Source organism: Corynebacterium sp. ACRPZ, from assembly GCF_022346205.1.
Lineage (GTDB): Bacteria > Actinomycetota > Actinomycetes > Mycobacteriales > Mycobacteriaceae > Corynebacterium > Corynebacterium lehmanniae.
Window position 1 is genome coordinate 1 of record NZ_JAKRMR010000013.1, and the last position, 57,671, is coordinate 57,671.

Annotated in this window: 51 protein-coding genes (1 of these 51 running past the window's edge); 39 read left to right on the top strand and 12 right to left on the bottom strand. The window is 66.2% G+C overall.

Annotated elements, in window-relative coordinates; translation table 11 throughout:
• Positions 1-40 precede the first annotated feature (40 nt).
• From MHX64_RS09365 to MHX64_RS09455, 19 genes are all read left to right on the top strand, one after another.
• Entirely contained in the window at positions 41-733 is a 693-nt protein-coding gene (locus MHX64_RS09365; RefSeq protein WP_239356758.1) for a hypothetical protein, read from the top strand.
• Between the two features lie 178 nt (positions 734-911).
• Positions 912-2,801, top strand: a complete 1,890-nt coding sequence (locus tag MHX64_RS09370) for a penicillin-binding protein 2 (RefSeq protein WP_239356757.1) — start codon at positions 912-914, stop codon at positions 2,799-2,801.
• Positions 2,802-2,822: 21 nt separating this feature from the next.
• Positions 2,823-4,307 (top strand): UDP-N-acetylmuramoyl-L-alanyl-D-glutamate--2,6-diaminopimelate ligase, encoded by a 1,485-nt coding sequence (locus tag MHX64_RS09375; protein ID WP_239356755.1) that lies wholly within the window; start codon positions 2,823-2,825, stop codon positions 4,305-4,307.
• Complete coding sequence (gene murF / locus MHX64_RS09380; protein ID WP_239356753.1) at positions 4,304-5,824, top strand: UDP-N-acetylmuramoyl-tripeptide--D-alanyl-D-alanine ligase; 1,521 nt, start codon at positions 4,304-4,306, stop codon at positions 5,822-5,824. Before MHX64_RS09375 ends, murF begins: the two co-directional genes overlap by 4 nt.
• Before the next feature lie 36 nt (positions 5,825-5,860).
• On the top strand, positions 5,861-6,961 hold the full coding sequence (mraY, locus tag MHX64_RS09385; protein WP_194559554.1) for a phospho-N-acetylmuramoyl-pentapeptide-transferase: 1,101 nt from the start codon (positions 5,861-5,863) through the stop codon (positions 6,959-6,961).
• Positions 6,958-8,361 (top strand): UDP-N-acetylmuramoyl-L-alanine--D-glutamate ligase, encoded by a 1,404-nt coding sequence (murD, locus tag MHX64_RS09390; RefSeq protein WP_239356751.1) that lies wholly within the window; start codon positions 6,958-6,960, stop codon positions 8,359-8,361. The genes mraY and murD overlap by 4 nt, the downstream gene beginning before the upstream one ends.
• Before the next feature lie 51 nt (positions 8,362-8,412).
• Positions 8,413-9,813 (top strand): FtsW/RodA/SpoVE family cell cycle protein, encoded by a 1,401-nt coding sequence (locus MHX64_RS09395; protein ID WP_239356749.1) that lies wholly within the window; start codon positions 8,413-8,415, stop codon positions 9,811-9,813.
• Between the two features lie 7 nt (positions 9,814-9,820).
• Entirely contained in the window at positions 9,821-10,903 is a 1,083-nt protein-coding gene (gene murG, locus MHX64_RS09400) for an undecaprenyldiphospho-muramoylpentapeptide beta-N-acetylglucosaminyltransferase (protein ID WP_239356748.1), read from the top strand.
• Complete coding sequence (gene murC, locus MHX64_RS09405; RefSeq protein ID WP_239356747.1) at positions 10,900-12,321, top strand: UDP-N-acetylmuramate--L-alanine ligase; 1,422 nt, start codon at positions 10,900-10,902, stop codon at positions 12,319-12,321. The genes murG and murC overlap by 4 nt, the downstream gene beginning before the upstream one ends.
• Position 12,322: 1 nt before the next feature.
• A complete protein-coding gene (locus MHX64_RS09410) occupies positions 12,323-12,970 on the top strand; it encodes a cell division protein FtsQ/DivIB (RefSeq protein ID WP_194559549.1) in 648 nt (215 codons plus the stop codon).
• A 133-nt stretch (positions 12,971-13,103) separates the two neighbouring features.
• A complete protein-coding gene (ftsZ, locus tag MHX64_RS09415; RefSeq protein WP_063938856.1) occupies positions 13,104-14,294 on the top strand; it encodes a cell division protein FtsZ in 1,191 nt (396 codons plus the stop codon).
• A 14-nt stretch (positions 14,295-14,308) separates the two neighbouring features.
• Positions 14,309-15,034: a peptidoglycan editing factor PgeF gene (gene pgeF, locus MHX64_RS09420; protein ID WP_239356745.1), complete on the top strand. Its 726-nt coding sequence runs from the start codon at positions 14,309-14,311 to the stop codon at positions 15,032-15,034.
• On the top strand, positions 15,027-15,725 hold the full coding sequence (locus MHX64_RS09425) for a YggS family pyridoxal phosphate-dependent enzyme (RefSeq protein WP_239356744.1): 699 nt from the start codon (positions 15,027-15,029) through the stop codon (positions 15,723-15,725). The genes pgeF and MHX64_RS09425 overlap by 8 nt, the downstream gene beginning before the upstream one ends.
• 38 nt (positions 15,726-15,763) lie before the next feature.
• A complete protein-coding gene (locus MHX64_RS09430; RefSeq protein ID WP_239356743.1) occupies positions 15,764-16,258 on the top strand; it encodes a cell division protein SepF in 495 nt (164 codons plus the stop codon).
• A gap of 18 nt (positions 16,259-16,276) precedes the next feature.
• A complete protein-coding gene (locus MHX64_RS09435) occupies positions 16,277-16,588 on the top strand; it encodes a YggT family protein (RefSeq protein ID WP_194559546.1) in 312 nt (103 codons plus the stop codon).
• A 126-nt stretch (positions 16,589-16,714) separates the two neighbouring features.
• Positions 16,715-17,680: a DivIVA domain-containing protein gene (locus MHX64_RS09440; protein ID WP_239356742.1), complete on the top strand. Its 966-nt coding sequence runs from the start codon at positions 16,715-16,717 to the stop codon at positions 17,678-17,680.
• Between the two features lie 241 nt (positions 17,681-17,921).
• A complete protein-coding gene (gene ileS, locus MHX64_RS09445) occupies positions 17,922-21,098 on the top strand; it encodes an isoleucine--tRNA ligase (RefSeq protein WP_239356741.1) in 3,177 nt (1,058 codons plus the stop codon).
• Positions 21,099-21,522: 424 nt separating this feature from the next.
• Positions 21,523-22,821: an HNH endonuclease signature motif containing protein gene (locus MHX64_RS09450; RefSeq protein ID WP_239356740.1), complete on the top strand. Its 1,299-nt coding sequence runs from the start codon at positions 21,523-21,525 to the stop codon at positions 22,819-22,821.
• A 43-nt stretch (positions 22,822-22,864) separates the two neighbouring features.
• Entirely contained in the window at positions 22,865-24,247 is a 1,383-nt protein-coding gene (locus tag MHX64_RS09455; protein ID WP_239356738.1) for a DNA polymerase IV, read from the top strand.
• Here MHX64_RS09455 and MHX64_RS09460 read toward each other — a convergent pair.
• Positions 24,236-25,126 carry an asparaginase gene (locus MHX64_RS09460; protein ID WP_239356736.1) on the bottom strand — a complete coding sequence of 297 codons (891 nt, stop codon included), beginning with the start codon at positions 25,124-25,126 and terminating at the stop codon, positions 24,236-24,238. The two genes, MHX64_RS09455 and MHX64_RS09460, sit on opposite strands and share 12 nt — an antisense overlap.
• 74 nt (positions 25,127-25,200) lie before the next feature.
• Between MHX64_RS09460 and MHX64_RS09465 the strand changes: the two genes are divergently transcribed.
• A complete protein-coding gene (locus tag MHX64_RS09465) occupies positions 25,201-25,803 on the top strand; it encodes a hypothetical protein (RefSeq protein WP_239356734.1) in 603 nt (200 codons plus the stop codon).
• On the opposite strand, the gene MHX64_RS09470 is transcribed toward MHX64_RS09465, so the two are convergent.
• Positions 25,800-26,738, bottom strand: a complete 939-nt coding sequence (locus MHX64_RS09470) for a DUF6263 family protein (RefSeq protein WP_239356731.1) — start codon at positions 26,736-26,738, stop codon at positions 25,800-25,802. The genes MHX64_RS09465 and MHX64_RS09470 overlap by 4 nt on opposite strands.
• A 72-nt stretch (positions 26,739-26,810) precedes the next feature.
• Here MHX64_RS09470 and lspA point away from each other — a divergent pair, with 72 nt between their 5' ends.
• The 7 genes from lspA to dnaE all read left to right on the top strand — a co-directional run bounded on the left by lspA (position 26,811) and on the right by dnaE (position 36,153).
• A complete protein-coding gene (gene lspA / locus MHX64_RS09475) occupies positions 26,811-27,320 on the top strand; it encodes a signal peptidase II (RefSeq protein WP_239356729.1) in 510 nt (169 codons plus the stop codon).
• On the top strand, positions 27,310-28,239 hold the full coding sequence (locus MHX64_RS09480; protein ID WP_239356727.1) for an RluA family pseudouridine synthase: 930 nt from the start codon (positions 27,310-27,312) through the stop codon (positions 28,237-28,239). Before lspA ends, MHX64_RS09480 begins: the two co-directional genes overlap by 11 nt.
• Positions 28,240-28,734, top strand: coding sequence for a hypothetical protein (locus MHX64_RS09485; protein ID WP_239356725.1), 495 nt, complete (start codon positions 28,240-28,242; stop codon positions 28,732-28,734).
• 114 nt (positions 28,735-28,848) lie between these two features.
• Positions 28,849-30,528 carry an efflux RND transporter periplasmic adaptor subunit gene (locus MHX64_RS12100; protein WP_239356723.1) on the top strand — a complete coding sequence of 560 codons (1,680 nt, stop codon included), beginning with the start codon at positions 28,849-28,851 and terminating at the stop codon, positions 30,526-30,528.
• Positions 30,529-31,266: an ABC transporter ATP-binding protein gene (locus MHX64_RS09495; protein ID WP_370642102.1), complete on the top strand. Its 738-nt coding sequence runs from the start codon at positions 30,529-30,531 to the stop codon at positions 31,264-31,266. It abuts the gene before it with no gap.
• Positions 31,267-32,535, top strand: coding sequence for an ABC transporter permease (locus tag MHX64_RS09500; RefSeq protein ID WP_239356721.1), 1,269 nt, complete (start codon positions 31,267-31,269; stop codon positions 32,533-32,535).
• Between the two features lie 57 nt (positions 32,536-32,592).
• Positions 32,593-36,153: a DNA polymerase III subunit alpha gene (dnaE, locus tag MHX64_RS09505; protein ID WP_239356719.1), complete on the top strand. Its 3,561-nt coding sequence runs from the start codon at positions 32,593-32,595 to the stop codon at positions 36,151-36,153.
• Between the two features lie 73 nt (positions 36,154-36,226).
• Here dnaE and MHX64_RS09510 read toward each other — a convergent pair whose 3' ends face one another.
• The 3 genes from MHX64_RS09510 to MHX64_RS09520 all read right to left on the bottom strand — a co-directional run bounded on the left by MHX64_RS09510 (position 36,227) and on the right by MHX64_RS09520 (position 39,317).
• Positions 36,227-36,745 (bottom strand): hypothetical protein, encoded by a 519-nt coding sequence (locus MHX64_RS09510; protein WP_239356717.1) that lies wholly within the window; start codon positions 36,743-36,745, stop codon positions 36,227-36,229.
• A gap of 36 nt (positions 36,746-36,781) precedes the next feature.
• Entirely contained in the window at positions 36,782-37,303 is a 522-nt protein-coding gene (locus MHX64_RS09515) for a hypothetical protein (RefSeq protein ID WP_239356716.1), read from the bottom strand.
• 154 nt (positions 37,304-37,457) lie between these two features.
• Entirely contained in the window at positions 37,458-39,317 is a 1,860-nt protein-coding gene (locus MHX64_RS09520; protein WP_239356715.1) for a choice-of-anchor I family protein, read from the bottom strand.
• 124 nt (positions 39,318-39,441) lie between these two features.
• Here MHX64_RS09520 and ilvA point away from each other — a divergent pair, with 124 nt between their 5' ends.
• From ilvA to MHX64_RS09540, 4 genes are read left to right on the top strand one after another with little or no spacing between them, the layout of a single operon-like run.
• Positions 39,442-40,743 carry a threonine ammonia-lyase IlvA gene (gene ilvA, locus MHX64_RS09525; RefSeq protein ID WP_239356714.1) on the top strand — a complete coding sequence of 434 codons (1,302 nt, stop codon included), beginning with the start codon at positions 39,442-39,444 and terminating at the stop codon, positions 40,741-40,743.
• 4 nt (positions 40,744-40,747) lie between these two features.
• Positions 40,748-41,389 carry a YigZ family protein gene (locus tag MHX64_RS09530; protein ID WP_194559529.1) on the top strand — a complete coding sequence of 214 codons (642 nt, stop codon included), beginning with the start codon at positions 40,748-40,750 and terminating at the stop codon, positions 41,387-41,389.
• Positions 41,390-41,408: 19 nt separating this feature from the next.
• Positions 41,409-41,642 (top strand): hypothetical protein, encoded by a 234-nt coding sequence (locus MHX64_RS09535; RefSeq protein WP_181888708.1) that lies wholly within the window; start codon positions 41,409-41,411, stop codon positions 41,640-41,642.
• 16 nt (positions 41,643-41,658) lie between these two features.
• The gene (locus tag MHX64_RS09540) at positions 41,659-42,027 is read left to right on the top strand and encodes an RNA-binding S4 domain-containing protein (RefSeq protein ID WP_239356763.1); all 369 of its coding nucleotides are present in this window, start codon (positions 41,659-41,661) and stop codon (positions 42,025-42,027) included.
• Between the two features lies 1 nt (position 42,028).
• On the opposite strand, the gene MHX64_RS09545 is transcribed toward MHX64_RS09540, so the two are convergent.
• Genes MHX64_RS09545 through MHX64_RS09570 form a run of 6 tightly spaced genes read right to left on the bottom strand, consistent with a single transcriptional unit; the run spans position 42,029 to position 50,233 of the window.
• Positions 42,029-43,078, bottom strand: a complete 1,050-nt coding sequence (locus tag MHX64_RS09545) for a GTP pyrophosphokinase family protein (RefSeq protein ID WP_239356713.1) — start codon at positions 43,076-43,078, stop codon at positions 42,029-42,031.
• A gap of 14 nt (positions 43,079-43,092) precedes the next feature.
• Positions 43,093-45,456, bottom strand: coding sequence for a malto-oligosyltrehalose synthase (treY, locus tag MHX64_RS09550; protein ID WP_239356712.1), 2,364 nt, complete (start codon positions 45,454-45,456; stop codon positions 43,093-43,095).
• Between the two features lie 10 nt (positions 45,457-45,466).
• Positions 45,467-46,048 (bottom strand): hypothetical protein, encoded by a 582-nt coding sequence (locus tag MHX64_RS09555; protein WP_239356711.1) that lies wholly within the window; start codon positions 46,046-46,048, stop codon positions 45,467-45,469.
• Between the two features lie 54 nt (positions 46,049-46,102).
• Positions 46,103-47,494, bottom strand: a complete 1,392-nt coding sequence (locus MHX64_RS09560; RefSeq protein WP_239356710.1) for an exonuclease domain-containing protein — start codon at positions 47,492-47,494, stop codon at positions 46,103-46,105.
• Positions 47,494-49,662 (bottom strand): glycogen debranching protein GlgX, encoded by a 2,169-nt coding sequence (gene glgX, locus MHX64_RS09565; protein ID WP_239356709.1) that lies wholly within the window; start codon positions 49,660-49,662, stop codon positions 47,494-47,496. Before glgX ends, MHX64_RS09560 begins: the two co-directional genes overlap by 1 nt.
• Positions 49,663-49,684: 22 nt before the next feature.
• A complete protein-coding gene (locus MHX64_RS09570; RefSeq protein ID WP_239356708.1) occupies positions 49,685-50,233 on the bottom strand; it encodes a TetR family transcriptional regulator in 549 nt (182 codons plus the stop codon).
• A 234-nt stretch (positions 50,234-50,467) separates the two neighbouring features.
• Here MHX64_RS09570 and MHX64_RS09575 point away from each other — a divergent pair, with 234 nt between their 5' ends.
• Together MHX64_RS09575 and MHX64_RS09580 are read left to right on the top strand one after the other, a co-directional pair.
• Entirely contained in the window at positions 50,468-51,196 is a 729-nt protein-coding gene (locus MHX64_RS09575) for a hypothetical protein (RefSeq protein ID WP_239356706.1), read from the top strand.
• Between the two features lie 53 nt (positions 51,197-51,249).
• Positions 51,250-51,705: a hypothetical protein gene (locus MHX64_RS09580; RefSeq protein ID WP_239356705.1), complete on the top strand. Its 456-nt coding sequence runs from the start codon at positions 51,250-51,252 to the stop codon at positions 51,703-51,705.
• Here MHX64_RS09580 and MHX64_RS09585 read toward each other — a convergent pair whose 3' ends face one another.
• Positions 51,706-52,752 (bottom strand): YbjN domain-containing protein, encoded by a 1,047-nt coding sequence (locus MHX64_RS09585; protein WP_239356704.1) that lies wholly within the window; start codon positions 52,750-52,752, stop codon positions 51,706-51,708. It lies immediately after the preceding gene.
• A gap of 282 nt (positions 52,753-53,034) precedes the next feature.
• Between MHX64_RS09585 and MHX64_RS09590 the strand changes: the two genes are divergently transcribed.
• The 6 genes in view from MHX64_RS09590 to lgt are tightly spaced (at most 45 nt apart) and all read left to right on the top strand, a layout consistent with a single transcriptional unit that may run on beyond the window.
• Positions 53,035-54,333 carry an MFS transporter gene (locus MHX64_RS09590; RefSeq protein WP_239356703.1) on the top strand — a complete coding sequence of 433 codons (1,299 nt, stop codon included), beginning with the start codon at positions 53,035-53,037 and terminating at the stop codon, positions 54,331-54,333.
• Positions 54,334-54,360: 27 nt separating this feature from the next.
• Positions 54,361-54,990 (top strand): imidazole glycerol phosphate synthase subunit HisH, encoded by a 630-nt coding sequence (locus MHX64_RS09595; protein ID WP_239356702.1) that lies wholly within the window; start codon positions 54,361-54,363, stop codon positions 54,988-54,990.
• A 13-nt stretch (positions 54,991-55,003) separates the two neighbouring features.
• On the top strand, positions 55,004-55,807 hold the full coding sequence (locus MHX64_RS09600) for an inositol monophosphatase (RefSeq protein ID WP_239356701.1): 804 nt from the start codon (positions 55,004-55,006) through the stop codon (positions 55,805-55,807).
• 3 nt (positions 55,808-55,810) lie between these two features.
• Complete coding sequence (locus tag MHX64_RS09605) at positions 55,811-56,512, top strand: TIGR02234 family membrane protein (protein WP_239356700.1); 702 nt, start codon at positions 55,811-55,813, stop codon at positions 56,510-56,512.
• Between the two features lie 45 nt (positions 56,513-56,557).
• Positions 56,558-57,376, top strand: coding sequence for an indole-3-glycerol-phosphate synthase (locus tag MHX64_RS09610; RefSeq protein WP_239356699.1), 819 nt, complete (start codon positions 56,558-56,560; stop codon positions 57,374-57,376).
• A gap of 26 nt (positions 57,377-57,402) precedes the next feature.
• A protein-coding gene (gene lgt / locus MHX64_RS09615) for a prolipoprotein diacylglyceryl transferase (protein ID WP_239356762.1) crosses the window boundary here: on the top strand, positions 57,403-57,671 show its 5' end (the start). The gene runs 703 nt beyond the window's last position; the window shows 269 of its 972 coding nt (coding positions 1-269); its start codon is at positions 57,403-57,405; its stop codon lies off the right edge, out of view.

A 57,671-nucleotide genomic window follows, 5' to 3' on the forward strand; every position in this document is an offset into this window, starting at 1 on the left:
CTCCCAGCCCACCCACTAAGCCCGACAAAGGACGGACACCATGGCCGCACGAGCAACGAGATCGGCAACGCTGACCCGTAACCAGAGCCGCACACAGGGCCGCACCCCGCGCCGCACTGAGCACCCGGCCAACCGCGTGCGCACCATGCCGGGTGTGAAGCCGCACGTGGAGCACCCGAAGTCCCGGGGCCGCCTGGGGTCGAATCAGGTGGTGTCCGTCCGCGGGCGCCGCGTGGCCACCACGAAGGCGCGTTCCAAGTTTTCCTCGCTATCCCAGATTGCGTTGCCGCTGCTGGTGGTTGGCATCGCCGTGGCTATGATCTTGTCCGGTATCGCAACTACGCAGACGTTTGCGATCCAGAAGCTGCAGGCGCGTGAGCAGGAGTTGTCCAACGAGGTCGAGTCCCTCAATCGCGACTTGGAGGACCGCCGTTCCTCGGCGGCGCTCGCGCAGCGGGCGGACTCGATGGGCATGGTCCTTGCCGGCGAGCCGGGCGTGGTTGCGGTGAACGAGGAGGGCCACGCTGAGGAGCAGCGCCCCTACAACCCGGAGTCGGCCACCAAGCTGGTGGATGTCAACGGAGAGGGAAGCCCCACCTCCCGCGCCTCGTCGGACAACCGCGCGACGAAGGAGCTGGAAGACGCTCTGACTCAGCGTCCGGGACGCGCCGCGAACGCTCCGCGCCTTGACAATTTGGCGCCGTACCAGGCCAACGTTGCGGCCCGGCCGTAGCGGAGGGCGTGGCGCACCTAGGTATCTGCCCGGGGGCGGGGCATGATGGTTGTCGACAAAACGGCGGGTACCAGCCAGTGGATATGGGAGGTGAGCAGTGCCACGCACTCACGCTAACGCGCAGGTAAGGCCAGAGAAGCCAGCGCCGGCTTCCCAAAAGCAGATCACGGGTACGCGCGTGTATTGGCTTGCTATCGCTTTCTTGGCGGTGGCGGCCTTGCTTATTGGACGCCTGTTTTGGGTGCAGGTGATCATCGGCGACGAACTGCGTGAGCAGGCCAACGATCAACGCAGCCGCACCTATGTGGATCGCGCGCGCCGCGGCGAGATTGTGGACCGCGACGGCAACAAGATGGCATACACCATGCAGGCGCGCTCTTTGACGGTGTCTCCGGTGCAGCTGCGCAAAGAGCTCAAGGAACAGCAGGAACTTGAGATGCGTGTGGACGGCATGTCCCCGGAGGAGATCGCCGCCCAGGTCGATGCTCGCGTGGAGGACCAGCTGCGCACGATGGCCAACGAGATCCCGGGCATGATCGGCGACGGGGAAGTGGTGCGCGACGCGCCAGCGAATACCGCCACCGGCGAGCCGACCACCAAGGTCGGACAGGTCAGCGCCAAGGAGATCCTGGACAAGCTGCACGCCGACACCAGTTATGAGGTGCTGGTGCGCAACGTCGATCCGGATGTGGCCGCCACCGTCGCGGATGCGTTCCACGGCATCGCGGCGGACCACCAGGACATCCGCCAGTACCCGAACGGCGCGGTCGGCGAGAACATCATCGGCAAGGTGTCCATGGACGGCCAGGGCCAGTTCGGCATGGAAGCTTCCCGCGACGCGGATCTCACGGGCATCGACGGCCGCTCCACCGAGGACGTTTCCGCGAACGGCCAGTCCATTCCGGGCTCGCTTCGCGACGTCGTTCCGTCCGTCGGCGGCGCCCAGATCGAGCTGACCATCGACCTGGATCTGCAGACCTACGTCCAGCAAACCCTTGAGCAGGCGAAGGCCAACTCGCTGGCCAAGCAGGCCCAGGCCGTGGTGCTGGATGCCCACACGGGCGAAGTGCTCGCCATGGCCAACACGGACACGATCAACCCGAACGGCAACGTGGACCAGCAGGTCAAGCAGGGGAAGGACTTTGAGAACCCGAGTGTGTCGCACCCCTTCGAGCCCGGCTCTGTGGCGAAGGTGATTACTGCTGCCGCGGCGATCGACCAGGGGCTGACGGACCCGTACGAGGTGCACCAGGTGCCCGGGTCCATCGACATGGCGGGCATTACGGTGCGCGACGCGTGGGAGCACGGCGTCATGCCGTACACCACCGCCGGCATCTTCGGTAAGTCCTCCAACGTGGGCACCCTCCAGCTCGCTCAGCGTCTGGGGGAGGAGCGTTTCTGGGACTACCTGAACCGCTTCGGCATCGGCCAGAGCACCGGCATTGAGCTGCCCAACGAGTCCGCGGGCCTGCTGCCGGTGCTGGAGCAGTGGTCCGGCGGCACCTTCGCCAACCTGCCCATCGGTCAGGGCATGAGCTGGACCACGCTGCAGATGGCCGGGGTGTTCCAGACCATCGCGAATGAGGGCGAGCGGATCCAGCCGCGGATCATCCATAAGATTACCGGCCCCGATGGGGAGGAGATCGCGCAGGAGGAGCCGCAGCGCACCCGCGTGATCAGCGAGGAGGCCGCGCGCACCACGCTGGACATGTTCCGCGCCGCGTTCCAGGAGGACCCGGCCGGCGTCAACAACGGCACGGCCCAGGGCAACAACCTGGAGGGCTACCAGTTCTCCGGCAAGACCGGCACGGCCCAGAAGGTCAACCCGGATACCGGCGCGTACTCCAACAGCGCCTACTGGATCACCTTCGCCGGCGTCGCGCCCGCGGACGACCCGCGCTTCGTCGTCGCCGTCATGCTGGACGAGCCGCAGCGTGGCGTGCTTGAGGGCGGCAACGGCGGGCAGTCCGCGGCCCCGATTTTCAAGCAGATTTCTGGTTGGCTGCTCAACCGTGAGAACGTGCCGCTGAGCCCGCCTGCAGAGCCGTACCCGTTGCAGGACCAGTAGATACAGATGGAGGACTCACCTATGACAAGCTTGCAGCATCTCGCCGACATCGCCGGCGCGCGCATCGTCAACCCGCCGAGCGCGGACGCGCCGGTGACCTTCATCGGCCTGGACTCGCAAAACGTCGAGCCCGGCGGCCTGTTCGCCGCGCTGCCCGGCACCCGCGTGCACGGCGCGACCTACGCGTTCGACTCAGCCGCCGGCGCAATACTTACCGACGAAGCCGGGCTGGCGATTATCCAACAAACGGCCGACCGCCGCCCGGTGCTGGTGGTCGAGGACGTGCGGGCAATTTTGGGCCATGTGGCGGCTGAGGTGTACGGGCACCCGTCGCAAAGCTTCACGCTCCTCGGCGTGACCGGCACCTCCGGCAAAACCACCACCACCTACATGCTGGAAAAGGGCCTGACCGCTGCCGGCTGCAAGGTGGGGCTTATCGGCACAACCGGCACGAAGATCATGGGCCGCGACGTGGCCACGGAACTGACCACGCCCGAGGCGCCGATGCTGCAGCGCCTGTTCGCGCAGATGCGTGATGAGGGCGTCACGCACGTGGTCATGGAGGTCTCCTCGCACGCGCTGATGCTGGGCCGCGTCACCGGTTCGGACTTCGACGTCGCCGCGTTTACGAACCTCTCGCAGGACCACCTGGATTTCCACCCGACCATGGAGGATTACTTCCAGGCGAAGGCGCTGTTCTTCGAACCGGGAAGCGAGATGCGCGCCAAGCGCAGCGTCGTCTGCGTCGATGACGAGTGGGGCCAGCGCATGGCCGAGCTCGCCGAGACACCGGTCACCGTCGCCACCACGGGCGGCGCCGATGTGACCGCGGAGCTTGTGCGTATCGACGACCAAGGCCGCCAACGCATCCAGCTCACCGCCGACGAATCCCACGAGTTCACGTTGCCCATGCCGGGCGCGTTCAACGTGGCCAACGCGGCACTCGCAGCGGCCATCGCGCAGACCTCGGGCGTGGAGCTCGCGCCGTTCTTGCGCGGCCTGGAGCAGGCGGCGGTGCCGGGGCGCATGGAGCGTATCGACGAAGGCCAGCCCTTTGTCGCGGTCGTGGACTACGCCCACAAACCGGCCGCCATCGGCGCGGTGCTGGCCACACTGCGCGGCCAGGTAGAAGGCCGCATCGGCGTGGCCGTCGGCGCGGGCGGCGACCGCGATTCCTCCAAGCGCCCGCTGATGGGTGCCGAGGCCGCCAAGGGCGCGGACTTCGTGGTGGTCACTGACGACAACCCGCGCACCGAAGACCCCGCCGCCATCCGCGCGTCAGTGCTCGCGGGCGCGCGCGAAGCCGGCACCGACGCTGAAATTGTGGAGGTCAGCCCCCGCGGCAAGGCCATCGACGCGCTCGTCGAGTGGGCGCGTCCCGGCGACGCCGTGATCGTGGTGGGCAAAGGCCACGAGGTTGGCCAGCTCGTGGGCACCGAGAAGCTGCACTTCGACGACCGCGAAGAGATGCGCAGGGCAATCACAGAAAGGCAATCTCGAGCATGATCGACATGACGCTGGCGCGCATCGCCGAGATCACCGGCGGGCGCTTGAGCCCGGAAGCAGCCCCGGACACACACGTCACCGGGTTTGTGGAGTTCGATTCGCGCAAAATTGGACCCGGCGGGCTCTTCGTCGCCTTCCCCGGTGCGCGCGTGGACGGTCACGACTTCGTGGACAAGGCCGCCGAGGCCGGCGCCGCCGCGTCGTTGACGACGAGGGAGGTGGGTAGGCCTTCGGTGATCGTCGAGAAGCTGCCGCCCCGCGAGGGCGACAACTCGGACCTGGCAGCGAACGACCCGGACGGCTCCGCGGCGGGCGTGGTGGACGGCATGTCCAAGCTGGCGTCCGCTGTCGCGCGTGAGCTGACGGCCGCGCACGGGCTGACCATCGTCGGAGTGACGGGGTCTGCGGGCAAAACGTCGACGAAGGACCTCATCGCGGCTGTGCTCTCGCGCGCCGGCGAGACGGTGGCGCCCCCGGGCAGCTTCAACAACGAGATCGGCCACCCGTACACGGTGCTGCGCTGCACCGAAGACACAGACTTTTTGGTCGCGGAGATGTCGGCGCGCGGCGTCGGCCACATCGCGCACCTGGCCGCTATCGCGCCGCCGAAGATCGGCGTGGTGCTCAACGTCGGCTCCGCGCACATCGGCGAGTTCGGCTCCCGCGAAAACATCGCAAAGGCGAAGGGGGAGCTGGTGGAGGCGCTGCCTGAAAGCGGCGTCGCAGTGCTCAACGCGGACGACGATCTCGTCGCCGGCATGGCCGCCCGCACGGACGCGCGCGTGGTCACCTTCTCCGAATCCGGCAACACGGCCGCGGACTACTACGCCACGGGCGTCGAGCTCGACGCGGTCGCTCGCGCGTCCTTTACTATGCACACCCCGAAGGGAGATCCGCAGCGCGTCACGCTCGGCGTGTTCGGCGCGCACCAGGTGGGCAACGCGCTCGCCGCGGCGGCCGTGGGCACGGAGCTGGGCATGGACGCGGCCACCGTGGCCGAGGCGCTTTCCGCGGCTAGTTCGGTGTCCGTCAACCGCATGGACGTCAACACGCGCGCCGACGGCGTGACCGTGATCAACGACGCCTACAACGCCAACCCCGAATCCATGCGCGCGGCCATCGCTGCGCTGGGGTACACCGCCGCCGCCCGCCCGGGCGTGCGCTCGGTGGCCGTGCTCGGCGAGATGAGCGAGCTCGGCGTGGGCGCCACACAGGAGCATGCGCTGCTCGCGGACGAGTTGGCGCGCTACCGGGTGACCCACCTTGTGGCCGTCGGCAAGTCTGACGCGATGGCTGCGCTGATTCAGCGTGCCGGGGACAGAGGCATCCACACCACCGCCGTCGCCGACACCGACGAAGCCGCGCAGGCCGTGCGCGAGCTGTTGGCGTCCGCGCCAGCAGGGGAGGAGAATTGGCGCGAGCGCGACGACCGGGATGTTGTGCTGGTCAAGGCTTCCAACGCCGCCCGGCTATGGGTGGTGGCGGAGGCGCTCCTGCAAGGGCATACGCTTAGGTAGAAACTCGACGTAGAGAAATAGCAAGGTACAACTTCCATGGTTCAAGTTATCTGCGCCGGAATCATCAGCTTTTTGGTTTCGATCTTCCTCACCCCTGCGCTCATCCGGTACTTCAACCGGCGGGCCATGGGCCAGGAGATCCGCGAGGATGGTCCGGCGTCCCATGCCCGCAAACGCGGCACCCCGACGATGGGCGGCATCGCCATCCTCGCCGGCATCACCATGGGCTACCTCGGCGGCAGCCTCGTCGCCCTGGTCACAGGCCACGCAGCGTTCACGGCCACCGGCCTGATCGTGCTGTTTCTCACCCTGTCCCTGGGCCTGGTCGGCTTCGCGGACGACGGCATCAAGCTGTTCATGTCGCGCAACCTGGGCCTGAACAAGACCGCGAAACTGGTGGCGCAGCTCGCCATCTCGCTCATCTTCGGCTGGCTGATCCTGCGCTTCCCGGACGAAAACGGGCTGACCCCGGGCTCGCAGTTTTTAAGCTTCGTGCGCGACATTGAAACGATCGACCTGACCTTCGGCGGCGGGACGATCGGCACGATCTTCTTTCTCATTTTCATCTACATTCTGCTGGCCGCGTGGTCGAACGCGGTGAACCTCACCGACGGCCTGGACGGGCTCGCCTCCGGCACCACCGCGCTGGTGATGGCGGCGTACGTGGGCATCACCTTCTGGCAGTTCCGCAACTCGTGCGAGGCCGTGGCGGCCGCCGGCTGCTACAGCGTCCGCGACCCGCTGGATCTGGCAATCCTGGCGTCCGCAGGCTTCGGCGCCTGCGTGGGCTTCCTCTGGTGGAACGCCGCCCCGGCGAAAATTTTCATGGGCGACACTGGCTCGCTCGCGCTCGGCGGCCTGGTCGCTGGCCTGTCCGTCGGCTCGCGCACTGAGCTGCTGATGATCATCATCGGCGCGCTGTTCGTGCTCGAGGCGCTCTCGGTGGTCATTCAGGTGGTGTCGTTTAAGTCCACCGGCAAGCGCGTGTTCCGCATGGCGCCGTTCCACCACCACTTTGAAAACGGCGGCTGGCACGAAACCACCGTTGTGGTGCGGTTCTGGATCATCTCCGCCATGGCGTTCATGCTCGGCCTGGCCGTGTTCTACGGCGAGTGGCTGAACGGGGCGAACCTGTGACGCAGTCGATTTTGCCGGACTACGCCCTAGTCGCCGGCGCCGGGGTGTCTGGCCTTGGTGCGGCGCAGCTGCTCGAGCGCGCCGGCGCCCGCTTCACCGTTGTGGACGACAGTGATGCCGGCCGCGCCCGCGCCGCGGCTGCCGGCTACGACGCCTGCACCGGCGACGAAGCGCGCGCTCGCTTCCATGAGGTCGGGCTTGTGGTCACCTCGCCCGGGTGGCGGCCGGATACGCCCTTGCTTGTCGACGCCGCATCCGCCGGCATCGACGTCATCGGCGACGTCGAACTGTGCTTTCGGCTGGACCGCGCCGGAGTCTTCGGCAAGCCCCGCACCTGGCTCGTGGTCACTGGCACGAACGGCAAAACCACCACGACCGGCATGCTCGCGCAGATGATGATTGAGGCCGGCAAGGACACCGGCCTTCGAGCCGGCGCCTGCGGCAACATCGGCGTCGCGGTGGGGGAGGCGATGCTCGCGCCCGAGCGCCTGGATGTGCTGGTGGCGGAGCTTTCCAGCTTCCAGTTGCACTGGTCCTCCCAGCTCGTGCCGGATGCGGGTGTGTTGCTGAACCTGGCGGACGATCACATCGACTGGCACGGCAGTTTCGCCGAGTACGCCGCGGCCAAGGCGAAGGTGCTCAAGGCTCCTGTGGCGGTGGCGGGCGTCGACGACACCGAGGTGGCGCGCATCGCCGCCAGCACGGGACGCGACGACATTGTCGGGTTCACGCTCGGCGAGCCGGCGGACGGCCAGGTTGGTGTGGTGGGCGGACGCATCGTCGCAAAGCTTGGCGGTGCGACCGTGGATGTCGCATCGGCTGACGGCATCGAGCCCGCCGGTGCCGCCGGCGTGCTGGACGCGCTGGCCGCCACCGCGGTAGCGCTGACGCAGGGGGCCACGCCCGAGCACATCCAGCGCGCGTTGAACGCATACCAGGTGGCGGGCCACCGCGGCACGCTCGTGCACTCCGGCGGTGGGGTGGACTGGGTGGACAACTCCAAGGCCACCAACCCGCACGCGGCAGATTCGGCGCTCACCGGCGCGGGCACCGTGGTGTGGGTCGCCGGCGGACAGCTCAAGGGGGCGTCCGTGGACGCTGTGGTCAAGGCCCACGCCAAGCAGTTCCGCGCGGTGGCGCTTCTGGGCGTGGACCGGGAGCTGATCCGCACCTCGCTGCAGCAGGTGGCGCCGGAAGTGCCCGTGTTCGTCTCCGATGCGCAGGACCCGGAGCAGGCGATGGACGAGGTCGTCGCGTGGGCGGCCGCGCAGGCGCAGCCGGGCGACACCGTGCTTTTGGCGCCTGCGGCGGCGAGCTTGGACATGTTTTCCGGCATGTCTGCGCGTGGCGACGCATTCGCGGCCGCTGCAATGCGACACTGGAACCCGCACAACAAGTAAGCTCAACTAAAGGTTGAGGTTTTCTTCCGCGGTTCCAATCGAAAGGGCAGCATGACGGTTCAACGCGCACCCCGGCAACGCGCACCACGGCCGGACGCCCCATCGAAGCTCAGCGCAGGGGTCAGGCGCATTCAGGAGGCGCTCGACTCCCGGCCGTTGATCGACTACACCATGATCCGCAGCATCGTGCTCTTCCTCGCCGGCCTCGGCGTGGTCATGGTGATGAGCTCCTCTATGGCGACCTCGTTCGCCTCCAGCGCCAGCGTGTGGTCTTTGGCCGTGCGCCAGTTCGCGATGGTCATCCTCGGCCTGATCGCTTTCTGGGCGGCGCTGAAGACGCCGCCCGAGCGGCTGCGGGGCCTGAGCAATTGGCTGATGGTCATCGCTATCTTGCTGCTCATCGCCGTGCTCACGCCGCTGGGCACCGGCCGCGCCGAGGTGGGCTCGCAGTCCTGGCTGGTCGTCGGCCCGCTGCGACTGCAGCCCTCCGAGTTCGCTCGCGTGGCCATCGCGATGTGGGGTGCGAAGATCCTGTCCAACAAGGACCCCCGCCGCCTGTTCGTCCCGGACAACGGGTTTGCCGCGTTTATCTCTGTTTCCCTGCTCTGCGTGTTGCTGATTGCCATGCAGGGCGATATGGGCATGGCGCTGTCTTTCGCCGTCGTGGTGGCGTTCATCCTGCTGTTTGCGGGTGTGTCGCTGAAGGCCGTCGGCGTGGTGGCCGCCTCGGGCGTTGTGGCGCTGGTGGTGATCTTCCTCTCCGGTAGCTTCCGCTCAGACCGCTTCCACGTCTACTTCGACGCGCTGCACGGCCACTTCGACGACACCCGGGGCGTCGCGTTCCAGTCCCACCAGGGCTTCCTCTCCCTCGCGGACGGCCACATCTTCGGCGTCGGCCTGGGCCAGTCCCGCGCGAAGTGGTTCTACCTGCCAGAGGCGCGCAACGACTTCATCTTCGCCGTCATCGGCGAGGAGCTCGGCCTGTGGGGCGGTGCCCTGGTGATTGTGTTGTTCGCGCTACTCGGCTTCTTCGGCATGCGCACAGCGCTGCGTGCCCAGACGCAGTACCAGACGCTCATGGCCGCCTCGCTGACCGCGGCGGTGGTCTCCCAGGCCTTCATCAACATGGGCTACGTCGTGGGCCTTCTGCCGGTCACCGGCATCCAGCTGCCCATGCTGTCCGCCGGCGGTTCCTCGGCTGTGTTCACTCTCGGCGCGATGGGTGTGCTGGCGTCCGTGGCGCGTCACGAGCCGGACGCGATCTCGTCCATGCAGAACTACGGTCGCCCCGTGTTCGACCGCATCTTCTTCATCGCCGAGCCCCGCGCGCTCAAACAGCGCCGCCAGGCGCCAGCCGCCGCGCCGCGCCGCGAGCGCTACGGCACGCCGGTGACCCAGCCGGTCGCCGCGGCTTACCATAGGCCCCCGCACCGCCGGACCCCGCGCCGTTAGGAGAGCCATGACTTCCCAGAACTTCAGCGTCGTCATCGCAGGCGGCGGCACCGCGGGCCACATCGAGCCCGCCCTCGCAGTCGCGGAGGTGCTTCGCGACGCCTACGGGGCCAACGTTGTCGCCCTCGGCACCGAACGCGGCCTTGAAACCACCATCGTGCCGGCCCGCGGCTTCGAGCTCTCCCTGATCGACCCTGTGCCGATCCCGCGCAAAAAGCCGTGGAAGCTCGTGTCCGTGCCGTTCAAGCTGGCGCGCAGTGTGCGCCAGGCAAAGCAGGCGATGAAGCGCTGCGGTGCTGCCGCTGTCTTCGGCACCGGCGGCTACGTCTCCGGCCCGGCGTACCTGGCCGCGAAGCAGCTGGGCCTGCCGTTTTTCGTGCTGGAGACCAACGCGCTGGCCGGCATGGCCAACAAGTTGGGCGTCAAAATTGGCGGCACCGGGTTCAACGCGGTGCCGAATTCCGGCATGGACGGCGAGGTTGTCGGCGTGCCGGTGCGCCCCGGCGTGGGCGTGGACCCGGACGGCGCGAAGCGCGAGCGGGGCCTGCGCATGTGGAACTTGCAGGAGGGCCGCCCGACCATCCTTGTTACCGGCGGCTCCCAGGGCGCGGTGAGCATCAACGCGGCCCTGGCCGACGCGGTGGAGCGTCTCACCGGCGCGGGGTACCAAATCCTGCACGCCTACGGCCGCAAAAACGACGCGCCGGCGGGCCACGACCACTACACGGCCGTGCCGTACATCGACGACATGGAGGCCGCCTACGCCGTCGCCGACGTGGTGGTGTGCCGCTCCGGCGCGATGACGGTCGCCGAGAACTCCGCCGCCGGCATCCCTGCCATCTACATCCCTCTGCCGCACGGCAACGGCGAGCAGGGGCTCAACTCCGCCCACCTTGTCGACGCGGGGGCGGCCCTGCGTATCGACGATGCGGCGCTGAGCGGCGACGTGCTCGTCGACAAGCTGCTGCCTCTGCTTGAACCCGACGCCCGCGCGGCAATGCGCGCAGCCCTCGAGGACTCGGGCGCAGGAAGCGTTGCCGAGGACCTTGCCGCGCGCATTGCCGCGGCTGCTGGAAAGGACACAAAATGACAGATCTCTCCCGCGTCCACCTCATCGGCATCGGCGGGTCCGGCATGTCCGGCGTGGCGCACATCCTGCTGGACCGCGGCGCCACCGTGACCGGTTCCGACGCCAAGGATTCCCGCCCGGTGCGCGCGCTGAAAGCCAAGGGCGCCAAGGTCGCGCTCGGCCACGCAGAGGCCAACCTGGAGCTGTCCGGCGAGTTGCCCACCGCGGTGGTGACCAGCTTCGCCGCGATCCCGCAGGACAACCCGGAGCTGGTGCGCGCCAAGCGTGAAGGCATTCCGCTGCTGCGCCGCTCCGACCTGCTCGCGGAGCTGATGGAGGGATTGACCCAGCTGCTGCTCGCAGGCACGCACGGCAAGACATCCACGACTTCGATGGCGGTGGTGGCGCTGCAGGCGGCGGGGGAGGACCCCTCGTTTGCCATCGGCGGCCAGCTCAACCGGGCCGGCACCAACGCGCACCATGGCCACGGCGAGGTGTTCGTGGCGGAGGCCGACGAGTCCGACGCCTCGCTGCTGCGCTACTCGCCGGACGTCGCGGTGATCACCAACATCGAACCGGACCACCTGGATTTCTACGGCACCCGCGAGAAGTACTTCCAGGTTTTCGATGACTTCGCGGACATCGCCAAGCACGTGGTTGTCTGCCTCGATGACGACAACGCCGCCGCCTGCGGCGAACGCGCCCTGGAGCGCGGCCTGACGGTTACCGGATACGGCACCGCGGAGGCAGCCGCGCGCCACCCGAAGATCCCGGCAGGTGCCGTAATCACCAACGAGCGCCAGGACGGCGAGCACACCGTGGTCGAGGTGCAGCTTCGCACCGACCGCATCTCCGGCGACGTGATGTACACGCTCGCGATTCCGGGTCGCCACATGGTGCTCAACTCCGCGGCCGCGCTGCTTGCGGGTGCGCTCGTGGGCGCCGCCCCGGAGAAACTCGCCCAAGGCCTGAGCGAGTTTACCGGCGTGCGCCGCCGTTTCGAGTTCAAAGGCGAGGTGGGCGGAACCCGCGTCTACGACGACTACGCCCACCACCCGACGGAAGTCGACGCCGTGCTCACCGCCGCGCGCGACAAGGTTGAGGCCGAGGGCAGCGGCGCCCGCGTGGTGGTCTGTTTCCAGCCCCACCTGTACTCGCGCACCCAGGAATTCGCCGAGGAGTTCGCCGAAGCACTTTCGCTGAGCGACGAATGCGTGCTGCTGGACATTTTCGCCGCCCGTGAAACGCCGGTGGAGGGTGTGACTTCCCGGATCATCGCCGAGAAGATGACCGTGCCGGTGCATCTGGAGCCGGACTTCTCGGCGGCGCCCGCGACCGTGGCGTCGCTAGTGAAACCCGGCGACCTGGTGCTGACCATGGGGGCGGGCAGTGTGACCATGCTTGCGGACGAGATCCTCGACGCCCTGCAGGAGGCATAGGATGTCGCGCCGCGCCATTGCGATTGTCGCCGGCTGCGTCGCACTTGTGCTCGCGGTTGTGGCGGTGCTGCCGTTTACCCCGGCCATGCCCGTCGACGACGTCAACGTCGAGGGGGCGGTGAACCTGCCCGCCGAGGAGGTGAAATCGCTTTCCGGCGTGGAGACGGGCACCCCGATGGGGCGGGTGGATGTGCGCAGGGCCGCCCAGGACGTGGCCGCCAACCCGTGGGTGGACTCGGTAACGGTGAAGCGCAACTGGCCCAACGCGGTGGATGTCACGGTGGTGGAGCACACCCCGGTGGCTTGGATCGACCAGGGCGGCGAGCCGCACCTGATCAACAGTGAGGGCAAGGATTTCGTTGTGGCCCAGCCGCCGGTGGGGGCCGTGCAGCTCGTCGGCATCAGCGAAGAGCAGCTGCCCAAGGCAGTGGAGGTGGCCTCCGCGATCACGGACGTGGCCCGCCCACAGGTCCGCGAATTGACCCGCGACGGGGACCACAGTTTCGTGCTCAAGCTCGACGGCGACAGGACAGTTACGTGGGGTGCGTCCGAGGACAACCGGAACAAAGCGCTTGCGCTTGAGACGGTGCTGCAGCTGGACGGAAAAACATTCAACATTTCCAACCCAGAACTGGTCACTTCGCGCTAAAATCGCAGGTCACAACCCTAAAGTACAGGTTTAGGGTTGTGACACGCCGACCCAGAAAACAAAAAACCGCGCACTTTCGCACAAGATGGGAAGCAACTTCAAAAACCAACTTGTGAAAGGCGAGACCACCACTATGACCTCTCCCGCCAACTACCTCGCCATGATCCGCGTCGTCGGTGTCGGCGGCGGCGGCGTGAACGCCGTCAACCGCATGATCGAGGAAGGCCTCAAGGGCGTTGAGTTCGTCGCCATCAACACGGACTCCCAGGCACTGCTGTTCACAGATGCCGACACGAAGCTCGACATCGGGCGCGAGGCCACCCGCGGCCTCGGCGCGGGCGCGAACCCTGAGGTAGGCCGCACTTCCGCCGAGGACCACAAGCAAGAGATTGAGGAATCCCTGAAGGGCTCCGACATGGTCTTCGTCACCGCCGGTGAGGGTGGCGGCACCGGCACCGGCGCCGCCCCGGTGGTCGCCGGCATTGCCAAGAAGATGGGCGCGCTGACTATCGGCGTGGTCACCCGCCCGTTCACCTTCGAAGGCAAGCGCCGCACCCGGCAGGCGCTCGAGGGCATCGAGAACCTCAAGGAAGTCTGCGACACCGTCATCGTCATCCCGAACGACCGCCTGCTGCAGCTGGGCGACGCCGAGCTTTCCATGATGGAGGCCTTCCGTGCGGCGGATGAGGTGCTCTACAACGGTGTCCAGGGCATCACCAACCTCATCACCATCCCGGGCATGATTAACGTCGACTTCGCGGACGTGCGCTCCGTCATGGCCGACGCCGGCTCCGCTCTGATGGGCGTCGGTTCCGCCCGTGGCGACAACCGCGTGATGACGGCTACCGAGCAGGCCATCAACTCCCCGCTGCTGGAAACCACCATGGAGGGCGCCAAGGGCGTGCTCATCTCCGTCGCCGGCGGCTCCGACCTGGGCCTGATGGAGGTCAACAACGCGGCCTCCATCGTGGAGGAAAAGGCCGACGAGGACGCCAACATCATCTTCGGCACGATTATCGACGACAACCTGGGCGACGAGGTCCGCGTGACCATCATCGCCACCGGTTTCGACGAGAAGGCCAACGCCCGCACGGCTGAGCCGGTGGAACAGGAAGCGCCGCAGCCGGAGCAGACCTCCACCAAGGTCGTCGAGGCCGAGCCGGCAAAGAAAGAGGAGTACCAGCCGCGCCACCGCTACGAGCCGTCCACCCGCAGCGGCCTGTTCACCGAGCGCGACCGTGAGCCCCGCGAGCCTCGCGAGCCCCGCGACGGCGGCTTTGACGGCGGTTTCGATGACGTCGATGTGCCGGACTTCATGCGCTAGTTAAGCTGGCAGGCATGCCAGATCTTTCCACTCGCCCCGTCCGCATGGTGTTCACTTCCCGTGCGGGCGGGGTTTCTGCTGCCCCTTACGACTCGTTCAACCTTGGCACCCACGTCGGCGACGACGCCTCTGACGTCGCCGCGAACCGCGCCAGGCTCGCTGAAGTGCTCGGCCTGCCCGAGGAGCGCTTCGTGTGGATGGAGCAGCTGCACACCAACACCGTCACACTTGTCGACGGACCTTCGGCCACCCCCGTGGAAGCCACCGATGCCCTCGTCACCAGGCAAAAGAACCTGGCCCTGTGCGTGCTCGTGGCGGATTGCACCCCGGTTTTGCTGTCCGACCACACCGCCGGCGTTATCGGCGCGGCGCACGCGGGGCGCATGGGAGCGCGCAACGGAATCGTGAAAAACACCGTCGAGGCGATGGTGGAACTTGGCGCCGAGCCCTCGCGCATTCAAGTGCTGCTGGGGCCGGCCGCCGCCGGGGAGTCGTATGAGGTCCCGGAAGGGATGGCTTTAGACGTCGAGAAGCATTTGCCCGGCTCCCGCACCCGCACAAAGAAGGGCACCCCAGGCATCGACGTGCGCGCCGGGCTGGTGCGCCAGCTGCTTTGCCTGGGCGTGACCCACATCGACGCGGACCCGCGCGACACCATCACCGACAAGGATTTCTTCTCCCACCGACGAGAAGGTGTAACCGGGCGGCAGGCTGGCGTAATTTGGATGCCTAATGTCTGATCTCGCAAGAAACCTCGACACTGTCCGCCAACAGATCCGCGACGCGGAGCGTGCCGCCGGCCGCGAAGAAGGCAGCGTGGCACTGCTGCCGGTGACGAAGTTCCACCCGGTAGAACGCATCGAAGAACTCGCTTCGCTCGGCATCGCGCTGGTGGGGGAGAACCGCGAGCAAGAAGCCCGCGACAAGGCTGCCGAGCTTGAAGGCCGCTGCGGCATCGCCATGATCGGCCAGATTCAATCCAAGAAGGCCAACTCGGTGGCGCGCTGGGCCTCCGAGGTGCACTCGCTGGATTCGCTCAAGTTGGCCCACGGGCTCGACCGAGGCATGGCGCTCGCGCTCGAGCGCGGCGATCGCACAGGCAAGATCCTGCCGTGCATGGTGCAGCTGTCTTACGACGGCGACTCTGCCCGCGGCGGCGCACACCTCGACGACGTGCCTGCAATCGTGGAAGCTGTGGAGGAAGCTGAGCACCTTGAAATGGCCGGCTTCATGGTCGTGCCGCCGCTGGATTCGCAGCCGCGCGAGGTGTTTACTCAGGCGCGCTCGTTGACAGATGACTACGCCGTCGAGCTCAACCGCAACTTGAGACTTTCCGCAGGTATGAGCGGTGATTTCGTCGACGCCATCGCCTGCGGATCCGATATCGTGCGTGTCGGAACAGCCCTCCTCGGGCCCCGGCCCGTAGTCTAAAATCCACCGCGAATCACCCCATAAAAGGAGCCGCCCGCATGTCCTTCTTTGACAGTGCTAAAGACTTTTTCGGCCTCGGCCCCGTGGAAAACGCCGAGGACGACGCGTACTACGACGACCCGCAGTACAACTCAAACACCGCCGGTTCTACCGCGTATGACCGCACCCCGCGCGCCGAGCGCCCGTCCCGCATGGACCGCCCCGCCCCCCGCGATTACGGCCGCGAAGCTGTCCGCCCGAGCTACCGCTCCACTCCGCATATCGTGACCGCCGCGCCGCGCAACTACAACGACGCCAAGGAGATCGGCGAGCCGTTCCGTGACGGCGACGCTGTGGTCATGGACCTGACCGACTTGGACACCGCCGACGCGAAGCGCATCGTGGACTTTGCCGCTGGCCTGTGCTTTGCCCTGCGCGGCAGCATGCACAACCTCTCCCGCGGCGTCGAGACGCGCAAGCGGATGTTCGCTATCGTGCCGGAGAACGCGAACCTGGAGAAAGACGACCTCAAGCGTGCTGCTGGCTTGCGCTAGCCGGTAGGGTGGTTCGGCGTGGCACTTTTCGGAGCAATCATCTACGCCCTTGTGGGGCTGTACTCGCTTTTGGTTATCGTACGCATCATCATCGAGATGGTGCAGGCGTTTTCCAAGCAGTTCGACCCGCCGCACTGGTTCATCATGGTGGCCGAGCCCATCTTCCGGATGACGGATCCGCCAGTGAATGCGCTGCGCAAACTTATCCCGCCGCTGAAGCTCGGCGGTAGCGGGGTGGGCCTGGATGTGAGTGTCATTGTCCTGTTTTTCATCCTTATGCTCATTCAGATGCTCATCGGCGCCGTGCTAATTAATCCGGCGCTGCAGTAGCTTTACTTGAGCTTTAACCCGGCTTTACAGCTAGGCTGGGCTACACTCGTCGAGCGAAACCGTTACAATTCAGCAAATAATGCTTCGCGCTAGCGAGTACTCACACGATTATCGAAGGGAACGCAAATGCCGCTGACACCAGCTGACGTGCACAATGTCGCTTTCAGCAAGCCGCCGATTGGCAAGCGAGGCTACAACGAGGATGAGGTTGACCAGTTCCTCGACCTCGTGGAGGACACGCTTGCTCAGCTGCAGGATGAGAACGACGAGCTGCGTTCCCGTCTTGAGGAAGGCGGCACGGACGCAGTTGCTGCAGCGCCGGTGAAGCGTTCCGAGGACTCCGAGAAGGTCGACGAAGCTGCCATCCGTCGCGAGGTGGAGCAGAAGGTCCGCGCTGACTTCGAGTCGCAGCTGCGTTCCGCGAAGCAGGCGCAGGAGAAGGCTGAAGCTGAGGCCCGCTCCGCCAAGGACGAGGCCGCCAAGGCCCGCAAGCAGGCTGAGGAAGCCGAGAAGGCCCCGAAGCAGGCGACCGCCCCGGCCGCTGCCGCGTCCCAGCCGGCTAGCAGCGACGTCTCCGCCGACACCCACGTGCAGGCGGCCAAGGTGCTCGGCCTCGCGCAGGAGATGGCGGACCGACTCACCAGCGACGCGCAGGCAGAGGCTTCCTCCATGCTGGCCGACGCTCGCGCTGCTGCAGAGCGCGAGATCGCCGAGGCTGAGTCCAAGTCCAAGAAGCAGATCGAGGACGCGCAGACCCGTTCCCGCACCCAGCTGCAGGATGCGGAGACCCGCTCCAAGCAGCTGGTCACCGACGCCCAGAAGAAGGCCGAGGAGACCACCAACGAGGCGAACTCCCGTGCCGAGGCGCAGATCCGCCAGGCTGAGGAGCAGGCGAACAAGCTCAAGGCTGACGCCGAGCGCAAGCACACCGAGATCATGAACACGGTGAAGCAGCAGCAGACCGCACTGGAGAACCGCATCGCGGAGCTGCGCACCTTCGAGCGCGAGTACCGCACGCGCCTGAAGACGCTGCTGGAATCCCAGCTGGAAGAGCTGGAGTCGCGCTCCAGCACCGCGCCGAACGAGAAGTAGTTCCTGGCTCTTCACAAACGCCCAGCATCCCTGTAGGATGCTGGGCGTTACTCGTAACACGCAACGATCCGGCCATCACCGGGGAGCGTATCCGGAAGAACGGCTTGTGCTTAATAGACCCGGACGTCACACACGGAAGACGTAACTTCCTTCACCGCAATGAAGTGGGGGCGCATCGCGCGCCCCAAGCAGGGTGGTACCGCGCAGCAATGCGTCCCTGCACGGCTGAAGGAGTGATGTCATGGTTGGCAACGTTTACCCCAAAGTGGACATGACCGGCGGCAGCGACCGCTTCCCGGAGATGGAGCGCGTCGTCCTGGACTACTGGAACACGGACGGCACGTTCAAGGCGTCCCTGGATCAGCGTGAGGGCTGCGAGGAGTACGTGTTCAACGACGGCCCGCCGTTCGCTAACGGCATGCCTCACTACGGCCATCTCCTCACCGGCTATGTCAAGGACATCGTGCCGCGTTTCCGCACCATGTCCGGTTACCACGTGCCGCGGGTGTTCGGCTGGGATTGCCACGGCCTGCCCGCAGAGCTTGAGGCGGAAAAGCAGCTCGATATCACCGACAAAGCCCAGATCGAGGACATGGGCCTGGAGAAGTTCAACGAGTACTGCGCCAAGTCCGTCATGCACTACGCGGGCGAGTGGGAGGACTACGTAACCCGCCAAGCCCGCTGGGTGGACTTCGAAAACGGCTACAAGACCATGGACCCGGAGTACATGGAGTCCGTCATGTGGGCGTTCAAGGAGCTGTACGACAAGGGCCTGATCTACCAGGGCTTCCGCGTCCTGCCGTACTCCTGGGCCGAGCACACTCCGCTGTCTAACCAGGAGACCCGACTGGACGATTCCTACCGTGACCGTCAGGACCCCACCGTCACGGTCACCTTGCCGTTCACCGGTGGGCGTGCAGGTTACGCGGCGGAAACGACGTGGGCCGAGCACCCTGAGCTTCACGACGCCGCAGCTATCGCCTGGACCACGACCCCGTGGACCCTGCCGTCCAACTTGGCGCTGGCTGTCCACCCCGAGGTGGAGTACTCGCTTGTCAAGGTCGGTGCGGATGGGGCCGAAGGGTTCGTCGATAAGCAATTGCTTCTTGCCTCGACCCTGCTGGGCGCCTACGCGAAGGAGCTCGGTGAATACGAGGTTGTCGCGACGTTTACCGGCGCACAGCTGGAGGGCCTGGAGTACGAGCCGGTCTTCGACTACTTCCGCGACCACGACAACGCGTTCATGATCCTCAACGCGGACTACGTGACCACCGAAGACGGCACCGGCGTGGTGCACCAGGCACCCGCCTTCGGTGAGGACGACATGCTCACCTGCCAGGAATACGGCATCGACCTGGTCATCCCGGTCGACGCCGACGGCAAGTTCACCTCGCTCGTGCCGGAGCACGAGGGCAAGCTCGTCTTCGACGCGAACCGCGACATCATTCGCGACCTGCGCGCCAAGGGCCGCGTCGTGCGCGACCAGACCATCGTGCACTCCTACCCGCACTCCTGGCGCTCCGGCGAGCCGCTGATCTATATGGCGCTGCCGGCGTGGTTTGTGAAGGTCACCGACATCCGCGACCGCATGGTGGAGCTGAACCAGGAAATCGAGTGGATCCCGTCGCACATCCGTGACGGCCAGTTTGGCAAGTGGCTGGAAGGCGCGCGCGACTGGAACATCTCGCGCACCCGCTACTGGGGCTCGCCGGTGCCGGCGTGGGTTTCCGACAACCCGGACTACCCGCGCGTGGACGTCTACGGTTCCCTGGATGAGCTGGAGCGCGACTTCGGCACCCGCCCGAAGTCCCTGCACCGCCCGCACATCGACGAGCTGGTGCGCCCGAACCCGGACGACCCGACCGGCAAGTCCATGATGCGCCGCGTGCCGGACGTTTTGGACTGCTGGTTCGAGTCTGGCTCCATGCCGTTCGCGCAGTACCACTACCCGTTTGAGAATCGCGAAGAGTTCGACACCCGCCAACCCGCGGACTTCATCGTGGAGTACTCTGGCCAAACCCGCGGCTGGTTCTACGTGCAGCACGTGCTGTCCACCGCACTGTTCGACCGTGTGGCGTACAAAAAGGTCGTCGCTCACGGCATCGTGCTGGGCTCGGACGGGCAGAAGATGTCCAAGTCGAAGGGCAACTACCCGAACGTGATGGAGGTCTTCGACCGCGACGGCTCCGACGCGATGCGCTGGTTCCTCATGTCCTCGCCGATCCTGCGCGGTGGCAACCTGATCGTTACCGAGCAGGGCATCCGCGAGGGCGTGCGCCAGGCGCTGCTGCCGATCTGGAACGCGTACACGTTCCTGCAGCTGTACTCGTCTTCGGACGCCCAGTGGTCCGTCGATTCCGACAACGTGCTCGACCGCTACATCCTGGCCAAGACGCACGACATGGTGGCAGCTGTGGGCGAGGCGCTCGACGACACCCGCATCGCCGACGCCTGCGACGTGGTGCGTCGCTTCGCTGACACGTTGACCAACTGGTACGTGCGCCGCTCCCGCGACCGCTTCTGGGAGGGCCAGGAGGCGCACCCGGAGGCGTTCAACACGCTCTACACGGTGCTCGAAGTCGTTTCCCGCGCGGTGGCGCCGCTGCTGCCGTACGTCTCCGAGGTCATCTGGCGCGGGCTCACCGGCGGCCGTTCGGTGCACCTGACGGACTACCCGCAGGCCTCCGAGTTGCCGGCGGACGCTGAGCTGGTCGCCGCCATGGATGCGACGCGCGCGGTGTGCTCTGCGGCGTCGTCAGTGCGCAAGGCGAACAAGCTGCGCAACCGCCTGCCGCTGCCGAAGCTCACCGTCGCCCTGCCGGATTCGGCCAAGCTCGAGGCGTTCCGCTCCACCATCCGCGACGAGGTGAACGTGAAGGACGTCGCTTTGACTGACGACGTCGACGCGGCCGGATCCTTCGAAGTCGTGGTCAACGCCAAGGTGGCTGGCCCGTCGCTGGGTAGGGACGTGCAGCGCGCCATCAAGAACGTCAAGGCCGGCAACTACGAGCGCCGCGGAGACGATGTGGTGGTCGACGGCGACATCGTGCTCACCCCGGAGCTTTACACCGAGCGTCTGGTGGCGGAGAACCCGGAGAGCACCGCGCGTGTCGACGCCGACGGCACCGTCGGCCTGGTCGTCCTCGACACCGAGGTCACCGAGGAACTCGAGGCTGAGGGCTGGGCTGCCGACGTGATCCGCGGTCTGCAGGATGCCCGCAAGCGCGAGGGCTTCGACGTTTCCGACCGCATCGCTGTGGTGCTGGCCGTGCCTGCGGAGAAGGAGGCGTGGGCCCGCACCCACGCCGGCCACATCGCCGCCGAGACCCTGGCGACATCCTTCGACGTGGTCACCGAGCCGGTCGAGGGTCACGACGTCATCGATGGCGTGACCGCCACTGTTCGTAAGAACAGCTAGGCCTGGGGGCTGGGGCCTCACTCGTGTGGAGTGGGGCCCCTTTTTTGCGTTCTCAGCAGGGGAGGCGCACCGTCGCTCGATAATGCGCACTATGCAGCTGCATAGTTTTTGATGCCAGCTATGAGGTGGCACCCACTATGCAGCTGCATAGTTTTTTGGGGCGTTTGTGTGGGGAGTCGACTATGCAGCTGCATAGTTCTTCTTGCCAATGCTGGGTTTGCACCAACTATGCAGCGGCATAGCTTTTTTGGGGGTGTGGGGTGCGCACTATGCAGCGGCATAGCGAATGGGGTTTATGTTCGAGCCCCGGGATAGTGAAACCGCATGCGTTGTCCACTTCAATGGACGTTTTTCGCAAAACCCTTGACTCGAACACATGAGCGTTCTATAAAGGTGTCAATGTTCATGAGTAAGGGGATCAACCATGACAATTGCGGTGGACGAACGGACGGAAGATCGAACGGGTGACCTGTCGGCAGAGGTGCTCGAGGATCAGATCAAGTGCAATCAATTGTCGGCGAACCACCACCGGGCGCGGATGCTCGATGCGGTGGGGCAGTTCGACGAACAGGGGCTGGCGGAGCAGTACGGGGAGAAGTCGACGGCAACGTGGCTGCGCAGCGAACTCAACCTCCCGCAGGCCACGGCATTCGAGTACGTGCGCGTGGCGCGGGGGCTGAGAAAGTTCAGGCTCTTGTTCGACGCGTTCGAATCGGGGGTGATGCCGTATTCGACGGTCCGTTTCCTTCTCCAGTATTTGGAGGAGCGCAACGAGGAGCAATACGTCCAACTTGCGCTGAGCATGTCGTTTGCCGATCTCCAGCTTGTGCTTGCCGGGGCAAGGCCCAAAGAGGAGGATCCGACTGAGCCGTATGCCCGCGCCCGCGAGTGTGACGACGGCATGCTCGCCTTCGAGGCGAGGCTTCCGGCGGTAGCTGGCCAAAAGCTCCTGACCGCGTTAAAGGTGGCACAGCTTGCCAGTTTCGGTCTCGAGGATGTGGACCCAGATGATCTGCAGGATCCGGAGAACGTGCAGAAGCTTATCGACGACGCAGCTGCCGCCGAAGACGCCGTCCCCTCAGAGCAAGACCGCGCTCCGCAAAAGCGTACGAAGATCACCATGGACGATATCGTGCGTTCGGTGTCGCGGTACGGGCCTCCGGAGAAGCAGGACGTTTACGGGGCGTTGTTGGCGATGATCGATATGGTTCGCGCGAACCCAAAGAGTCCGCTTCGCAGTCCAGGCGTGCAGGTCAACCTCATGGTCAACCAGTTTGGCCAATGTTGGATGCCGGAAAACCGCTCGGCCAGTTCTGAGGACGTGCGCAGCTACCTCGCCAATGCGATGGTGCGTTTGCACTTGCTGGATGACACGGGACTGACGATCCACGTCGGCCGTTCGCGGCGGTTCGCCACCGACGGCCAAGTGCAGGCGCTGTTGGCGATCTGGGGGTATCAGTGCGCTATGCCTGGATGTTCGCATAGACGCTTCATAGAGATGCACCACATAAAGGAGTGGGAGCACGGAGGTATGACTGATTTAGACAACCTGATCCCACTGTGCTCGAGCTGCCACTCTCAGGTGAGCCACGGAGTAATCACCATCGAGCGCCAAGGAGCTGACCTGTTCTTCACGTTCAAAAACGGTGCCCGGTTCGTCTCGCGCAACAGAGCGCTGCCGAGGCGGATGGAGTATGTCACCGGAGATTCGTTCGCCGTGTGATCGGATTGGAACATGGTGGTACCGGTGGTGCACAGTGGTGGGCATGAACCGTTGGGTGCTGCACATCGACATGGATGCGTTCTACGCATCGTGCGAGCAGCTGACCCGCCCGACGCTCAAAGGGCGCCCCGTGCTGGTGGCGGGAGTGTCCGGCCGTGGCGTAGTCGCAGGCGCCAGCTACGAGGCGCGCAAGTACGGGGCGCACTCGGCGATGCCGACGCATCGGGCCGCACGGCTGGTGGGCTCGAAAGCGGTGCTGGTGGCGCCGCGCAGGCCGGTTTACGCGACTGCATCGCGCCGGGTGTTCGAGATCATCGGCAGGTACGTGGACGTGGTGGAGCAGCTGTCCATCGACGAGGCGTTCATGGAGCCGGAAGACTTGATCGGGGCGAGCCCGGAAGACGTGGAGAAATGGGCGAACGAGCTGCGGGCGGCGATCAAGGAAGAAACAGGGCTGCCCAGTTCGATCGGCGCAGGTCCGGGAAAGCAGTACGCCAAGATCGGCTCCGGCCGGGCGAAGCCGGACGGCGTGTTTGTCATCCCGCACGACCGGCAGCTAGAGATCCTGCACCCGATGCCAGTCAGCGAGTTGTGGGGTGTGGGACCTGTGACTGAGTCGAAGTTACTTGCTGCGGGGATTGAAACGATCGGCGATCTAGCGAACCTCAGCGAGAAAGAACTGGACATTGCCATCGGCGGCGCGGTGGGCAGGCAGCTGTGGTGGTTGGCGCGTGGGGTGGATGAGCGGCCGGTGGCGCCGCGGGCGGAGTCGAAGCAGATCTCCTCGGAGCACACGTACCCGCAAGATTTGACCACCCCGCCGGAGGTGGACGCGGCGTTGGAACGGGCGGCTGCGGAGTCGCACCGCAGGCTGCGCAAAGACGGGCGCGGGGCGCGAACGGTGACGGTGAAGCTGCGGATGGCGGACTTCCGCATCGAGTCGCGCTCGGCGACGTTGCCGTACGCCACCGACGACGCGGAGACGCTGCTGGCCACTGCGTTCCGGATCGTGCGCTACCCCGACGAGGTGGGCCCGATTCGGTTGGTGGGCGTGTCGTACTCGGGCCTGGAGGAGACGCTGCAGGACGTGCTGTTTCCGGAGTTGGACCAGGCGATTGTGAAGCCTTCGCCAGTGTCGGCCGACTACGAAACTGGTGTCAGCGACCACGAAACGCAGTTCGACACGGAGGTGCACCAGGAGGCTGCTCCGGAGCAGGGGGTGTGGCGCGCGACGCAGGACGTCTACCACCCGGATTACGGGCACGGCTGGGTCCAGGGTGCGGGCAAGGGTTGGGTGACGGTGCGGTTTGAAACGCGGGCGACGGGTCCAGGCAGGATTAAAAGCCTTCGCGCGGACGATCCGCAGCTCCGGCAAGCTGACCCGCTGGATTCGTTGGCGTGGGAGGACTGGTTCTCACAGCAGTGAGCGCGGGTCCACACCGGTGGCCAGCGCGGTGGCCAGCGCGATGCGGGCCTGCCCGGCGCTGAGATAGCCGGCGGGCAACGCGCCCAAATCGCCGAGGGTGGAGCCGCCGCCGGCGCCGCCGTACGCGAACGACACCTCGCCGTAGGGCACCGACGTTGCGACGACCACAGGTACCCCGCGGCGCAGCAGCTTTGCGACGGCGCTGCCCATGCACGCCGACACATTGCCGGAGCCGAGGGCTTCTAAGACGAGCCCGTCGATGGGCCCGAGTGCGCGGATGAGGGAGTCGTCGGCGCCTGCCCACGCGCGGATGATGGGGATGTTCAACCCGGCGAAAGGCGCGGCAGATACCGCCATGGGGCGGGGCAGGGGAGTGCCGCTGGTGAGGGTGAAGGCGTGCTCGGCGGTGGTTTGCGTCTTCATCAATCCGCGCGCCGGGAGGGTCTCGCCCGCGAAATGGACGAGCACGCCGCAGTCGCGCCGGGTGGCGGCCACCTCGATCGCGCCGCGCAGGTTGGCGGGGCCGTCGGGGCGGGCGTGGTCGGCGGAGCGCATCGCGCCGGTGAGCACAACGGGGCGGGGATCGGTGTGGACGAGGTCCAGCGCGAGGGCGGTCTCGGCCATGGAGTCGGTGCCGTGGGTGATGACGAGGGAGGCGGAGTCGTCGAGAAGCGAAGTGCGCACGGTTTCGCGCAGCAGGTCGATCTCAGCCAAGCCCATGGACGAGGAGTCGAGGCTGGCCACATCGATGGCGCGCACCCGGCGAGTGGTGCCGCAGCGGGCGACGAGCTCGTCGCCGCTGAGCGTGGGCACGAGCGCGCCACGGTCGTTTGTGGTGGAGGCGATCGTGCCGCCGGTTGAGATGACTAACACGTTCATGCACACAGAGTGCCAGAAAGTTGCGGGTGTGCAGTAACGTGAAGCAAGAGATTTACGCTACGCAAGGAGAACACGTGAAAGCACCGAAACTTGTCGCAGCCGCAGCTGTCGCTGGCATCGCACTGAGCTTGACGGCCTGCTCCGAGGATTCGGACACGACCGAAACCACCGCCGCGTCCCAGGAGGCCTCCTCCGAGGCTGCGCCGGTGGCCGAAATGCCGACGGCGGACGAGCTCAACGCTGTGCTGCAGCGCGCCGCTGACCCGAACCTGCCCATCGCCGAGCGTGCGAATACCGTGCAGGGTGGCGAAACCACGCCGGAGCTGTTCGACCTGATGACGCAGTCGCAGCAGGAATCCGGCGCGAACTTCCAGGTGGTCGACCCTGTGCTGCCGGGCTACACCGCCAACTCGGTGCTGGCCACCGTGAACTTCACCCGCCCGAACGCGGAGTCCCAGCTGGCGGAGGACGTGGAGTTCATTAACGAAGGCGGCCAGTGGAAGATCTCCCAGAGCTGGGCCTGCTTCCTGGTCAGCAACACCCTCGCCCCGGAGCAGGTGCCGGATATGTGCAAGACCGGGGCGCCGGCTGCGCCCGAGGCACCGGCAGAAGCACCGGCAGAAGCGCCGGCTGAAGCGCCGGAAGAAGCACCGGCAGAGCAGGCGCCGGCCCTCTAAACGCCAAACTGCACAGCGCGGGTGATGTCTTGGACCACCCGCGCTTTGTCGTCTCCGCCGTAGATCAGGCGGGTGGTCCAGGCAGTCTGGCCCTCCACTGGCAGCGGGCGGTGAAGGTCCACCACGATCTGGCCTTCGGAGGTGGTGCGGGAGGAATCCACCTGCACGCTTTCGCCCTCGAGCTCGCCGGGACCGTCGATAGTGAGGGTGTTGTTCTGGGGGCGCTCCTCAACTTTCGTGTCCAGCGTCAGTGTGTCGCCTTCGCGGGAGAGCAGGGTGTAGGTGGTGGTGCGCGTCATCGAGGTGTCTCCCGCGACACGGCTTTCCACGGTCCAGGTCGCGCCGGGGCCGATGGGCTCGTCGGGGAAGACGACGGAGTTGTTGATCAGGGTGATGAGGGTGGGCTCGACGAGCTGGAGGCCGCGCTGCGGCGCGTCGGCGGGCGCGAGCAGTTTCAGGGTGGAGATGCGTCCGGTGTCGTCGGTGCGCCAGCTCATGCGGAACCCCTCGGAAGCGGCGACATCCTGGCCGATGTCCAAGTCCGAGTGCTTGCCGGAGCCGACCACGAAGTCGATGCGGGAATCGGCGTCCTCCTCGCCGTCGCCCGGGGCAGGAGCCTCTTCGGCGGTCGCGGTCAGCGGCAAGGTGGTTTTGTTCACATCGCCGCCTGCCGGGGCGTCCGCGACCTCGGCTTCGCCGGGGGCGGCCACGTGCTGGTCCACGCCGGCGGACACGGCGACGGCGGTGTCCCACTCCGAGTCCGGGGAGTAGCGCACCTCCTCCGGGTTCTCGCCGGGGTCGACCAGGGTGACCGAAGGGGCGTCGATAGGAAATGCTGGCACCCCCGCAACCGGATCGTCCTCGGCGGAGGAGCATGCGGTCAGCGCGAGGGTGAGGGTAGCGGCGGCGGTGATACTGCGGAGGGTCCGGAACATTCTTCAAAAGCTACCTGTCCCGTGCAGCGGAATACAGGCAGGCCGTCCGCGACCCGCTAAAGTGGATCGGCGATGAAGCAGGACACGACAGCACAACGCACCCCCCGCTACCTCGCCTTGGTGGTGGCGGTCATGCTCGCGGTCGCCGCGGTGGACCAGGGCGTCAAGCAGCTGATGCTGAACTGGCTGGAACCCGGGGTGGCGCAGCCGGTGATAGGGGACTGGTTCCGCTTCTACCTGCTGTTCAACTCCGGCGCGGCGTTTGGCATGGGAGGGGACCTCACTGGGCTGTTCACCGCGATCCAGCTGGCGTTCGTGCTGGGTGCGCTGTGGTTTGGGCCGAAAATGACTTCGGAGTGGGAAGCGCTGGGCCTGGCGCTTGTGGCCGGCGGCGCGCTGGGCAACCTCATTGACCGGTTGTTCCGCGACCCTGGATTCTGGTTCGGACACGTGGTGGACTACATCTCTGTAGGCAATTTCGCAGTGTTCAACTTGGCCGATGCGTCGATCACCGTCGGCGTGGTGGTATTCATCCTGGGAACGATCGCCGCGGAGATGAAGGGAGGCGATGATGGGCGGTGAGTTCAGGGCCCTGCCCGTGCCTGAGGGGCTTGAGGGCATGCGGGTGGATGCGGCGATCGCCAAACTCTTCGGGGTGTCGCGCTCCGTCGCATCCGAGATGGCGGCGGAGGACGATGTGCTTGTCGACGGAGCTGCCGCCCAAAAATCCGACCGCGTCACCGCAGGCGCGATGCTGGAAGTCACCCTGCCCGAGCCGAAGCGCGCCCCGCAGCCAGTGACCGAGCTGGTGGAGGGCCTGGAGATTCTCTACCAGGACGCGGACGTCATCGCCGTGGACAAGCCGGTGGGCGTGGCCGCGCACCCGACGCTGGGCTGGGAGGGCCCAGACGTGGTCGGCGGGTTGCAGGCGATGGGCTTCACCCTGCCGGACGCGGGGCCCCCGGAGCGCCAGGGCATCGTGCAGCGCTTAGACGTGGGCACCTCCGGCGTGATGATCGTCGCGGCCAGCGTGCCCGCGTATTCCGTGCTCAAGCGCGCCTTCAAGGAGCGCACGGTGGACAAGACCTACCACGCGCTGGTCCAAGGCCTGCCGGACCCGATCGAGGGCACTATCGACGCGCCGATCGCGCGCCACCCGTCGGCAGGCTGGAAGTTCGCCGTGACCCAGGACGGCCGCCAGAGCGTGACGCACTACAGCGTCATCGAGGCATTCCGCCGCGCGAGCCTTCTCGACATCCACCTGGAAACCGGGCGCACCCACCAGATCCGCGTGCACATGTCGTCTGTGGGGCACCCGTGCGTGGGCGACCCCATGTACGGCTCGGACCCGAACCTGGCCAAGGAGCTGGGGTTGAAGCGCCAGTGGCTGCACGCCACCAAGCTGGGCTTTACCCACCCGCGCACCGGCGAGTACATGGAGGTCGCCTCCGAGTACCCGGAGGATCTGCGCGCCGCGCTGGATAAAGTGCGGAACGGCTAGATGCGCGCGCTCGCGGTGGTCCTCGCGCTGGTCGCCGGATTCTGGCTGGTGGGCGAGGCCAACCCGCCCGCCCCGCCAGTGCTGCAGGGCGACCAGCTCGGCCCGGAGGACGGGGAAACTCCACAGCAGTACGCCCAGCGCGCCGCCGCCACCCTCGACCACGAGGAGGCCTCCTTCGCACTGGTCACCTTCGCCCGGCCGCTCGGCCCCGACGAGGCCGCCGCAGCACTTGCACCCGCCCCGCGCGTCAGTGCGCTCGCGGTGCCGGGGGTGGCTCCGGTGGTGGTCCCGGAGGCGTCGATAGGCAAAAAGCGTATCGACGTCCTCCGGTCCGCCACCGCATCTCCAATCGCCGGAGCAGTAGTGTTTGCCCCGCGCGCGCAACTGGAGCAGATTAACGCCACGGAGACGGTCCTTGCTGTAGAAATGCTGCAAGCCGACGCGGTGTGGGGAGCGTTCTCCATCACTCCTTCCGCAACACGCGGGGGTGTATAGTTTGCGGAGTTGTACGCAGGCCCGTTTTGCACCGTTAGGCAAGGAGAGCTCTTGACTTCCTCTACCGAAAAATCAACCGGACACAAGCGTCTTAGCCGAGCAGGACTTGCGTTGGTGACAACCGCCGCGCTCTTCCTCGGCGCATGCGGATTCGGCGGAGGCGGCGACGACAACGCTGAGGGGGCGGGCCTGAACCCCGGCGATTACACCGTGACCACCAACGAAGGTGTGTCCGACAGTGTTGTGGTTAACGGCACCATTGAGCCGATCCGCTCCGTGAACATTTCTACCGCGGTGCAGTCCGAGGTGGAGAAGGTGGCCGTCAAGGCCGGCGATCGCGTGCAGCCGCAGCAGTTCTTGGCCTCCATGAACTCCGAACAGCTGGAGCGCCAGCTGGAGGTGCAGCAGAAGCAGCAAGCCAACGCCCAGGCGGACGCCCAGGCGCAGGTGGATCAGGCGCGCGCGGCGCTCAATGCCCACCAGGAAAGCGTGAACAACGGCACTAACGAGGCCATCCGCGCAGCCCAGGCGCAGGTCAACCAGGCGCAGGCGGCTTACGACGCTGCCGTGGCCGCCAACGGCGGCGCCCGCATTGTCAACCGCGGCATCGCGGCCGTCGAGCGTGCCGCCGGCGGCATTTCCTCGGACCTCGGCATCAGGACGGCGCCTCCGGCACAGCCGGCTGCGCCGAAGGCGCCCGAGGCACCGGCGGCACCGGCTATGCCTGGCCAGCCGGGCACGCCGGGCACGCCGGGCCAGCCGGGCACGCCCGGTGAGCTGAGCCCTGAGCAGCTGGCGCAGCTGACGGGGGAGAGCGGTGCCGGCGGTGCTGGTGGCGGTGCTGCCGTGGGCCCGGGCATGAGCGTCGAAGAAGCAAGCGCGGCGCTGCAGGACGCGAAGGCGGCCCTGGCTGCGGCGCAATCGGCGGCCGCGCAGGAGGGAAACCAGCTGCAGGCGCAGTTGGACTCCGCGGTGCGCCAGGCCGAAACTGCCGAGCTCGGCGACGGTGACGGCACCCTGGAATACCAGGTGCGCGAATCCACTATTTACGCCCCGATGGCGGGACTGGTCACCAGCGTGGACGTGCGCGAAGGCGACATCCCGCAGGGCAAGCTTTTGACCATCGCGGATGATTCCCGCTTGGTCATCCGCACCGACGTGCGCGAATCGGACGTGCCCAATATCAAGGAAGGCGACCGGGTGGAGTTCACCACCGCCGCGACCGGCAAGAAGACGTTCAAGGGCCGCGTCACCCGTATCGCGCCGGCGTCGGATTCCGTAGCTAGCGGCAACCAGAACCCGATGCAAGGTATGCCACAGCAGCAGGGCAACAACAAATCCAACGAGGTGACGTTCCCGGTGGAGATCGAGGTCACCGGCGACAAGGAAGGCCTGCTGCTCGGCGGTTCCGCCCGCGCGGAAATCATCACCGCGGAGGCGAAGGACGCGCTGAACGTGCCGCTGGACGCCGTCTACGGCGAGGACAACGACCAGAAGGTGCTCGTGCTCGCCACGGACGGCGATGACGCGACATCGGGCACCGTCGAGGAGCGTTCTGTGAAAACCGGCGCATCCAACGACGTGGACGTTGCGGTCACGGGCGGCGAGCTGAAGCCGGGCGACATCGTGATCAACTGGCCGGAGGAGTACGAAGACCGAGTCGGTGAGAACGTGGAGATCACGGACCCGAACTTCAACCCGGACCAGGTGCGCCAGGCGCGGGAGAAGAAAGAGCGCACCACGGCCACGGTGACGGTCACCAGCACCCGTCGTGCGGCCGAGGGGCAGCAGTAGATGACGCAGGCTTCGAAGCACAGCGGCATGGCCGATTCCGGCTTGCTCATCGACATGCGCAATGTGGTCAAAACCTACAACGAGGGCGAACCCAGCGAGCTGACGGTTCTACACGGAGTCGACTTTTACGCCGACCAAGGCGAGTTCGTCTCCATCGTCGGCCCGTCCGGCTGCGGCAAGTCCACGCTGATGAACCTGATTGGCATGCTGGACCGGCCGACCGAGGGGGCCTACGCCTTCAACGGCGAGCCGGTCTACGCCAAGGAGGACAAAGAACTCGCGTCCTACCGCAGTACGAACATCGGCTTCATTTTCCAGAATTTCAACCTGATCGGCCGCATGGACGCGCTGCAGAACGTGGCCATGCCCATGATGTACGCGGGCGTGGAGCGCAAGGAGCGTGACGAGCGCGCCGCCGAGCTGCTGGACCGGATGGGCATGGGCGACCGCCTGCACCACAACCCGAACGAGCTCTCCGGCGGTCAGAAGCAGCGCGTGGCAATCGCGCGCAGCCTTGCCAACGACCCGGATCTGCTGCTTGCGGACGAGCCCACCGGCGCGCTGGACTCCAAGACCGGCCGCATGGTGATGGACCTGTTCCACGAGCTGAACCAGGAGCTAGGCAAGGCCATCGTGTTTATTACCCACAACCCGGAGCTCGCTGAAGAGACCGGGCGCGTGGTGGAAATGATGGACGGCCGCATCGCCGGCGTGCGAGCACCGGGAGGAGCGAGCTAAATGAACATCCGCGAATCCATGCGGCTGGCCGTGTCCAGCCTCAACACCAACAAGCTACGCTCGCTGCTGACGCTGTTGGGCATCATCATCGGCATCATGGCCGTGATCATCATCATGACGCTCGGCCGCGCCCTGGAAAACGACGTCATGGGCGGGCTCGAGGACGCCGGCACCACCACCTACCCGGTGATGGTGCACGAGCGCCCGGAGGAGGGCGAGGGCGGCGACGACCCGTTCGCGGGCTTCGGCATGGCCGGGCCGACCGAAGAGCGCGACGGCGTGAGCCTTGAACAACTCGACGATTTGAGTGCCTCTTTCGGCGACCGGATCCAAGGCGTCGACATCGACATCTCCGGCCAGGGCGAGGCCAGCACGGGCGACGACTCTGTCTCCGTTGGCATCAACCCGGCACTTACCGGCTCGCTGGATATGCGCAGCCTGAATGCGCAGTATGGCCGCGGCATCACGCAGGACATGCTCGATGGTCGCCGCCCTGTTGCGGTGGTTTCCCCGGAGCTTGTGGAGGCGCTTTTCGACGGCGATTCCGCCGCCGCCCTCGGCTCCCGCTTCGACGTGGACGTGGACGGCACCACCAGCGTGTTCACCATCGTCGGCGTGCTGGAACGGGCGGACAAGGACCCGGCGTTTGGCCCGTCCGCCGCCGCCGAGATTTTCATTCCCGCAACGGCGGCGGACCGGGTTGGGCTGGACGCGAGCTGGACATCGTCGTTTAGCGTGCGCTCCGCGGCCGATGAAGACGCAGAGGTGTTCCGTGGGGACCTGCAGTCCTACCTTGACCGCCAGTACGCGGGCAACGAGAACTACGAGGCCGAAGTCTTCGATATTTCCGCGGGGCTGGAAGGTCTGACCACGATCTTCCGCACTCTGTCCACGGTGCTGTCCGCCATTGGCGGCATCTCGCTGCTCGTCGGCGGTATCGGCGTGATGAACATCATGCTGATCACGGTGACCGAGCGCACCCGCGAGATCGGCGTGCGCAAGGCCCTCGGAGCGACGCAAAACGATATCCGCGTGCAGTTCATCGTCGAGGCGATGCTTGTGTGCCTGATCGGCGGCATCATCGGTGTGATCCTCGGCGGCGCGGTCGGCATGATCGCCAGCGCCGCGGTGTTGGACATGACGTGGCCGCCGATCAGTGCCGTGATCTTCGCATTGCTGTTCTCGCTCGCCACAGGTGTGTTCTTCGGCGCGTACCCCGCCTCGAAGGCGGCAAAGATGCAGCCTATCGAGGCGCTGCGGTACGAATAACCGCACCGGTTTTCGAGGGGATTCGCGCCTGTCGGCGTGCCGTCTAAGATGAGCCGCATGGCCAAAAAATCCTCCTTCGTGCATCTGCATAACCACACCGAATTCTCCATGTTGGACGGCATGGCGAAGGTGGACATGCTCGCCGACGAAGTTGTGCGCCAGGGCATGCCTGCAGTGGGTATGACCGACCACGGCAACATGTTCGGTTCGAATGCGTTCTACCGCCGCATGGTGGACGCCGGGGTCAAGCCGATCATCGGCATCGAGGCGTACATGGCGCCGGAGTCCCGCTTCAACAAAAAGCGCGTGCTCTGGGGTACCCCGGACCAGAAGCGTGACGACGTTTCCGCGTCCGGCGCCTACTTGCACCAGACGATGTTGGCGGAAAATGCGACAGGCCTGCGCAACCTGTTCAAGCTGTCGTCGCTGGCGTCCTACGAGGGCCAGCTGGGCAAGTGGCCGCGCATGGACGCGGAGTTGATCGCCGAGCACGCGGACGGCATCATCGCCACCACGGGCTGCCCGTCGGGCGATGTGCAGACGCGCCTGCGCCTCGGCCAGTACGACGCCGCGCTCGAGGCGGCGGCGATGTGGCAGGACATCTACGGCAAGGACAACTATTTCCTGGAGTTGATGGACCACGGCCTGCACATCGAGCGGCGGGTGCGCGAGGACCTTCTGCGCATCGGCCAGGCGCTGGATCTGCCGCCGCTGGTGACCAACGACTGCCACTACGTGCTCGAATCTCAGGCGCCGTCGCACGAGGCGATGCTGTGCGTGCAGACCGGCAAGACGCTGCTTGATCCAGACCGATTCAAGTTCGACGGCTCCGGCTACTACATTAAGTCCGCGGAACAGATGCGCGAGCTGTGGGATTCCACGGTGCCGGACGGCTGCGACAACACCCTGTGGATTGCGGAGCGCGTCGGCGACTACGGCGAGCTGTGGGAGGAGCACCCGCACGACCGCATGCCGATCGCGGACGTGCCGGAGGGCCACACGCCGACGACGTGGCTGCGCGAAGAGGTGTTGCGCGGTTTGAAGGAGCGTTTCGATGGTGGAGAAGTGCCGGAGGAATACCTGACGCGCGCGAGCTACGAGATCGACGTCATCGACATGAAGGGCTACCCGTCCTACTTCCTCATCGTGGCGGAGCTGATCAAGCATGCTCGCGAGATTGGCATCCGCGTCGGACCGGGCCGTGGTTCTGCGGCGGGCTCCCTGGTCGCGTACGCGCTGACGATCACCAACATCGACCCGATGGAACACGGCCTGCTCTTCGAGCGATTCCTGAACCCGGAGCGCCCGTCCGCGCCGGATATCGATATCGACTTCGATGATCGCCGCCGCGGAGAAATGATCACCTACGCCGCAGAGCGCTGGGGCGAAGACAAGATCGCCCAGGTGATCACCTTCGGCACGGTGAAGACCAAGCAGGCGATTAAGGACTCGGCCAAGGTGAACTTCGGCCAGCCCGGCTTCCAGATGGCGGACCGCATCAACGGCGCACTGCCGCCGGCGATCATGGCGAAGGACATTCCGCTTTCTGGCATCACCGACCCGGAGCACGAGCGCTACAACGAGGCCGCGGAGGTCCGCTCGCTGATTGAGACGGATCCGGACGTGGCCAAAATCTATGAGACGGCCCGCGGCCTGGAAGGCGTGGTCAGGCAGGCAGGCGTGCACGCGTGTGCGGTGATTATGGCCTCGGTGCCGCTGATGGAGCACATTCCGATGTGGAAGCGCCCAGCGGACGGCGCGATCATCACCGGTTGGGACTACCCGGCGTGCGAGGCCATCGGCCTGCTGAAGATGGACTTTCTAGGTCTGCGCAACCTCACGGTGCTGGGTGACGCGCTGGAGAACGTGAAGAAAAACCGCGGCGAAACCATCGACCTCGAGGCACTCGACACCGACAACCAGGCGGTCTACGAGCTGCTCTCGCGCGGCGACACCCTAGGCGTGTTCCAGCTGGACTCAGGCGGCATGCAGGAGCTGCTCAAGCGCATGAAGCCGACCGGATTCAACGATATTGTCGCTTCGCTGGCGCTGTACCGCCCGGGCCCGATGGGTGTGAACGCCCACTGGGATTACGCCGACCGTAAGAACGGGCGCAAGCCGATTACGCCGATCCACCCGGAGCTGGAAGAACCGCTCAAGGAGATTCTGGATGAGACCTACGGCCTGATCGTCTACCAAGAGCAGATCATGAACATCTCGCAGAAAGTGGCGAACTACACGGCGGGCCAAGCAGACGGCTTCCGCAAGGCCATGGGTAAGAAAAAGCCGGAGGTGTTGGCGAAGCAGTACGAGACGTTTTCCGCCGGCATGTTCTCCAACGGCTACTCCAAGGAGGCCGTGGATGCGCTGTGGGGCACGATCGAGCCGTTCGCCTCCTATGCGTTTAACAAGTCCCACGCCGCGGGTTACGCGCTGGTGTCCTACTGGACGGCGTACATGAAGGCGAACTACGCCGCTGAGTACATGGCGGCACTGCTGACCTCTGTGGGCGACAAGAAAGACAAGTCCGCGATCTATCTGTCGGACTGTCGCCACCTAGGCATTAGCGTGCTGCAGCCGGACATCAACGAGTCCGAAGAAAACTTCATGGCTGTTGGCGAAGACATCCGCTACGGGCTTGCCGCTGTGCGAAACGTCGGTGTGGAAGTGGTGGAGTCCATTAAGAAAACCAGAAAGGAAAAGGGCTCTTTCACCAGCTTCTCGGACTACCTGGACAAAATCGAGTTGGCGGCCTGCAACAAGCGAATCACAGAATCGCTGATTAAAGCCGGGGCATTCGACTCGCTGGAGCACCCGCGCAAGGGGCTCATGCTCATCCAGGAAGACGCCGTCGATTCCGTTCTTGCCACAAAGAAGGCGGCGGACAAGGGGCAGTTCGACCTCTTCGCCGGTTTCGGCGGGGAAGACGGTGCCAACAACTCCGCGTTCACCATCGAGGTGCCTGACGACGAATGGGACCGCAAACATAAGCTCGCACTGGAACGTGAGATGCTCGGCCTGTATGTCTCCGGCCACCCGCTCGACGGTTTCGAGGAGGCCATCGACGCGCAGACGGATACCCAGCTGACCACCATCCTCTCCGGAGAAATGCGCAACGGGGCAGAGGTGACCATCGGCGGGCTGATCTCCACCGTGGACCGCCGTTTCTCCAAGAAGGATGGCTCCCCGTGGGCGATCGTGACCATCGAGGACCACCATGGCGCACAGGTGGATGTGCTGCTGTTTAACAAGGTGTACGCACTGGTCGCGCCTCAGATCGTGGAGGACAACATCATTCTGGTCAAGGCGCACGTTTCCATCCGCGACGATCGCATGAGCCTGTTCGGCGACGATGTGAAGGTGCCGGAGCTTGGCCCCGGCAACGGTGCCGGGCTGCCGCTGAGGTTGACCATGCGCACGGATCAGTGCACAGCGGAGAATATCGCCAAACTTAAAGGCGTACTGGTGAACAACGCCGGCGATTCCGACGTCTACCTGAATCTGGTCAACGGAGAACACAGCCAGCTGATGATTCTGGGTGACCACCTACGCGTGAACCGCTCGGCCAGCTTGATGGGCGACCTCAAGGCGACACTCGGCGCCGGGATCCTGGGCTAGCGCGCGGCCCCAAACCAAGCGGAAAGCCCCGTCCGGTCACACCGGACGGGGCTTGGCGTATACGCAGCAGGCTTTACTGCTGGCCCGTCAGCGTCTTGAAGTCCTTCTTCAGGTTCTTGAGGTTCTCCTTCAGGCCTGGGACCGCGCCCACGACAACCATGAGGGAGCTGATCGCCGCTGCGAGGGCAGTGACCCAGACCGAGATCTTGGTGATGATAGTCAGTGCCTGCTCCTCGTAGGAAGACGGCTGCAGCCATGCCGGCGGGGTGTAGGTCGCTGTAGGAGTGATGGTTGCGACGTTGCTGCCCGTCGGCTTCTCCTTGCCGGTGGTAGCCGGGGTGGTGGTAGCCGGGGTGGTGGTACCGGACGGCTCGACTACTACCGGGCTTTCCGTGGTGGGGGCTGGCTCGCTGGTCTTGGTCGACGCCGTGGTGGCCGGGGTGGAATCCTGCGTTACCGTGGTGGTCGGCTCCGCAGAGACGGACGTGGTCGTCGTCGAAGTATCAGCTTCGGCGGCGGCTGCGGCACCCGCGAGGGAGCCAGCTGCGATAGCGGTTGCCGCGAAAGACACGGCTACGAAACGGGACTTCATTGATTGACCTTCCTCAGGCGAAAGAGAGCGGGTGGGTTAGAACGGAAGATTCGGCAGCTGGAAGTTAGGCAGCTGGAAGTTGGGCAGCTCAAACTTCGGGGTGTACAGGTGCGGCAGACCCAGGCCGAACTGTGCGTTGACCATATCGATGATCTTGTTCGCGCCGCGCGGGTCAGAGAACACGATCAGGGAGGTGGTCAGCACAGCACCGAGGGTGCCAGAGAAGATGCCGACGATGGTGCCCTGGGAAGAGCCGGAGGTCTGCGGCTTCGGCTGCTGCGGCTTCGGCTGCTGCGGCTTCGGCTGCTGCGGCTTCGTGGTGGGCGCCGGCTGAGTGGTCTCGGTTGCCGGGGCGGTGGTCTCGGTTGCCGGGGCGGTGGTCTCGGTTGCCGGGGTGGTCGGCTCGGTTGCCGGCTCAGACGGCTCGGTTGCCGGGGTGGTCGGCTCGGTAGTGGTACCGGTGGTCGTAGCCGCGGTGTCCTCCTGAGCGATCGCCGGGACGGTGGCCAGGGACAGAGCGGTTGCGGCAGCCACGGCTGCGGTGGAAATACGCTTCATATGTTCTCTTATTCTCCTCGTAGAAGATCCAAAACAGTCGATGTGGGCACTGTGCCCTACATGACACCCCGATGAACCTAGCAGGTTTAGGGTTAAAAATGTAGTGAAGCAGCGGCGTTTATTTCATGGACAACAGTTGTCCGCCGCCACCCAATTACTTGGCAAACATCGAGTTCACAACGCTACCGAGCGCGCCCAGAGCGCCGATCGCCAGCGCCACAGCAGCAAGTGCGATCGCAATCACACCGCCCTTGGATAGGGAGCTGCCGGCAGCGTCCTGGCCCGGCTGAGCGGGCTCGGCCGGCTTGGCCGGTGCCTCGATGAGCGAGTCCACCTGGAACACGGTTGTGGTGCCGGACACCTCGTTGCCCACGATCAGCAGGTTCTCGCCGTTCGGGGAGTCTTTCTCAGACACGAACGTGAGGCCCTCAGCTCCCAAGTCGCCAACCTTCTCCAGCCCGGCCTGCACGGCGTCGTCGCCCTCGTCGGCAAGTTCTTCCATGTTGATGGAGAAGTCGCGGTTGTTGATGTAGGCGGTGTAGGCAGGCTTCGCCGGGTCGGTGATGTCGTAGACCATCACGCCGCCGATGCGCTCAAAGCCGACAAACGCGTAGGTGCGGCCGTTGATCTCGCCGAGGGTGACGCCCTCCGGCTCCGGCCCCTTGTCATCGGAGCGGGACTCGAACTCGTTTTCCGTGTGGTTGGTGTTGAAATACTCCGGCAGAAGCTTCGCGGTGAGCTCCTCGAACTCGGCGCCGGAGTCGAACACGCGCTTGCCGTCGGCGGTGAAGATGGAGAAGCTGCGGCCGCCGTAGGTGTAGAGGTCCTCGTAGCAGTTCTTCTCTTCGTTCAAACCGAACGCGGTGGTGATCTTCAGCCGGCCCGCGTTTTCGTCGGCCTGGAATTCCTCGATTTCGCTGGCGGTCATGCCCGCATAGCCTTCGCAGATCGGGGCCGCCTTCTTGCCGCCCAGCTTCTTGATGCGCTCTTCCTCGGAGTAGGCCTCCCAGTCGCGCGCGTCGCCCTCGTTGGCTGTGACCAGGTAGGTCGTGCCGTCGACCTCGTAGGCGGCGATGGAATCCGGCTGCAGAATGCCCTTGACCGGTGCGGTGCGGATGTCGATCTTGCCGTCCTTGTCGGAGATGTCCATTGGCACCTCGCGGCGGTCGGTGTAGCCCAGAGGCCACACGTCCTCGACGGTGGCGGTGGCGATGTCCACCACGGCGACGGCGTTGTTTTCCTGCAGCGTCACGTACGCCTTGCCGCCCGCGACGGCGATGTACTCCGGCTCGAGGTTCTGCGCCTCGGTGGTGGAGGCGCCCACCTGGCCGTAGATGTGCACGCCCTTATCCGCCAAGGTGCCTTCGAACGCAGTGAAGTCCGCGGTGCGCACATCGGCCTGGGTCGCGGTCTTTACAGCATCAGGAAGCTTTACGACGGATACGCTGCCCTCTGGATCAACCGAGTAATCTTCAGCGGGCTCGCCTTCGTTTGCTACCAGTGCGTAATCGCCCTCCGGGGTGATGGTCACCATGTCCGGCAGGGCACCGACACCCACGCGGCCGAGCACGGTGCCGGGCGTGTCGGCACCGGCGTCGAAGAAAATCAGTTCGCCGGCATCGGTTTTGTTCTCAGGCTCGACGGTGGCCACCGCGAGGCCGTCGGCACGCACAGCGACGGAGTTGATGGTGGTGTTCTTACCGCCGGAGACCTCGCCGACCTTGGTGAGCCTGGAGGGGTCAGCCGCGTCGAGGACGTCGATCTTGCCGGACAGCGCGTTGACGGTGAGGATGCGCTTGGAATCGGCGTGGAAGGCGACAATCTCGGCGGCGGACTCGTCGAAGGCGCCTGCGCCGTAGGAACCCAGCACCGAGATGTCGGCGGTGGCACCGTCGGCCAGATCCTTCACCGGCTCAGCAACGACGGCGGCGGTTGCCGGGGAGACAAGGCCGAGGGTGAGGGCGGTAGCGCACGCGGCGGCGAGGCCGGTGCGGGAGATGCGGTTTCCGGGCATGGGGGACCTTTCGGGGAGCTGTAAAAACGAGTACGCGTTCTGGTGTACAGCCTGAAGGTGGGCGCGAAGTTACGGTGAGGTGAAGGGGGAGTAAACGAGTCGGGCAGTTGTAGACTCGCTAACCATGCGCACAGCCACACCGAACACATCCGACTCCGCCTTCGAGGAAGTCCACGCAGCCGACATCCGGTTCGCGCAAGGCCGGATCTCATCGGTGATTTCGCCGACTCCACTGCAGTACTGCCCGCGGTTGTCAGAGCAGTACGGCGTTAATGTCTACCTCAAACGCGAGGACCTGCAGGACGTGCGCTCCTACAAAATCCGCGGCGCCTACTACGGCATCTCCCGGCTGGGTGAAGAGGCCCGCGCCGCCGGTGTCGTGGCGGCGTCCGCCGGCAACCACGCCCAAGGCGTGGCCTACGCCTGCCGCGCGATGGGCATCCAAGGAAAGATCTTCGTGCCCAAGCCAACCCCGAAGCAGAAGCGCGACCGCATCCGCGTCCACGGCGGCGACTCCATCGAACTTGTGGTCACGGGCAACACGTTCGACGAGGCCGCGCAGGCCGCCCGCGAGGACGCCGCGGCACGCGGCGCGACGGTGATCGAGCCGTTCGACTCCCGCGACACTGTGGTCGGCCAGGGCACCGTCGCCGCCGAGATCGTGGCGCAGCTGGCCAGCCTGGGCAAAGAGCTGGACACCGTGCTGGTGCCGGTGGGCGGCGGCGGGCTTATCTCCGGCGTGCTGTCCTACCTGGCTGACATGTCCCCGGCGACGAAGGTGGTTGGGGTGGAGCCGAAAGGTGCGGCGTCGCTAGGCGCGGCGCGCGATGCGGGCGAACCCGTCACCCTGGAAGCAATCGACCCGTTCGTGGACGGCGCGGCGGTAAAGCGCATCGGCGACATCCCGTGGCAGATTTTCAACGCCCACCGCGACACCACCGAGCTCTACGCCGCGGACGAAGGCGCGGTGTGCACCGAGATGCTCGGGCTGTACCAAAACGAAGGCATCATCGCCGAGCCCGCCGGCGCGCTGTCCGTGGCGGGCCTGGAACTGGCGGAACTGGCGCCCGGTTCGACCGTGGTGTGCATCATCTCCGGCGGCAACAACGACGTGCTGCGCTACGCCGAGGTGATGGAGCGCTCCCTGGTGCACCGCGGCCTGCGCCACTACTTTTTGGTCAACTTCCCGCAGGAGGCAGGCCAGCTGCGCCACTTCCTCAACGACATCCTCGGCGAGGAAGACGACGTCGTCCTGTTCGAGTACCTGAAAAAGAACAACCGCGAAACCGGCGCCGCACTCGTGGGCATCGAGCTCGCCCGCGCCGAAGACCTCGCCCCGCTGCTGGGGCGGATGGATGAGTCGGCGATCGACTGCCGCCGCCTAGAGCCGGGCACACCGGAGTACGACTACATCGTGGCGGGTTAAGCCGATGGAGCAGTCGTACGTACGCCCCGCAGATGAGCTGGTTACCCACGAGTTCGAAGTCAAACGCTCCCGGTTCATCGGCTGGATCGCCCGCGCAACCACAGAGCAAGAGGCGCGCGAGGTCATCAACACCGCCCGCGAAGAGTACCCGGACGCGCGCCACCACTGCTCCGCGTTCATCGTGCACCAGGACGCAGCGCAGCCCCTCGAGCGCTCATCCGACGACGGCGAGCCCTCCGGCACAGCCGGCAAACCCATGTTGGAGGTGCTTAAAGGCTCCGGCATGCAGGACGTGGTGGCGGTTGCGATCCGCTACTTCGGCGGCATCAAGCTCGGCACCGGCGGGCTGGTCAGCGCATACACCGAGTCCGTGGCCGACACACTGGAGCACGTCACCCGCGTCACCCGCGAGGTACGTGAGCTGGGCACCGTGGACTTCCCGCACGCCGAAGCTGGGCGCATCGAGTCGGAGCTGCGCACCGCAGGCATCGACGTCGTGGATGTGGAGTACGGGCGCGCCGCCACCTACACGCTGGCGTTCACGCCGGGGGAGCGCGATCGTGTGGACACACTTTTGGCCGCCGCCACTCACGGCGGCGCCGAGATGAAAGAGGCCGGCTACCGCTGGGTCGAACGCGGCGCGTAAGGCGCTACACTTAGACGCCATGACCATGCAGCCGCGCCCCAATGACCCGATCGCACAGCGCAAGGCCGCCGTGCGCCAGTACTCCCGCAACGCCGTCCTGTGGGCCGGCGGCGGCGTTGCCGGAGGCATCGCTTTCGGCCTGATTTTCAGTTCTTGGACCTTCTTGTTCCTCGGCCTTGTCGTTGCTGTCGCAGGCGGGTTCACCAACTGGAACAAGGTCCAGCGAATCGTCAACCACAAGGACCAGTACTAGCTTGACCCAGCCAACCATGGCGGCGGTGCGCATCGACGCCTGGCTGTGGGCCGTGCGCATCTTCAAAACCCGCAGCCAAGCCGCGGACGCGGTGCGCGCCGGGCACGTGAAAATCGACGGCAAGGCCGTCAAGCCCGCCCAGCAGGTCGTCCCCGGCGAGACGGTGCGCGTGTGGAAGGACCACCGCGAATACATCTTTGAGGTGGCGGCGACCGTGAGCAAGCGCGTCGGCGCGCCGGTTGCCCGGTCGTGCTACATCGACCACTCGCCACCGCCCCCGCCGCGCGAGCTGTTCGCAGCCCCGCCGGTGCGCGACCGCGGCACAGGCAGGCCGACGAAGAAGCAGCGCCGCGAGATCGACCGGCTAATGGGTCGGCGCAACTGAACTACTCGCCGCGCAAAAGCCGCAAACGGTTGGTCAGCCGCTTGCGCCGTACCTGCGGACGGTTGCCGGCGTCCCAGGTGCGCTCGATGTGTTCGGTGCCGAAGCGGTTGAGCAGCAAATCGTCCACGATGCGCACCTGGCCCGGCACGAAGGGGTAGGACAGCGAGTTCGAGATCGCCTCGATGTCCGCCGGGTTGGTCAGCTCCGCAACGTCGGAGACGTGCTCCATGCCGTGGGCCCGCAAAAGCTCCGTGCAGAAGCGGTAGTCGCCTGCGCGCGACAGCGGGAACTGGTTGCCCAGCAGCACGGTGAGGATGCCCGGGAGAGTCTCCGGGGAGATCTCCGCGTCCACCTCGGTGTTGACCTTGTCTGCCGGATCCTCCGGGTTCGCCAGCGACGCGATCTGGTCGAACTGCTGGTCTGCCAGCTCTATCAGGCCGGCCGCCAGGGTGAAAGCCCGGTCCACCTGCGGGTCCAGGTTCTCGGTGGCGCGCTTGTACCGGATATCGTGCTCGAACTCGGCCCAGGCGTGCTGCAGCACGGTGCGGATCTGCACCTCAAAAACCTGGCCGACGTACTCTTCCAGCCCCTCGGACTGCTCCTGCACCCGCACGATCATGTGGTGCGAGCCGTAGCCGAAGCCGCCGGCCACGCGCGTTTCTTCGGCCTTGTCCACGCTGCGCAGCACTTCGAACTGGTCCGCGAGGAGACGCTGCACGGCCGGGATCTCAGTGGAGTGCAGCACCGTGATGCGCGCGCCGATGATGTCTTTGATGTCGTGCCACGGGTCGGGGTAGACCATCTCGCCGTCGTCGCGCGTCTTGCGCGCCTTTTCCTTCAAAGAGGTCCAGGACTTCACGCGCGCGTCCACGCGGTCGAAGTTGACGCCGGCGTCGCGCATGAGTTCGTGCAGCGCGTGCCGAAACGCCGTCGCGATGTCGTCGTGTTCGCGCATCCAGGCAAAGTAGGTCGACCCGAGCCGGGCGATGGTGTCGTCCATCGCCTTGTTCCTCGGCTTCTCAGGCTTTGCGGGATGCTTTGCAGTGCTCATAACGGCGGGATAGCTTACATGGACAACAGCACCGCAGGTAGTCCGGCGCACAGCTGCGACATTTCCACAGTGCCGGAATACTTCTGCCCGGTGAGCCGGTCGGTCCAGGTGCCTTCGGGAAGGGTGAGGGTGGTGCCGCGCCAGCCTCCGGCGCGCTCCAAGCTGAGCGGGGCGCGGGTTGCTACGGCGATGACCTGTGGTTCGTCGTCAAGTGTGCGCGCCATGCTCACAACGTGCTCGCGCGCGGGGCCGGCGGCGCAGATCGCGCGGTAACCGCCGTCGAGGAAGAGCTGCGGGCGTTCGCGGCGCAAGGTGAGGGTGGCGCGCACAATGCGTTGCTTATCGACGTCCTCCGGTGCCCCCTCACCAGCACAACGCGCCTGATAGTCGACAAAGCGGCGGTTGTCCGGGTCCACCAGCGAGAAGTCCAAAAACTCGGTGCCCTGGTAGGTGTCCGGGATGCCCGGGCCGACCAGCTGCAGCAGTTTGCGCCCGAGGGAGACGGCAACGCCGCCGCGGTCGAGGTCGCGGGCGAAGTCTGCGAGAAGCTGCGTTGCGGGGCCGTCGGTGAGGCGGGCGATCCAATCGGTCAGCCGGGCCTCGAACTCGTGGTCGTTGTCGTGCCAGCTGGTCAACCGGTCCGCCTCTCGTGCGGCCTTGACGGCGTAGTCCTGCAGGCGCCGGGTGAACTCCTCGGTGGCGTGGCCGTCGCGGGGCCAGGCGCCGAGGATGTTCTGGATGAGGAAGTATCCGGTGGCCTCATCCGGCGGCGGGGTCAGCGCGAACACGTCGCGGATCAGGCGGGCGAACTCGTCGGGAAGCTCCGCGATCTCCAGCATGCGGGCGCGGGTGTCCTCGCTGCGCTTCGTGTCGTGGGTGGTCAGCGCGGTCATGGTGCGGGGCCACAGCGCGGCGCGTTCTGCCTGGAGCAGGTGGAACTCGGCCTGGCTCACCCCGGTCCGGCCCGGCGCGCCGCCGACTTCCTGCAGCGCCACCAGGCGGCACGCGCGGTAGAACAGGGTGTCTTCCACGCCCTTGGCCATAACCGCGCCGCAGACCTGGGCGAAACGGTGGGCCGCCTCGCCGGACGCGGCGAGCGCGGCGGCGGTCAGGTCGAGCGCGGCCGGGTTGTGCCCGAGCTCGGCCAGCTGCGCGATCAGCGTTGGCGTCACCCGCGACAGGCAGCGGTAATCGGCGCGGTAGACCGGCATGCGAGACACAAGCGCCACCAGCACCTCAGTCAGTTCGGCGTCGGTGACGTCGCTAAAAGTTTGGCTGTCGCGGCGCACGGCGCGGGCAAGCCTGCGCACCTCCGGGGCGAGTTCCTCGTTTGCGATGCGGGCTTTGAGCTCCCACTCGGCAGCCTCCACCGCGTCGGCATCCCAGGTGGAGCCAGAGTACTCACGCGCCAGCTCGCCGAGTGTGCCCGCGGCGTTCGCGTCGACGAAGACGCCGTCGAACTCGCGCAGCGCGTCGTAGCCGGTGGTGCCGTGGATGTCCAAGTGCGGGTCCAGCGGCTCGTCCGCCGCGAGGATCTTCTCCACGATCAGCCAGGTGTCCGGTCCGATGAGCTCGCGCAGCCGGGTGAGGTAGCCGAACGGGTCGGCCAGGCCGTCGGGGTGGTCTACGCGGACGCCGTCGATAAGCCCCTCGCCCACAAGTTCCCGCAGGCAGGAGTGGGTGGCGTTGAAGACATCCTCGTCCTCTTGGCGCACGCCGGCGAGGCCGTTGATGGAGAAGAAACGGCGGTAGGTGATGATGCCGTCGCACCAGTACATCAGCCGGTAGTGCTGGCGCTCGTGCACGGCGGCCGGGTCGTCGTCGAGTCCCGCGTAGCTGCCGGGGGCGAGCGGGAAGACGTGGTCGTAGTAGGTGAGCACGTCCTCGTCGTCGAGGTGCTCGAGTTTCAGCGCGTCCGCGTCGCCGGGTGCGCCGAGGACCGGCAGCGCGATTTTGCCGCCTGCGCCGTTGTCCTCGGCCCAGTCGATGTCGAAGAAGTGCGCGTAGTCCGAACCCTGCCCGTGCTTGAGCACGTCCCACCACCACCGGTTGCGCCGCGGCACCTCCACGCCGAGGTGGTTGGGCACGATATCCACCACCAGCCCCAACCCGGCGTCGTGCGCCACCCGGGCGAGCCGGCGCAGCCCGTCAATGCCGCCGAGCTCCGGGTTGACCACGGTCGGGTCGATCACGTCGTAGTTGTGGTTGGACTCCGGCGCGGCCGCGAAGATCGGGGAGAGATACAGGTGCGAGACCCCGAGGTCGGACAGGTAGGGCACAAGCGCGGCGGCCTGGGCGAAGCCGAACTCGCGGCCGTGAGGGTCCGCATGCGGGCCGCGCAGCTGCAGGCGGTACGTGGAGGTGATGGGGCGTTTCACGCCCCACACCCTAGCTGGATTTTGCGTGGCGCAGCAGGGGAAACCCCACGGAATAGGCCAGCACATTCGCGCCGGGCAGGTGCTGCGCCACCTCGTCGGCGTCCGCGTCGAAAACGAATAGCTCGCGCCAGTCGCGGGTGGCGTAGACCAGCCCGGTCTCCGGCCGCAGCACGGCCTCGAAGTGGCGGTGCAGCAGGGTAAAGGGGCGTGGGTGGGAAAGCCACCAGGCGGCGGGGGAGTCGTGTCCGTCCACCTCGAAGCCTCGCGGCAGCTCGTCGCAGTCCAGCGCGACGCTGGGGCAACGTACTAAGAACTCCACGCCGTCGTCGCGCTGCGCGCGGGAGATCAGCTGTTCCGCCGCGGCGTTCCACAGCTGATGGGCGCTCACACCCGCGGCGCCGACCTCCTGGTGGGTAAGGCCGGTGGAGGTAGGCGAGTCGAATACGCACACCAGGCCAGGCGAGAGGCTAATAAAGGCAGTGGAGGTGCTAAAACCGGCGGCGATGCGCGCGCGAGTTGCCGCGCCGTCCACGTGCGCAAGACGCAACGTGATCGCCGTGGCGGGAACGGGTGCGTGTTGGAGAAGCTGCATGGCTACTTAGACGCAACCGCACCCGCCCCGGTTCCCGAAAGGCCGAAAGTTTTTCTAAAACGGCGGCTGCTCGTTTAACCCCAGCGCCTCAAGCAGCTGGTCGGCCTGCCAGATCTGGATGTCCTGGCCTTTGTCCTTCAGCTCGCGGGCGCGCTTTTCCTTCGAGGTCACCGTGGCCCATTCGCCCACCACCAGCACGGTGGTCTTCTTCGTCACGTTCTTGCCCACCTGCGCGCCCTGTGCGGCGATCTTTTGCCACAGCTCACCCTTGTCGTGCGGCTCAAACTCGCCGGTCAGCGTGACATTTTCGCCGTACAGCGGCGCGTTCGGATCTGCGTCCGTGTTCGGCTCCGGCACGGTGTCTGGGGTGGCCACGGACTGCCAGGGGCGCTGGGGCCCTTTGTTCTGCTGCGCCCGCTTCGCCGGGCCCGCTTGATTCGAGCCCTGGGGCGCCGCGGATGCTGCAACCGCGGCGGCGACCCCGCCCTGGGACGCCTTTTCCGCCTGCATGGCGCGGCCCGCGCCGGAGCGGTCGCGCAGCACCGGGGTCACGCGGGCGGCGTCGATGGAGCCGAGCGTGAAGCCGGAGTCGTGCACGAAGCTCATCAGGCTGCCGGTATGGCCGGCCTGGCGCGCCAGGCCCACCATCACGCCGGCGCAGGCCGCGGCGTCCTCGCAGGCGTCGTGGTGGTTGTCCAGCGTGATGCCGAAGTGCTCCGCCAGGGTAGGCAGGCGGTGGTTGGCCACGTCCAGCTTGGTGGCGCGCGCCTGGGCGAGCGTGCAAGCGAACAGCATCTGCGGCACCTCGACGTCGGAGGCCTGGCAGGCGTCGCGCAGCGCGGAGGCGTCGAACTGGGCGTTGTGCGCCACCAGAGGCAGATCGCCGACGAACTCGGCCATCTTCGGAATGCAGTCGCACACGTCCGGCGCGTCGGCGACATCCTGCTCGGTGATGCCGTGGATGGCCACGTTGCCCTCCTCGAACTGTGCGAGAGACGCCGGCGGCTTGCACAGCCACGAGGCGCGGTCCACCTCCTCGCCGTCAACGATCTTCACCAGGCCGATCTGGCAAATCGAGCCCCAGCGGCGGTTCGCGGTCTCTACGTCGAAGCCGACGAAGGAAAAGCCAGGGATGCCGGCGCCGCCGGCCACGGTGCCGGTGGCAGGTGCGTGGCCGTGCTTTGCGTCGTCGAGAAGCTTGCAGAGCTCGGCGGGGCCCTCCTCGTCGCCGGGAGCGAACCAGACGGCCACAGTGCCGCCGGCAGTGTCGATGTCCACACGCGTGCGGGTCCACGCGTCGCCCGCGACGGAGGTGGTGCCCGCGATGTCGGCGATGGCCACCTCGCGGGAGTTGCTACCGCCGCGCAACGAGGCCGCGAGTGCGGTGGGAGTGAGGGTCAGTGCCTCATTGGTCACGGTCAACGTTGCGCCGTGCGCGGTGATCATTACTGGCTGGCCTCCGAATTTCCTTCGCCTGCGGGTGGTTGGGTGCGGCGCAGCACCACGGTGGAACGCTGGCCCACGGTCACAGTCGCGCCGGGCTGGACTGGCTCGGCGTCCTCGCGTACGCCGAGCGCCTCGGTGGTGTCTACGACTACCTCCCACTCGTCGCCGAATTCGGCGCCCGGCACCGTGAAGTCGATGTCTTCGTAGTGGGCGTTGAACATCAACAGGAAGGAATCGTCCACCACGCGCTGTCCGCGCGCATCCGGCTCGGCGATAGCTTCGCCGTCCAAGAACACCATCAGAGCACGCCCGAACGGGGTATTCCAATCGTCCTGCGTCATCAGTGTGCACTCGGGTGTCAGCCACGCGATCTCGCGGCCGTGCTCCTCGTCGCCCAACGCGCCGCCGGCGAGAAAGCGGCGGCGGCGGAACACCGGGTGGTCGCGGCGCAGCTCGATCAGCCGCCGGGTGAAATCGTGCAGGTCGGATGCTTCCTCGAGCCTGGACCAGTCCATCCAGGAGATCTCGTTGTCCTGGCAGTAGACGTTGTTGTTGCCGCCCTGGGTGCGCGCGATCTCGTCGCCGTGGGCGAGCATCGGGGTGCCCTGGGACAGCAGCAGGGTAGTCAGGAAGTTGCGGCGCTGCCGCGCCCGCAGGTCCAGCACCTCCGGGTCGTCCGTCTCACCCTCCGCGCCGCAGTTCCACGAGCGGTTGTGGCTCTCGCCGTCGCGGTTGTCCTCGCCGTTGGCCTCGTTGTGCTTGTCGTTGTAGGTGACTAGGTCGTTGAGGGTAAATCCGTCGTGGGCGGTGATGAAGTTGATGGATGCGGTGGGGCGCCGGCCGTTGTGCTGGTACAGGTCCGACGAACCGGTCAGACGCGAGGCAAACTCGCCGAGGGTGGAGTCCTCGCCGCGCCAGAAGTCGCGCATGGTGTCGCGGTACTTGCCGTTCCACTCGCTCCACAGGGCGGGGAAGTTGCCCACCTGGTAGCCGCCTTCGCCCACGTCCCACGGTTCGGCGATGAGCTTGACCTGGCTGACCACAGGGTCCTGCTGCACCAGGTCGAAGAAGGTGGCCAGGCGGTCCACGTCGGAAAACTCGCGGGCCAGGGTGGAGGCGAGGTCGAAGCGGAACCCGTCTACGTGCATGTCCGTGACCCAGTAGCGCAGCGAATCCATGATCAGCTGCAGCGAGTGCGGGTAGCGCACGTTGAAGGAGTTTCCGGTGCCGGTGTAGTCCATGTAGTGGAACTTGTCGTCGTCCACCAGCCGGTAGTACGCCTCGTTGTCGATGCCGCGGAAGGCGATGGTCGGGCCCATATGGTTGCCCTCGGCGGTGTGGTTGTACACCACGTCCAGGATGACCTCGATGCCCGCCTCGTGGTACGTGCGCACCATCTGCTTGAACTCGGCCACCGCGTCACCCGGCGCGGTGGAGGAGGCGTAGTTGTTCTCCGGGGCGAAAAAGCCGAACGTGTTGTAGCCCCAGTAGTTGCGCAGGCCTAAGTCCCGCAGGCGGTCGTCCTGCAAAAACTGGTGCACCGGCAGCAGCTCGATGGCGGTGACGCCCAGGTCCTTGAGGTAATCCACCATCACCGGGTGCGACATGCCGGCGTAGGTTCCGCGCAGGTCCTCCGGGATGCCGGGGTGGGTTTGCGTCATGCCCTTGACGTGGCACTCGTAGATGACGGACTCGCCCTCCGGGATCTTCGGCGCGCGGTCATCGCCCCAGTCGAAGAACGGGTTGATCACCACGGACAGCATCGTGTGGCCCAACGAGTCCTCCTCGTTGCGGCCGGTGCCCGGCTCGTCGGCGTGCACGTCGTAGGAAAACAGTGAGGAGTGCTGGTCGAATTCACCGTCGAAGGCGCGCGCGTACGGGTCCACCAGCAGTTTGTTCGGGTCGCAGCGTTTGCCGTTGTGCGGGTCCCACGGCCCGTGCACGCGGTAGCCGTAGCGCTGGCCCGGGCTCACTCCGGGCAGGTAGGCGTGCCAGACGTGGTTGTCCACTTCCTCCAGCGGGATGCGGGTCTCCGCCCCGTCGTCGTCGATAAGGCAGAGCTCCACTTTCTCCGCGACGCCGGAGAACAGTGCGAAGTTCGTGCCTGCGCCGTCGAAGGTGGAGCCCAGGGGGTAGGAAGAACCGGGCCAGACGATGGTCTCATTCATGGGGTCACAGCTTAGTGCCCCCTCAGACACTTCGCTTTAGGCCGTCGAGCAGGAAGGCCACTGCCGCGGCGTGCTCGCCTACGCCGTCCGACTCCGCAGGCGCGCCAGTGGCCTGCGCCAGCTGCGCGGCGGATTGCTGCACTGCAGCGTCGCCCAAGGTCAGTCGCAGCAAGCCTCTGGCGGCGATGTGCACATTGCTTTCCGACGCCGCTTCGCCCAGCCACGCCCTGACCGACGCCGCGAACCTGGTTTCCAACTCCTTTTGCACCTGCGAACCGGGCTGGCTCACCGCCGCGACGACGACCTCCGCGCCGTCGCGGGTGGAAAGCAGTGCCTCGCGCAGCGCGCGGCTTAAATATGCGGGGTCCGGCAGGGGGCCGTTGATAAGCACCTGCACAATCTCTTCCGCCATGGAGGCGATGAGTTCCTGCTTGTTGGAGATGTGCCAGTACAGCGCTCCGGGCGCGACTGAAAGTGAGGTGGCTACCCGGCGCATGGACACGTCCGCGAGCCCGTACTCGGCGAGGATGGTCAACGCCGCTTCGGTGATGCGCTCACGGGTTAGTTGCATTCCTCCAACATAGACGCACAACGGTCGCCGGCGGCCGAAATGGCTTTACGTAACCTCACAGAAACCCTCCAGAATGCTTATATAGATGTCCAACGAGTGCAACAGTGAGTAGTTGGTACTATTTCTGAATGGATCTTCACCGCGACTGCATGTACTGATGCCGAAGAACAGTCGCTGGTGCCAGCCCGCACCGAATTTCCGGGCGGGTCCGACAACGAGAGGTACAGGTATACCGTGAAGTTGCAAACGAAGAAGAGCTTGGCAGTGACGACGGCGGCGCTCGCCCTCGTACTCCCGCTCACCGCGTGCGGGTCCGACGACGAAGGAACCTCCGGCGGTCTGTCCACCGCCGCCGAGGCGCCTGAGGCGTCCGCCGCGAACTCTTCCACGGAAGCCTCTGCGGAGAAGTCCGAGAAGTCTGAAAAGCCCGAGAAGTCTGAAAAGGCAGAAAAGACCTCGAAAACTTCCGAGAAGGAAAAGAAGAAGGAAGACAAGCAGAAGTCCAACCAGGCACAGGGCGACGAAGAGCAGCCGCCGACACTGGCCAACCCGTTTGAAAACGGCATGCCGGAAAACACCAATGAGCCGCTGGCCAACGGTGAGGCAGGCAGCGAGGACGACCGCCGGGAGATGGAAGACACCGCCCGCGCCGTGCTCAACCCGGGATCGTTTGCAGACTGGACCCCGACCATCCTGGAGAACTCGTGCAAGGCCGTCACCGAGCCGATGCTCGAGGAGCTTGAGCGCCAGGGCATGAGCCTGGAGCAGGTCCAGGAGGCCAGCCGCCTCGCCGAGGAGCAGGGCCAGGGCATCGAGCTGCCGGAGACGGAGGTCAGCCTGGACGATGTGCGTATCGACGGTGACCGCGCGTCCGCGAGCCTGACCGCGAGGAGCGAGCACGGCGAGGAAACCTCGACCATGATCTTCCAGAAGGAAGACGGTCGCTGGAAGCTGTGCAACTAAACCGTAGATCCGCACTGAGCGCCGGAGCTGGGCTCCTGGCGCTCGGTTGCGTTTTGGGCATCCTCGGCGGCGGGGTGTGGGCGCTTGTGCGGCCCGCATACATCGGCGTGGTTGAAGGCGGCGGTTTGCGGGTGGATCAGGCGGAAAGCCCCGTCAACGCCGAATTCGCAGGCTTCGGCTCGTTTGCTCTGCTGACCACCCTGGCCGGTGTTGTGGCGGCGGCGGTGGCGCTGTTTGCCGCGCGGCGCGGGAAAGTCCGTGGGTCTGTGGCCTGGCTGATCTGGGCCGGAATCGTCAGCGCGGTAGCTGCCGTGGCGCTCTACATCTTCGGCGGCTGGTTCGTGGGACTTATGCACCCCCTGCCGTCGCCTGATGCGCTTTCGGACGGCGACACGTTGACCATGGTGCCGCCCGTGCGACCAGGTGTCGCCTGGGCAGCGGGCCCGTTCGCGGCGGTGCTGGTGTACTGGACCGCCAACCTTTTGGCCTACACAAGGCAGGAGCGCTAGCTAGCGCCTGCCGGGCCAATCCACCACCGACTGGCCGGCCGTCTGCTGACTGACGTGGTCGATGGCCGCCAGGCACGCCGCCATCGCAGAGATGACAAATTCGCTGACCTGCCCGGGCGCGGCGCCCTCAGCCACGAGCATGGTGGACTCGGCGTGCATGTGGGCGGTCCCGTCGAATTCGTGCAGGTAAGCGGCCGTGGCGCACGTGCGCTCGTTGACGTCGTTGCACACCAGCCACAGCGGCAAGAACGCATCGAGGGCGTCGCGGCCGGTGTCCCACATGCCTGTCACGCGGGCGTAGCGCGGTCCCGGCTCGCCTTCGATAGTCAGCGCGAACGGCACGCCGTTGACACCGGTGGCGATCACGCCGTCCTCGCCGACCCCGTAGCGGAATTCCAGCTGCTCCAACGCATCGGTGAGATCGCCCACGCCAACCGGCGCGACCTCACCTGCGGGCCCCTCCACTTCGCGGTAGAGCTCCGGTGCGGTGGACACCTCCTGCCGCCCGCCGCGCGGCAAGTGACGCAGTAAGGGATGCCGGCCCAGCAGCAGGTCGGTGTCCTGGGCGCGCATCAGCTGCGGCGGCAGGGGCTGGTCCAGGCCCGCGTCCAAGAATCGTTCGCGCAGCCGCCGGTAAAACGCGGCAGCGTGCTCGAGCGTGTCTAACAATTCGGCGGCCAGTTGATCGTCGCTAAGCCCATGCTTGATGTGCACGCCGCGGCGCATGCGCGCGCACAGATCCCCAGACTCCATCAGACGGTAGCTCGCCCACGGGCCAACCCGGTCGTGGTTCCAGGTGTTGATGAAGCGGGCGAGCGCCATCGCATGCTCGAAGTCGGTGGGGATTCGCTCCGCAGTGTCGATGACCAGCGCCATTGGGCGCGAGTAATCCACCCACAGGGCCACGGTGAAGGCATGCGCGCCGATGACGACGCGGTCCGGGCGCACCAGCGGTTCGAAGCCGAGGCCCTCCAGCAGTGCAGCGACGCGCTCGAGAGTGACCTCTCCGGGGCGCTGAGGGCTCGCCGGTGCAGCGTGCTTTCCCATACAGCGAGCATAACGCCCACTGTGAAGGCAGCGTCCATGGATTCGTATGCAGCGTCTACAATGACGGCCGAATCGACTTGGTTGCGAAGGAGGTCTTTGCGGTGTCCGCTGTCGGGAATCCGATTTTGGTGGTGGTGCTCAGCCTTGTGGCGGGGCTTCTCGTCGGCGGAGTCTGGTCCAGCTATCAACGCGGAGCACCCCGTGCATTTACCGCGGTGCTTGCGCTTCTAGCTGTCATGGCCCTGCTCTTCGCAGCCCTCGCGCTTATGGAGGTGATGTGAGATGGCATGGTCCAAACGGCCGCTGACCCGTGGGGAAGTTGAATCGCTGACCAACGTGTGGCGCGCCCGGGGCCTGATCCCGGTGCTCGTTGCGGTGGCTTCGGCCTTCGCGGCGTGGGCGTTGCTGCTGCCCGTGGTCCCCACGGCGGTGATCGACGCTGGCCAGCCAGCCTCCCTGGCAGGGCTTTCCACCGGCGTGTTCATGTTCGCCACCGTGGTCACCCAAATTTTCACCCCAAAGGCGCTGAAGACGTTCGGCTTCGGCTGGGTGTTGGCCATCTCCTCGCTGCTGCTGGGCATCCCGGCGTTCGGCTACATGCTCGGCATGGACGCCGTACCGCTGTTGACCGTCAGTGCGATCCGCGGCATCGGCTTCGGTGCGCTGTCCGTGGCGGAAGCCGCCATCATCGCCGAGCTTGTCCCGCTGCGCCTGCTGGGCAGCGCCACCGGCATCTTCGGCATGGTCGTGGGCCTGGCGCAGATGGTGGCGCTGCCGTCCGGTCTGGCGTTGGTGGACAAAATCGGCTACGACGCGGTGTACGTGATCGCCGCCTCCATCGGCGCGGTTTCGCTGGTGGCCTGCCTGGCTATCCCGCCCATCCCACCGGCGGACCCGGACGCTGAAACGCAGCAAAGCGTGCGCGTGCCCATGTGGCACCTCGCGCTCGTGCCGGCGCTCGCCCTGATGTTTGTCACCACCGCATACGGCGCGATCACGAACTTCCTGCCGGTGTCCATGCGCGCGCTCGACCCGGTGTCGGGCGCTGCGCTGGCGGGCGTGATGCTTTCCGTCCTCAACTTCGCCGCGATGGTCTCGCGCTACGTCGCCGGCCGCATCATGGACCGCCGCGGCTACCCGGGCACCGTCATTATCCCGTGCCAGATCATCGCCGCTGTCGGTGTGGCGCTGATGGCCATGATCCTGTCCATGGAGCTGCCCGCGTGGACCATGCTCATCGCCGCGCTGTTCTACGGCGCCGGCTTCGGCGGAGTGCAAAACGAGGCGCTGACGATGCTGTTCTACCGCCTGCCGCGCCACAAGACCTCGGAGGCCTCCGCCATCTGGAACATCGGTTTCGACGGCGGCACCGGCTTGGGCTCGACGTTCTACGGCATGTTGGTGGCGCAGATGGCGTTTGCCCCGGTGTTCGGCATCGCGTCTGCCGTGATCACCATCGGCCTGGCAATTACGCTGCTGGACCGCCAGCTGGGCCGCCACCGCGTGGTGGAAGTGAACAACCTGTCTGCGCGCCTGAAGTCGGTGCAGGTGCCGCGGCCCTACCCGCGCAAGCACCAGTAGGCAGCGCGGGGGCTACACTACGCACCTATGAGCGAGACAACCTCCAGCCCGAAAACTGCCGCTGTTGCGGTGTTCGACCCGTTTGCGGGCGGGGATCCCGCGGTGGCGGCGCTGCGCGCTGCGCTGCGGGCTGAAGGCGTGGGCGCGGAGGTTACCTCGGACCCGTCGGGCGCCGTCGCCGCGGATGGTCTCGTCATTGTCGCCTCCGGCGATGCCGCCGAGGCGCTGCGGGCTCTGCGTAAAGCCCAGGCGGACCGCGTTGTGGGGCAGCGCCTCGCCGGTTCGCGCCCGGTGCTTGTGGTTGGCGCCACCATGGACGCGCTGTTCGAGCGCGGCGCGGATGGCGCGGCTGGATTCGGGGAGTGGCCGGGAGGCGTCGAGAAGCTTGATGCCCCCGTTGAACGCGCGGAGGTTACGCCTGCGCAGGGTTCGCTGATGCTCGACGGTGCGCAGGAATTCGAGTTCAACGCTGCCACCGGCGCCCGCAACTTCGAGCTGCAAGAGGACGAGTTCATCGCGTACCCCAAGCTGAGCTGGGCGGGCGAGGTGCTCGCAGCGGTGGAAAACGGCCCACTGTGGGCGACTCGTTTCCACCCTGAGGCCTCTGGCGAGACTGGTGCCGGGGTGCTGCGAAACTGGATCGCCCAGCTGGGGTAGCACGATGACGGGTATGACGGAGCTGATGGGTCACCTGCAGGCCGCGGAGGAGGCGGTTGACGCTGCCCGCGAGATCTTCGTCAACGAACTCGGTGCCGCGCCCGCCCTGCACAAAGGCTCTGGCGACTTCGCTACCGCCGCGGACCTGGCGGTGGAGGAGCTGCTGCGCGACAAGCTCACCGGCGCGACCGGCATCGGTGTGTTCGGTGAGGAGCAGGGCGGCGAACTGGACGAGCACGCCTGCTGGGTGGTGGACCCCATCGACGGCACGTCGAACTATTCCACCGGCAACCCCAACTGCGCGATCCTGGTCTCGCTGCTGGTGGAGCGGCAGCCGGTGGTGGCGGTGGTGGACGCGCCGCTGCTGGACATGCGGCTGACGGCTATTGACGGCCAGCCGGTGCACCTCAACGGCGCGGCGCTGCCGCCGGTGAGTGCTGCCACGTCCGCGCCGCACGTGGGCGTCGGCTCCCTGCTCTCCCGCGACCGCAGACGTATGCCGACCAGCCAGCGTCTGGACCTGGCCGGCGAGCTGGCCCGGGCGCACCTGCGCCCGCGGATTTCCGGCTCGGTGGGCATCGACCTCGCGTTTGCGGCCCAAGGGATCTACCAGGCCGCGGTGAGTTTCTCGCCTCACGTGTGGGATAACTCCGCGGGCATCCTGCTGGCGCGCAGCGCGGGAGCGGTGGCCACCGCCGGCGACGGCACGCCGTGGGAGCCCGACAAGGTAGGGGCTGTGGTGGGCACCGCCAAAGCCCACGCCGCGGTGATGGAGGCGCTACAAACGGTCCAAAATGATGCGGGTAAGGAGGCTTAACGCATGACTAAAACTGCACAGCCAGACAAGAAGGCCGCCCGCAAAGGGGCGGTCGCACTTGGTGTCGCCGGCGCGCTGACCTGGATCAGCTCGCGGATGGATTGGGTGCGCGCGGAATTCGTCGACGACATCTCCGGCGGCGGCGAGGCAAGTGTCAACGGCGCGGACTGGTCCACGGAGACCGGTGCCATCGCGGTGCTGCTGATCGCAGGGATGGTCGCGGCATTTGCTTTACGACGCCTCGGCCGCCGCATCATCGGCGCCATCTGCGCAGCGGCGTCCGTGGGCCTGGCGGTGCCGGCGGTGCGTTTGCTGGTTGGCGGGGCGGATCCGGAGCGTGTGCACGCCCTGCTCACGGCGGGCGCGGACGAGGCGCAGCAGGGCAGTTCCGCGCCGGCGATTGCGCAGTGGGCGGATATCACCTCTACCACGACGCAACCGTTCGGCCCCGGGTTGGCGCTGGTGGCGGCGGTGCTCGGACTGGCCGGCGGGGCGCTGCTGGTCGCGCGGCCGGGCGAGGATTCGCCGCGGCAGAACAAGTACGAGAAGGAAACGGTGCGCCGGGAGAAGGTGCGCGAGGACTTGGAGGAGGACCCCCAGTCCGGCCGCGTGCTGTGGGATGCGATCAGCGCAGACATCGATCCGACCGATCCGCGCGGCGGCGGGGGCGGACCGGATTTCCGATCCTCGAAGTCCACCCGCTAGCCTTATCCGTGATAAGGCCAGGCCCCTTGCAACTGGGAGGTAGCCATGCCGGCACCGAGCGCACTCGACGACGTCGTCGCTGGTGTGCTTCGCGACGTTGCCAAGCGTGAGGCCGCCGTTTCCTTCAAAGAGATCAAAGCGCGCTCGCGCGATATGGCGCCGACCCGGGACGCCCGGGCGGCGCTTTTGCGTCATGGCTGCAGCGTGATCGTGGAGATCAAGCGCAACTCTCCGGTCTTCGGTCCCACCGGCGCGGGGCATTCCAGCATTGAGGCGCTGGCGCAAAACATCGAAGCCGGCGGCGCCCACCTCATCGCGTGCCAGACGGAGCGGTTGCGTTTCGACGGCTCACTGGCAGACATGGCCCAGGCCAGGGCAGCGGTGGAGCTGCCGATGGTGTGCCGCGACGTGATCGTGGACCCGTACCAGATTCACGAGGCCCGCTGCTACGGCGCCGACGCCATCCCGCTGCAGGTGGGCATCCTGGACCAGGCCCGCTTCGAGGCGCTGCTGGACCGCGCCGAGTCCCTCGGCATGGCCGCAGTGGCGGAGGTGCGCACCCCGGAGGAGGCGGACCGAGCGCTGCGCGCGGGCGTGTCCGTTGTGGCGGTGAACTCCTGGACTTTCGACACCAACAATTTGAACCGCAACGCATTCGCCGAGATAGCGCCCGGTCTGCCCAGCGAGGTGATCAAGATCAGCCTCGGCGGCGTGGCCACCCCGCGCGATCTGATCAACGCAGCCTCCTGCGGCGCGGACGCGGTGCTCGCGGCGGAGGCCGTCATGGCCGCGGGCGATGTGCTCTCGGCGACGCGCTCGCTGGCCACCGCAGGCCAGCACCCCGCGTGCCCGTCGCGACGCTAAATGGCACACTGTTTGGCGTGCAAACGCTGAACTTGGCTAACATCCCATCGCCGCCGCAGGGCGTGTGGTACCTCGGTCCCATTCCCATCCGCGCCTACGCGCTGTGCATCATCACCGGCATCATCGTCGCGATGGCGGTCTCGCTGCGCCGCTATAAGGCGCGCGGCGGCGACCCGGAGACGGTGTGGGACGCGGCGATTGTGGTCATCCCGGCCGGCATCATCGGCGGGCGCCTCTACCACGTGATCACGGACCACCAGAAGTACTTCGGCGAAGGCAAAAACCCCTGGCAGGC

Coding starts and splice junctions, on each gene's coding strand:
- MHX64_RS09365 (WP_239356758.1), top strand. CDS start 41: ATGGCCGCACGAGCAACGAGATCGGCAACGCTGACCCGTAACCAGAGC.
- MHX64_RS09375 (WP_239356755.1), top strand. CDS start 2,823: ATGACAAGCTTGCAGCATCTCGCCGACATCGCCGGCGCGCGCATCGTC.
- murF (WP_239356753.1), top strand. CDS start 4,304: ATGATCGACATGACGCTGGCGCGCATCGCCGAGATCACCGGCGGGCGC.
- mraY (WP_194559554.1), top strand. CDS start 5,861: ATGGTTCAAGTTATCTGCGCCGGAATCATCAGCTTTTTGGTTTCGATC.
- MHX64_RS09395 (WP_239356749.1), top strand. CDS start 8,413: ATGACGGTTCAACGCGCACCCCGGCAACGCGCACCACGGCCGGACGCC.
- murG (WP_239356748.1), top strand. CDS start 9,821: ATGACTTCCCAGAACTTCAGCGTCGTCATCGCAGGCGGCGGCACCGCG.
- murC (WP_239356747.1), top strand. CDS start 10,900: ATGACAGATCTCTCCCGCGTCCACCTCATCGGCATCGGCGGGTCCGGC.
- MHX64_RS09410 (WP_194559549.1), top strand. CDS start 12,323: ATGTCGCGCCGCGCCATTGCGATTGTCGCCGGCTGCGTCGCACTTGTG.
- ftsZ (WP_063938856.1), top strand. CDS start 13,104: ATGACCTCTCCCGCCAACTACCTCGCCATGATCCGCGTCGTCGGTGTC.
- pgeF (WP_239356745.1), top strand. CDS start 14,309: ATGCCAGATCTTTCCACTCGCCCCGTCCGCATGGTGTTCACTTCCCGT.
- MHX64_RS09425 (WP_239356744.1), top strand. CDS start 15,027: ATGTCTGATCTCGCAAGAAACCTCGACACTGTCCGCCAACAGATCCGC.
- MHX64_RS09430 (WP_239356743.1), top strand. CDS start 15,764: ATGTCCTTCTTTGACAGTGCTAAAGACTTTTTCGGCCTCGGCCCCGTG.
- MHX64_RS09440 (WP_239356742.1), top strand. CDS start 16,715: ATGCCGCTGACACCAGCTGACGTGCACAATGTCGCTTTCAGCAAGCCG.
- ileS (WP_239356741.1), top strand. CDS start 17,922: ATGGTTGGCAACGTTTACCCCAAAGTGGACATGACCGGCGGCAGCGAC.
- MHX64_RS09450 (WP_239356740.1), top strand. CDS start 21,523: ATGACAATTGCGGTGGACGAACGGACGGAAGATCGAACGGGTGACCTG.
- MHX64_RS09455 (WP_239356738.1), top strand. CDS start 22,865: ATGAACCGTTGGGTGCTGCACATCGACATGGATGCGTTCTACGCATCG.
- MHX64_RS09460 (WP_239356736.1), bottom strand. CDS start 25,126: ATGAACGTGTTAGTCATCTCAACCGGCGGCACGATCGCCTCCACCACA.
- MHX64_RS09470 (WP_239356731.1), bottom strand. CDS start 26,738: ATGTTCCGGACCCTCCGCAGTATCACCGCCGCCGCTACCCTCACCCTC.
- lspA (WP_239356729.1), top strand. CDS start 26,811: ATGAAGCAGGACACGACAGCACAACGCACCCCCCGCTACCTCGCCTTG.
- MHX64_RS09480 (WP_239356727.1), top strand. CDS start 27,310: ATGGGCGGTGAGTTCAGGGCCCTGCCCGTGCCTGAGGGGCTTGAGGGC.
- MHX64_RS09485 (WP_239356725.1), top strand. CDS start 28,240: ATGCGCGCGCTCGCGGTGGTCCTCGCGCTGGTCGCCGGATTCTGGCTG.
- MHX64_RS09495 (WP_370642102.1), top strand. CDS start 30,529: ATGACGCAGGCTTCGAAGCACAGCGGCATGGCCGATTCCGGCTTGCTC.
- MHX64_RS09500 (WP_239356721.1), top strand. CDS start 31,267: ATGAACATCCGCGAATCCATGCGGCTGGCCGTGTCCAGCCTCAACACC.
- dnaE (WP_239356719.1), top strand. CDS start 32,593: ATGGCCAAAAAATCCTCCTTCGTGCATCTGCATAACCACACCGAATTC.
- MHX64_RS09510 (WP_239356717.1), bottom strand. CDS start 36,745: ATGAAGTCCCGTTTCGTAGCCGTGTCTTTCGCGGCAACCGCTATCGCA.
- MHX64_RS09515 (WP_239356716.1), bottom strand. CDS start 37,303: ATGAAGCGTATTTCCACCGCAGCCGTGGCTGCCGCAACCGCTCTGTCC.
- MHX64_RS09520 (WP_239356715.1), bottom strand. CDS start 39,317: ATGCCCGGAAACCGCATCTCCCGCACCGGCCTCGCCGCCGCGTGCGCT.
- ilvA (WP_239356714.1), top strand. CDS start 39,442: ATGCGCACAGCCACACCGAACACATCCGACTCCGCCTTCGAGGAAGTC.
- MHX64_RS09530 (WP_194559529.1), top strand. CDS start 40,748: ATGGAGCAGTCGTACGTACGCCCCGCAGATGAGCTGGTTACCCACGAG.
- MHX64_RS09535 (WP_181888708.1), top strand. CDS start 41,409: ATGACCATGCAGCCGCGCCCCAATGACCCGATCGCACAGCGCAAGGCC.
- MHX64_RS09540 (WP_239356763.1), top strand. CDS start 41,659: ATGGCGGCGGTGCGCATCGACGCCTGGCTGTGGGCCGTGCGCATCTTC.
- MHX64_RS09545 (WP_239356713.1), bottom strand. CDS start 43,078: ATGAGCACTGCAAAGCATCCCGCAAAGCCTGAGAAGCCGAGGAACAAG.
- MHX64_RS09555 (WP_239356711.1), bottom strand. CDS start 46,048: ATGCAGCTTCTCCAACACGCACCCGTTCCCGCCACGGCGATCACGTTG.
- MHX64_RS09560 (WP_239356710.1), bottom strand. CDS start 47,494: ATGATCACCGCGCACGGCGCAACGTTGACCGTGACCAATGAGGCACTG.
- glgX (WP_239356709.1), bottom strand. CDS start 49,662: ATGAATGAGACCATCGTCTGGCCCGGTTCTTCCTACCCCCTGGGCTCC.
- MHX64_RS09570 (WP_239356708.1), bottom strand. CDS start 50,233: ATGCAACTAACCCGTGAGCGCATCACCGAAGCGGCGTTGACCATCCTC.
- MHX64_RS09585 (WP_239356704.1), bottom strand. CDS start 52,752: ATGGGAAAGCACGCTGCACCGGCGAGCCCTCAGCGCCCCGGAGAGGTC.
- MHX64_RS09590 (WP_239356703.1), top strand. CDS start 53,035: ATGGCATGGTCCAAACGGCCGCTGACCCGTGGGGAAGTTGAATCGCTG.
- MHX64_RS09595 (WP_239356702.1), top strand. CDS start 54,361: ATGAGCGAGACAACCTCCAGCCCGAAAACTGCCGCTGTTGCGGTGTTC.
- MHX64_RS09600 (WP_239356701.1), top strand. CDS start 55,004: ATGACGGAGCTGATGGGTCACCTGCAGGCCGCGGAGGAGGCGGTTGAC.
- MHX64_RS09605 (WP_239356700.1), top strand. CDS start 55,811: ATGACTAAAACTGCACAGCCAGACAAGAAGGCCGCCCGCAAAGGGGCG.
- MHX64_RS09610 (WP_239356699.1), top strand. CDS start 56,558: ATGCCGGCACCGAGCGCACTCGACGACGTCGTCGCTGGTGTGCTTCGC.